This is a genomic window from Rhizobium oryzicola (genome assembly GCF_030504645.1).
GTDB classification, from domain to species: domain Bacteria; phylum Pseudomonadota; class Alphaproteobacteria; order Rhizobiales; family Rhizobiaceae; genus Neorhizobium; species Neorhizobium oryzicola.
In genome coordinates, this window is record NZ_JAUKWQ010000002.1 from 339,537 (window position 1) to 395,583 (window position 56,047).

Genomic DNA, 56,047 nt, shown 5'->3' on the forward strand with positions numbered 1-56,047 from the left:
TCTCAGCAGATTTCGAACATTATCGGCGTCATCGATGAAATCGCGTTCCAGACCAACCTTTTGGCGCTCAATGCGGGCGTCGAAGCAGCCCGCGCCGGTGAAGCCGGCAAAGGCTTTGCAGTGGTGGCACAGGAAGTTCGCGAGCTTGCCCAGCGTTCCGCCAATGCCGCCAAGGAGATCAAGGGCCTTATCCAGAATTCCTCCAGCGAAGTCGAGAACGGTGTGAAGCTGGTCCGGGATACGGGTTCGGCACTGAAGGAAATTGGCACGCAGGTCGTGCAGGTCAACCAGCTGATGGAGGCGATCACCACCTCGTCGCGCGAACAGTCTGCTGGCTTGGCAGAGGTCAATACGGCAGTGAACCATATGGACCAGACCACGCAGCAGAACGCCGCCATGGTAGAACAGTCCACTGCCGCCTCAACCGCTTTGGCCAGCGAGGCACGCCGCCTGCGTGAACTCGTGGGACGCTTCAAGTTGCCGCACGATGCCGGTCGTGGTCAGGGTATGGTGCGTCGCGCCGCCTGAGAATTTTGCCGGCCCAAAAGAAAAGGCCCGCCTGTCGAAAAACAGGCGGGCCTTCTTATTGCAATCGTCTCGCGGATCAGGCGCGGTCGCGACGGCGCGGCTGGTTGCCGCCATTGCGGCCTTCGCCGCCGAACTTCACCGGGCCGCCATTGCCCGAGGGCTTGCGTGGCTGCTGGCCGTTGCGGGCCTGGCGCTGCTGGGCCGGCTCATGCGGTGCGTGCGGAGCGTGACGGTTTTCGCCGCCGTTGCCGCGCTTGCGGTTGTCACCTGCACCCGGCTTGGGGCCAAACTGCTTCTTGCGGGCCTGGCCGAAATCGGACGTGTCGACCAAATCATTGTCGGCTTCGAAGCGCGGAGCTTCCTCGCCGCGACGCTGGCCGCGGAAGTCTTCATTGCGCTTGTTGCGGGCGGGGCCGTTGCGCTCTCCACCGCGCGGACCGGCGCGTTCGGCCAGGGCTTCGCCTTCCGGTGTGCGGGGACGGCGCGGTGCGCGGTTTTCTGCGCGGTTGCGGTTGCCACCTTCACGGTTGCCTTCGCTGCGACCGCCGCCATTGCGGGCGGGTTTGCCGCTGCTGCGAACGGGGCTGTTGAGGCCAGCCGGACGCTCGCCCGATGCCACCGTAATATCGATGTTCATCAGTTTCTCGATGTCGCGCAGAAGGCGTGTTTCGTCCGGTGCACAGAAGGCAATGGCCACGCCGTCGCGACCAGCGCGGGCGGTACGGCCAATACGGTGCACGTAAGCATCCGGCACTTCCGGCAGGTCGTAATTGAAGACATGCGTGACGCCAGGGATATCGATGCCGCGGGCGGCAACGTCGGTTGCGACGAGCACACGGATATCGCCATCACGGAAGGCCTTCAGCGCACGCTCGCGCTGGCCCTGGCTCTTGTTGCCGTGAATGGAGGCAACTTCGAAGCCGAGATGCTCCAGATGCTTGGACAGCTTCTCAGCGCCATGCTTGGTGCGCAGGAAAACGATGGCGCGGCCATCGGGGTTTTCCAGCAGCGAGGTTTTCAGGAGCTCGGTCTTGTCGTTCTTGCCGGCAACGAAGTGGACGTACTGCTCGATCTTGTCGGCAGCCTTGCCGGGTGGCGTGACCTCGATCTTGACCGGGTCCTTCAGGTAGTCGCCGGCGAGATCGGCGATCGCCTTCGGCATGGTGGCCGAGAACAGCAGGGTCTGGCGACGCGCCGGAACCATCTTCGCGATCTTGCGCAGGTCATGCACGAAGCCGAGGTCCAGCATCTGATCGGCTTCGTCCAGCACCAGATAGCGTACGGTGGTGAGGCCGATTGCCTTGCGGGCGACCAGGTCCAGCAGGCGGCCAGGGGTGGCGACCAGGATGTCGGTGCCTTTTTCCAGCTGCAGCTGCTGCTTGTTGATGGATGCGCCGCCAACGACCGAGTTGATCTTGAGCGGCATCCCGCGCACGTAAGACTTCAGGTTGGTGGCGATCTGGTTCACCAGTTCGCGAGTCGGCGCGAGGATCAGCGTGCGGGTGGTGCGGTTGTCGGGACGCTTCGGGTCCTTCAGCAGCATTTCAATCAGCGGCAAGCCGAAGGCGGCTGTCTTGCCGGTGCCGGTCTGGGCGAGGCCGATCATGTCGCGGCTTTCGAGCAGAAGCGGGATGGCTTGCGCCTGGATCGGCGTCGGCGTCTCGTAACCCAGAGCGGAGAGGGTGGATACGAGTTGCTTGGACAGGCCAAGCGAATGGAAATTCGTCAAGTCGAATACCTTTCGGGGCGCCAAGACGACTGCCCCGCAGGCACCATTGCCGACGGGTCCGAACTTGGCGTCAAGAACCCCGCGTGAAGTGGGAACTTGGGAGTGGAAATCGCTTTCCAGCGCTGGCCCATCCAGGGCCTTCATTTAAAGCGCCTTGTTCCTTCTTCGCGAACATTCTCGTCGCAGGGCCAGCTCACGCGGCGGCCGGAAGGTGAAAGCTGTGCTGCATGTGCTGCTTTGCACCGCAAAAGTCAAGAGCCCGCCGCGAAATAGGGCGGGCTCGGCAATTATATGGCGATGGATTGGTCCTCACGCCGATCAGCGCGGGCACACTTCCACGCGGTAGCGATCGCCCCAGCCATCGCGGCGCCATTCATAATGGCAAGGGGCTTCATACACTTCTCGATAGTAGACGCGATGATAGACCGGCGGCGGCGGAGGCGGTGCCACGTAGCGGTATTCCGGCTCTACATAGACAGCTCTCGGCTGCGAGGCGATGGCACCGCCGATGAGGCCGCCGACCGTTCCGGCAGCAACACCCGCCCAGAAGTGATCATGTGCTTCGGCCGCTGGTGCGGTTGCCGTCAGGGCAACGCCGAGGCTGACCGCGATGAGACCTGCAGAAACAGTTTTTTGCAGTACGGACATAGGCTTGTTCCTTTCACCCAGTTGGTTCGGGCTACGAAGACAAGAGTGAAATCGAAAGGCGGCAGATTGAAGGAAGAAAAGAAAGAGAAGCCTGAACGGATGTTCAGGCTGGCGCGCCCGCCAGTTGCGGTGGCCCTGAGCCGTGGCAATCAGTGATGCGAAACATGTCAAAAGCTCGGCAATTTCATGCAAGACTTGTGACTGGGTGTGCGGCCTCTTTTCTTCATCCATATAAGCGCCGGATATAGCTTCACGGCCCGGGTTTCAGCAGCCAAACATACTGCCGGAGAACCCTTTGTTAACCATGACAATGCTCTAATTCACCATCAGCGGTAGATTGTGGAACCACCGGTTCTTGCCCGGAGGCAGGGAATCCTTGAGCAGCAATAGCGAACTACTCCAGCGGGCTTGTGACCGGATTCTGGAACTCGACCGACCAGCCTTCATCAAGGACGGCGCCCTGCGCTACGTCGTGGTGAACGAGCCTTTCGCGCGTCTGCACGGTTGCTCTCGCGATGCCTTCACCGGGCGCACGGCACAAGACTTTCCCGCTGGCCCGGAAGACGATGAAGCGGATCTGCGTCAGCGACGATCCTTGATCTTTGGCAGCGATGAAATCGTACAGGGCCTGAAGGTCAAGGATTTCGGGCGGGTTGATCTGCATGTGGAGCGCTTCCTGACTGATGACGATCAGGTCTTCCTCTTTGGTTTCCTCATGGTGGAAAACGATGCCTATCTCGGCTCCCAACCCGCCCTAGTGCCTGCGTCCGTTCCAGCGGCTGCCTTGCAGGCGGAAGCGGGAGCTACGGATGCGTTTTTCACGCCCGCAATGATGGGGACGGCGCTCGACCTTCTGGATGCCGGTGTCGGGATCTATGACGACCACGATATCCTGCGCCATTTCAACCGGCACTTTCAGGAGTATTTTGCGACCAGCGGCGTCAAGCTCCATCCCGGAATGTCTTTGAGAGCAGTCATGGAACAGCTCTATGACGGAGAAGCGCGTCCGGATCTCGACGAGGATGGAGGCGGCAACGCCCGTGCTGACTGGGTCAACGAGCGTCTGCGCGTCTATGCGCAGGAGCAATCGCACAGCATGGTTTCGTTGCCGGATGGTCGCTGGCTTCGCAGCGTCAACAAGAGGCTGGACAACGGCTGGCTGGTGATGCTGCGCCTCGACGTGACCGAATTCAAGATCCAGGAGCTACGTCTCGGCAAGCAGATCGAGGAAGCGGAAATCTTCCGCGCCGCGCTCGAAAATCTGCCTGTTGCGGTGTTCCTGCGTGATAGCCAGCGTCGGCTGCTCTATGCGAATGCACAGTACGAGCACATCCTCGGCGGAGATCGCCAAGCCTTCATTGGCAAATCGGATGAGGACATGTTTCCGGCGGCTGCTGAACGCTTCCGCCGGGAGAACGAGAACCTGCTGGCGAATGGCGGCGTTCTGGAAAAAACCTCCGAGATTGATATGCCGGACGGCAACTCGATCTCGGCATTGACCAAGCTCGTGCGGGTGTGTTCTCCCGCTGGGGAACGCTATGTCGTCGGCTCGATTTCCGATGTGACCCAGGTGCGCGCAGCGCAGAAAGAAGCGGAGCGCCTCAACCGCGAGCTCGAGGCCGTTCTCGATTCGATGCCTGTCGGCGTCGCCATTCTCGATGACGAACTGCGCTTCCAGTATGTGAACCGAAAACTTTATGAACTTTGGTTCACCGATTTCGGACTTGAAGAGAAGCTTGTCGGGCGCCGCTACGATGATTTCCTCCGGCAGAATTTCGAGCACGGAGTCTATGGTGGTGGCTACGACAACTTCGATACATTCTGCCGTGAGCGTCTGTCCCTGTTGCGTGATGCCGGCGAGATGATCCCGATCGAATTCAAGACGGGCGCTGGTCATACCCTTGTTATCTCACGCAGTCATCTGTCCGATGGCAAGATCCTGCTGAACTATATGGATATTACCGCCATCCGAAAGCGGGAGGAGGAAATTCAGGCGGCCCTCAAGGCGGTAGAGCACCATGGTGCGCTGCTGGCCGATGCGACTGGCGCAATGACGCAGGGCCTATTGATCCTACGCGATAGACATATCGTTTTTGCCAATGCTGCGGTGCCTTCGATCATCGATCTGCCGGTGGAATTTTGCGCGCTTGGTCGGTATTGGGGCGATGCATTCGATCATATCGCAGCTCGGGGTGATTTTGGGTCCGCGGAGCAGGCTGCGGCCTTGCGGGCGGAATGGGATAATTTCCAAGCGATTGGGCAGTCCTACACCCACACGATTCACATCAGCGGCAGAAAATGGGTTGCGATTGAAGTAACGCTTAGCGAGCGCGGGAATCTACTTGCTGTTTTCACCGACGTGACAGAAGCACGCCAACGCGAGGCCCAGCTGAAAAATCTGCTGCACAGGGCTGAAGCTGCGGACCGTGCCAAATCGGAGTTTCTCGCGAATATGAGCCATGAGATCCGCACGCCCATGAACGGCGTGCTGGGCATGGCTGAATTGCTGGCGAAGACGCAGCTCGATGCCCGTCAGCGAACCTTCACCGATATCATCGGCAAATCCGGCAATGCCCTACTGACGATCATTAACGACATCCTGGATTTCTCGAAGATCGATGCCGGGCAGATGACGCTCAGAAAGGCACCGTTCGATCCGGTCGAGGCAATAGAGGATGTCGCTACGCTGCTGTCTTCCTCCGCAAGGGAGAAGGATATTGAGCTTCTGGTTCGCTGCGCCCGCGTCAAGCATACGGTTGTGGGCGATGCAGGTCGCTTCCGCCAGATCGTGACGAACCTTGTCGGCAACGCCATCAAATTTACCGAGCGGGGTCATATCATCATCGATATAGACACGCGATCGATGAGCGATGACCAAATGGAGCTGGAACTTCGCATCGAGGATACCGGCATCGGCATCCCCGTCGATAAGCTTCATACGATTTTCGAGAAGTTCTCGCAGGTCGATACCTCCTCCACGCGCCGGCATGAGGGCACGGGGCTCGGGCTTGCCATCACGGCGGGTCTGGTCGCCCTATTCGGCGGAAAGATTGCCGTGGAAAGTCAGGTGGGCATCGGCTCCGTCTTTTCGATTACCATGCCGTTTCCGGTGGCCGCAAAGAGGGATATATCGACCACGACATCCGTCAGTGTTCGAGGTGCGCGTGTGCTGGTGATCGACGACAATCCGGTCAACCGGCGGATCCTCTCCGAACAGTTGACGATGTGGGAATTCGACGCCGTTGCCGCCGATAGCGGGCAAGAAGGTCTTGCCGTGCTGTGTGCTGCCGCTGAAATGGGCATCAAGGTCGATGCGGTTGTTCTCGACTATCATATGCCCGGCATGAACGGAATGGACGTGGCGCGCCAGATCCGCACCGATGAGAGACTGCGTGACTGCGGCATCATCTTTCTCACCTCCATGGATACGGTGGGGAACGAGCCGGATTACGAGCTTCTCAACATCCAGGCCCACCTTATGAAGCCTGCTCGGTCGAATGTTTTGCGATCCGCCATTCACGAAGTGGTCCGGTCCGTTCGCTTCCGCAATCATCCGAAGCTGCAGGATGTGGCCGCGAACATTGAGCGGTTCGCTGACACGCCGTCGGTCCCCGCACTTTCCGTCCCCACTCGGCATGCGGGGCTTGAGGTGCTGGTGGCTGAAGACAACGATGTGAACCAGATCGTCTTCACCCAGATCCTGCAAAGCAGTGGACGTAGCTTCAAGATCGTCAACAACGGCGCTGAAGCCATCCAGGCCTGGGAGCGCGAGCGCCCCGCCATCATCTTGATGGACGTGTCCATGCCGGTCCTGAACGGCCATCAGGCAACCCGCCGCATTCGTGAAATCGAAGAGAGGGTGGGTGGCCATGTGCCGATCATCGGTGTCACCGCCCATGCGCTCGATGTCGACCGCGACCTTTGCTTGGCCGCCGGGATGGATGATTACCTCTCCAAACCGATTAGCCCTGAACTGTTAGAGGCAAAGATCGATCAGTGGTACGGCAAAATGGACGCCGCGGCACAATCAGGCAGCTGACGCCGGTCGAATGCCGCACAGCATTTCGCGTTTTCCGGCAAAGCCCGGGCGACGCTCCACATTGAAGCCTGCCGCGTGAAGGTTTCGCCGCACGAAGCCGGCTGCCGCATAGGTCGCGAAGGTTCCGCCATCGGACGTGTGGTCGTACACCGCCTGCATCAATTCCGGCGACCACATGTCGGGGTTTCGCGAGGGTGCGAACCCGTCCAGGAACCATGCGTCGAACATCTCTGTGTATGACACGAGATTGGCGAGCGCTTGGCCGCAAACCACCGTCAGCCGTACCCTATCCGTTATCGCAAGATCGATAATGCCGGCGGGGGTCTTGGGCCAAAGCGTCACCAGCGCCTGACGTTCGCGATCCAACTCCGGCCAATGCGACAACGCGCGGTCGATCTCTTCCGCCTGCATGGGGTAAAGTTCGAAGGATGTGAAATGCAGCTGGCTGTCTGACGCCGCCAAATGCTGCCATTGCCGCCATGTTTCGCAGAAGTTCAGCGCGGTGCCGAAGCCGAGTTCCCCGATGCGGAACACGCCTTCCCGCTGCCAGCGCTCAGGAAGCCCATTTCCGGCGAGAAACACATGGCCGCATTCCAGGCGTCCGTCCGTCTGGCAATAAAAGTGATCGCCAAACAGGCTGGAATAGGGCATATCGCCCTCGCGCCATTGCAGCGCATTGTCCGCTTCGCGGCTTGTTTCTTCGGAATTCGTCATGGCCATAGCCGATAGTGCGCTCTCTTCCTCCGGTCAATCCAACATCCCGCCCTCTGCCGATCTCTTGGTGATCGGCAGCGGCATCATGGGCCTGTGGGCGGCGATCAAGGCAGCGCGTGCGGGGCTTTCGGTGACATTGCTGGAGGAGGCGCGTGTCGCTTCCGGCGCCAGCGGCGGACTGCTCGGCGCGCTGATGCCGCACATGCCGGATCGATGGTCGGACAAGAAGCAGTTTCAGTTTGATGCGCTGCTTTCGCTGGAGGACGAAGTGCGCCTCCTTGAGGATGAGACAGGGCTTTCCTGTGGCTACCGCCGCTCTGGACGGCTGATCCCGTTGCCCAAGCCGCATCTTAGGCCGATAGCCGAGCGCCATTCGAAGGATGCGCAGACGGCTTGGGCAACGTCTGACCGTGCGTTTGCCTGGAATGTGCTGGAGACTTCTCCACAGCCGGACTGGCTGACGCCCGATATCGGTGCTTCCGGCGTCGTTCATGACACGTTTGCAGCACGTGTTTCTCCGCGCGGATTGACGGGGGCGCTGAGGGCCTTTCTGATCAGGCAGCCAAATGCGCGTCTGATCGAAGGGGAGGGCGTGGCCGCATTGCGCACCGATCATGTGCGTCTTACCAATGGTGAGCGGATTGCCTTCGGTCATGCCATCGTCGCGGCAGGCCATCGATCATTTGATCTGCTGGGGCAGATCGGCCCACCGCTGCCAAAGCCGCTTGGGTCGGCGGTGAAGGGGCAGGCGGCACTTTTGAAGGCGGATTTGGACCCGAGCCTGCCGGTGATCTTTCTGAACGGGCTCTACATTGTTGCGCATGAGGGCGGCCATGTCGCCATCGGCAGCACCAGCGAGGATGTGTTCGAGGATCCCTTCGCGACTGATCATCGGCTGGATGACCTGATCGTGAGAGCGCGTGAACTTTCACCGGTGCTTGCGGATGCAACCGTTGTGGAGCGCTGGGCGGGGTTGCGGCCAAAGGCGATCGATCGTGATCCGATGGTGGGGCCTCACCCGGATGCGCCCCGCGTGATTGCGTTGACGGGCGGTTTCAAGGTCAGTTTTGGTCTGGCGCATTCCCTGGCTGAATGTGCACTTGGCTTAATGACAGATGGACCAAGAACGGTGCCGGATTCCTTTCGTCTGGATCACCATCTCCAGGTTGCATTGCGACAACAATAATACACGATAGCGTCGTGAAGCTGTCATGCAAATCACCTAGAGCCTGCGCCCATAGGGGTAATTGGTCGGGCGACAGAGGAGGTGACGCATGCGATACGCCATCAATTTTACGCCATCGGCGAATGATCCGCTGACGCTGGCTGCTTCCCAGTGGCTGGGACGCAATGCTTTTTCCGGCGAGGCGATGGAGCCGCCGGGCATTCGTGGTCTTGGCCTGCACGATATCGCCTTCAATACGGCGGTACCTCGCCGCTACGGCTTTCATGGGACGCTGAAGCCGCCTTTCCGTCTGGCCGATGGCGTGATAGAGCAGCTGTTGCTGCGCTCCATGATGCACTTTGCCGGTCAGCATCAGCCCGTTCGACTGCCGCGATTCGAAGTGGTGCGACTTGGCAATCGCTTTGCCCTGGCACCTTGCCAACCTTGCGAGGCTCTTCATCATCTGGCCGGAGCCGTGGTCGAGCACTTCGACGCGTTTCGTGCGCCATTGACCGAGGCGGAACTGGAGCGGATCGATCCATATCGCCTATCGGCTTCGCAGTTTGCCAATCTGCACCGCTGGGGTCATCCGCATGTGATGGACGAATTCCGTTTCCACATGACGCTGACCGGCCCTCTGGGGCCTTCCGATATTCCGCGTTTCGAAAAAGTCCTGCGCGACTATTTTGACCCATTCCTGGAACGGCAGCTGGACGTGTCCAATCTTGCCTTGTTCGTGGAGGATGCGGCAGGCGCCCCCTTCCTCGTGCATTCGCTTCATCCACTGGGAAGTGTCGCGTCGCGCCGGATCGCGTGAATGTCGTCTCGACTTTCCGCACTGCGGTGATACCGTCAGGCATCTTTTGCATAAGGTGCTTTGATGGTCGCAGACAGCTATCCCCGCAATCTCATTGGCTATGGCCGCAACATTCCGGATCCGAAGTGGCCGGGTGGCGCACGCATCGCAGTCCAGTTCGTCATCAATTACGAGGAGGGCGGCGAAAGCTGCATTCTCGATGGCGATCCGGCTTCGGAAAACCTGCTCTCTGAAATCGTTGGTGCCGCTCCATGGCCGGGGCAGCGCAACCTCAACATGGAATCGATCTACGAATATGGTTCGCGCGCCGGCTTCTGGCGGCTGCATCGCCTGTTCACGGAACTGAAGGTTCCCTGCACTGTCTATGGCGTGACGCTGGCCATGCTGCGCAATCCGGATGCGGTTGCCGCCATGAACGAAGCGGGCTGGGAGATCGCCAGCCACGGCTATCGCTGGCACGAATACAAGGATTACCCGGAAGAGCTGGAGCGCCAGCATATCCTCGATGCCGTGCGCCTGCACACGGAAGTGGCTGGCGAGCGACCCTACGGCATGTACCAGGGCAAGCCTTCCATCAACACGCTGAGGCTGGTGCAGGAGGAGGGCGGTTTCCTCTATTCCTCCGACAGTTACGCCGACGATCTGCCCTTCTGGGTCAAAGGGGTGGATGGTAAGCCCTTCCTGATCATTCCCTACACACTGGACGCCAATGACATGCGTTTTGCCACGCCGCAGGGTTTCAATGCGGGCGACCAGTTCTATACTTACCTGAAGGATACGTTCGATACGCTCTATCAGGAAGGCAAGGAGGGCGCGCCGAAGATGATGTCCATCGGTCTGCATTGCCGTCTTGTCGGTCGTCCGGGCCGCATCGCCGCGCTGAGGCGCTTCATGGAATATGTGCTCGAGCACAAGAAGGTGTGGATCCCGAAGCGTATCGAGATCGCTCGCCACTGGCACGAGCACCACAGACCGGACAGTATTTGACCCATGAAACGAAACGAATTTGTCGACCGCTTCGGCGGGGTTTTCGAGCATTCGCCCTTCGTCGCAGAACGCGCCTATGACGACGGCATGGTGTTTGATGCGGAACTGAATGTCGAGCGGGTCTATGCGCCGCTGGTTGCCGTGTTTCGTGCCGCAAGCGATGAGGAGCGTCTGACGGTCTTGCGGGCCCATCCGGATCTGGCCGGTAGGCTGGCGATTGCCGGTGAACTGACGGAGGATAGCCGGAAAGAACAGGCCGGTGCCGGTCTCGATCGGTTGACGCCGGCGGAGCATGCCCGCTTCACCGAACTCAATACGGCCTATATGGAAAAATTCGGCTTTCCCTTCATCATCGCGGTCAAAGGGTTGAAGAAGGAGGATATCCTCACCGCCTTCGAAAAGCGCATTCACAACAGCCGCGAAGAAGAGTTCGCCACCGCCTGCGGTCAGGTGGAGCGGATTGTAATGCTGAGGCTGGAAAGCCTGCTGCCGTCTGTGTGAAGTTTTACTATAGTGATCTTGAGTTTCGAGGTTACCCCCCTCTGCCCTGCCGGGCATCCCCCCTTGTGGGGGGGATGCCCGGCAGGGCAGAGGGGGGTACTTTAAAAAAGCTAAGGCTGTTTTGCTGCCGGAATAATGGGGTTCATGATGCGGCCGTCGGACGTGCTGGAGAAAAACAGGGAAGCCATTCGCGCTCTTGCCGTGCGGCATCGAGTGGCCAATCCGCGTGTCTTCGGTTCCGTGGCACGCGGCGAGGATCGCGAAGACAGCGATGTCGATATTCTGGTTGATACTCTCGAGGAGACGACGCTCTTTGATCTCGGGGGCTTGCAGCACGATCTTGAAACGCTGCTACAGATGCGGGTCGATCTTGCGACGAGCAAGGGGTTGCGTCAGAAGATCAGGGACCGTGTTCTGGCAGAGGCTATTGCCATATGACCGCGGATCGTAGCCGCCTGATTGATTACATTCAGCAAATGGAAGAAGCTGCGCAGCAGGCAACCGATTTTATTGTCGGCTTGGATAAGACTACGTTTCTGGCTGACACCAAAAGCCAGATGGCTGTATCCATGGCTTTGGTGATTATGGGCGAGGGCGTGGCGCGGATCTTGAAGCTCAATCCTCATATTGCAGACGATCATCCGGAAATCCCCTGGATGACGATCAAAGGCATGCGTAACCTTGTCGCCCATGATTACTTCGAACTGGAATTCGAGGTCGTATGGAAGACGGTGAATGAGGATCTTCCCCAACTCCTCGCGCAGCTTCGTGCGCTGCGCCATATCCATGCCCAGGGTGAATAATCGAACATGCCGAAACCTCTCTCCATCCGTCCGCTGACGAAGGACGCGTTTGCCCCGTTCGGTCAGGTGATCGAGGCGGATCCCGCCCGCATGAAATTCATCAATGGCGGCAATACCGAACGTTTTCATGCACTGGCCGAGGCGGAGGTGACGGGTGAGGGCGCGCGCGTTATCCTCAATATCTTTCGTGGTCAGCCACGCGCGTTCCCCTATGCACTGACCATGATGGAGCGCCACCCCTTCGGCAGCCAGAGTTTTTCACCGCTGAACGGGCGGCCCTATCTCGTGGTCGTTTCCGAGGATGACGAGGGAAAGCCCGGTGAGCCGCAGGTGTTTCTGGCACGCGGCGACCAGGGTGTGAACTATCGTCGCAATGTCTGGCATCATCCGCTGATGACGATCGGCGCGGTGTCCGATTTTCTGGTTGTCGATCGCGACGGGCCGGGCAACAATCTCGAAGAGTTTTTCTATCCCGAACCCTTCATCATCAGCGAGCCTGCCCTATGACCGGACTGACCACCCATGTTCTCGACACTGCACTCGGCAAGCCGGCTGAAGGGCTCTCCATTGATCTCTACCGGCTGGACGGCGAAGGACGCTCGCATCTCAAGACCGTCATCACCAATTCCGATGGCCGCGTGGATGGCGGGCCGATCCTGATCGGCGAGAGCTTCAAGAAGGGCACTTATGAGCTGGTATTCCATACCGGCGATTATCTGAGCCGTACTGGCGTGCCGCTGGCAGAACCACCCTTTCTGGATGTCATCCCCATCCGCTTCGGCATTGCGGACGAAAATGGCCATTATCATGTGCCCTTGCTGATCTCGCCCTACGGCTATTCGACCTATCGCGGGAGTTGATCACCATGCGTTTTGCTGCCATCGCCGATATTCATGGAAACTGTGCGGCGCTGGAGGCGGTGCTGACGGATATCGGCCAGCAGGGCATTCCCACCAATGCCATCGTCAATCTCGGCGATTGTCTCTCGGGGCCGCTCGAAGCGGGACGCACGGCGGAACTTCTGCTCTCTCTCGACCTGCCAACGGTGCGCGGCAATCATGACCGTTATCTCGTTGAGCATGCAGAAGGGGCGATGCATAGCTGGGAGGCGGATGCCTTCCGGCAATTGACGCCAGAGCATCTGGACTGGCTGAAGACGCTTCCCTTTTCGCTGGTCTGGCACGCAGACGTTTATCTCTGTCATGCCACGCCGAAGGACGATCAGACCTATTGGCTGGAGGTGGTGAAGCCGGACGGATCGGTTTGTCTCAAGCCGCGTGCCGAGATCGAAGCGCTGGCGGAGGGTGTTTCTCAGCCCCTCATCCTCTGCGGCCATTCACACTTGCCGCGCGCGGTTCGCCTGTCGGATGGGCGGTTGATCGTCAATCCGGGCAGTGTCGGCTGCCCCGCCTATGACGATGACACGCCCTATTACCATCGGGTGGAGGCGGGCACGCCGCTCGCCTCCTATGCGATCTGCGAGAAGAAGGACGGCGATTGGGCCGTCACCTTTCGGCTGGTGCCTTACGACCACATGAGCCAGTCACGTCTGGCCGGGGAGAACGGCCGCCCCAGCTGGGAGGCGGGGCTGGCGACCGGGTGGTTGGCCGATCAATAAGGGCAGTGGGCGATCACGCTGCGATCGACGGCCTTGATATTCCGCTTGCCGCAGAGGGCCATGGTGATGTCCATCTCCTTGGCGATGATGTTCAGCGCCAATTCCACGCCCTGCTTGCCCATGGCACCGAGACCGTAGAGGAAGGGGCGGCCGATATAGGTCCCCTTGGCGCCGAGCGCGACCGCCTTCAGCACATCCTGACCTGAACGGATGCCGCCATCCAGATGCACCTCGATCCGGTCTCCCACCGCGTCGACGATCTTCGGCAGCATGCTGATGGAAGAAGGTGCGCCATCCAGCTGGCGGCCACCATGGTTCGACACGATCAGCGCATCCGCCCCCGTATCGGCAGCGGCGCGGGCATCCTCCTCGTCCAGGATGCCCTTGATGATCAGCTTGCCGTTCCAGCGTTCGCGGATCCATTCCACGTCCTTCCAGGACAGGCGCGGGTCGAACTGTTCCGCTGTCCAGGCGCTCAGCGAAGAGAGATCCGAAACATTGGTGGCGTGGCCGACAATGTTGCCAAAGCCGTGGCGCTTGGTGCGCAGCATGTCCGCACACCATTTCGGCCGCGTCGCCATCTGCCAGATATGCTTCGGTGTGAATTTCGGCGGCGCGGAGAGGCCGTTGCGCAAATCCTTGTGGCGCTGGCCAAGGATCTGCAGGTCGGCGGTCACGACAAGCGCCGAGCAGCCCGCGCGCTTTGCCCGGTCGATCAGGTTTTCGATGAAGGCGCGGTCCTTCATCACATAGAGCTGGAACCAGAAGGGCTTTGTGGTGACCGAGGCGACATCCTCGATCGAGCAGATACTCATGGTCGACAGCGTGAAGGGAACGCCAAATTCCTCCGCCGCTTTGGCGGCCAGCATCTCGCCATCCGCGTGCTGCATGCCCGTCAGTCCCGTTGGCGCCAGCGCCACCGGCATGGCGACATCATGGCCGATCATTTCACTCTTGAGCGAGCGGTTCGTCATGTCCACCAGCACCCGCTGGCGCAGCTTGATGGCTGAAAAGTCTGCCTCATTTGCCCTGTAGGTGCCTTCCGTCCACGAGCCGCTATCCGCATAATCGAAGAACATTTTTGGCACGCGGCGGCGGGCAAGGGTTTTCAGGTCGGCAATGGTCAGCGGCTTGGACATGGTATTCCTATTTTCCCAAAACAGTTTTCACCGCGACACCCGCCACATAGGTCTCTACCACGCTGCGGTCATCGCCCAGCGTCTGCAGCAGGAAAAGCTCTTCCGGCAGCGTGTTGACCGTTTCCATACGCAGCTTCATGGCCGGGGTTGCCGCGGCGTCCAGCACCACCAGATCGGCATCGGTGCCTTCCTCCAGCGTGCCGATGCGGTCCACCAGCGACAACGCCTCCGCATTGCCGCGCGTCATCAGGTAGAAGCTGTCGAGCGGGTTCAGCCGCTCGCCGAGCAGCTGCTGGATCTTGTAGGCCTCGTCCATGGTCTTGAACATGGAGTAGCTGGAGCCGCCGCCGATATCCGTGGCGACGCCGACACGCACCGGCTTGTCGCGTCGCGTGATTGCCTTCAGCGGGAAGAGGCCGGAGCCGAGGAAGAGATTTGAGGTCGGGCAATGGACAGCCACCGAACCGGTCTCTGAAAGCACATCCGCTTCGCGGTCGGAGAGGTGGATGGCGTGGCCAAGCAGCGTCCTTTTGCCCAGCAGCCCGTAGCGGGCATAGATATCCGTATAATCCGTCGCCTCAGGGTAAAGCTCGCAGGTAAAGCGGATTTCCTCATGGTTCTCGGACAGATGCGTCTGGATGTGCAGGTCCGGGAATTCCTGGGCGAGCGCCTGCGCGGCACTCATCTGCTCCGGCGTCGAGGTGATGGCGAAGCGCGGGGTGATGGCCACGTGATTTCGGCCCTTGCCGTGCCATTGTTCGATCACGGCGCGCGTCTCGTCATAGCCGAGCTGCGGCGTATCCAGGAGGCCCTGCGGCGCGTGGCGATCCATCATCACCTTGCCGCCCACCATCAGCATGTTGCGTTTCATGGCCTCCGCAAAGAAGGCATCGGCAGACGCTTTATGCACCGAGCAATAGGCGACCGCCGTCGTGGTGCCCTGGCGCAGGAACTCGTCGTAGAAATGCGTGGCGATGCGCTCCGCATGCGCGGTTTCCACGAAGCGGCATTCCTCCGGGAAGGTATAGGTGTTCAGCCATTCCAGCAGGTTGGCAGCGTAGGATGCAATCACCTGCATCTGCGGAAAATGCACATGCGTATCGATCAGGCCCGGCAGGATCAGATGCGGGCGGTGGTCCACCTCTTCCACATCCTCGGGCGCTGCCGCTTTCACATCGGCGTAAGATCCCGCCTTTGCAATGATGCCATCGCGGATCAGCAGGGCGCCGTCAGATTCGTAAAGATAGCTTTCGCTGTCGTTCAGGCTCGCAGGGGCGCGATGAAAGGAGAGCAGGCGTCCCCTGAGAAGTGTGGTGGTCATTTCTTGGCTCCGGCGGAACTGGCCGCACTTTCGTACCAGGCGACGAGAAGCTTGCGCTCCTCCGATGTGATGCCGGATACATTTCCGGGCGGCATGGCGTGGCTACGCCCTGCCTGGATATAGATCTCGCGGGCATGCGATGCGATATCCGCATCTGTCTCGAATTTCACCTGCTTGGGAGCGAAGCGAATGCCTTCCCAGGCGGGCTCTGCCGCATGGCACATGCCGCAACGGCCCTGCACGATATCCTTTGCCTGACCAAAATGCACATCGCTGGCAAAGCGCTGCTGCAGTGGCGACAGCGAGACGGTCTTCTCTCCGGTCAGCACTTTCGGGACGGTGGAGAGCCACATGATGAGGATGAAGATCAGCACCGTCACCAGCCAGGTCCAGGTTGGTTTGCCCTTTCGCGCATGCGTGGTGTTGAACCAGTGACGGATGGTGACGCCCATCAGGAAGACGAGGGCCGCGATAATCCAGTTGAACTGCGTGCCGAAGGCCAACGGATAGTGGTTCGACAGCATGAAGAAGATGACGGGCAGCGTGAGATAGTTGTTGTGCAGCGAGCGCTGCTTGGCGATACGCCCGTATTTCGGATCCGGCGTGCGGCCTGCGATCAGATCGGCTACGACGATCTTCTGGTTGGGGATGATGATCATGAAGACGTTTGCCGACATGATCGTCGCGGTAAACGCGCCGAGATGCAGGAAGGCGGCCCGTCCCGTGAAGATCTGCGTATAGCCCCAGGCCATGGCGATCAGCACAACATAGAGAATGGCCATCAGACCCCATGTGTTTTCGCCGATCGGGGATTTGCAGAGTTGATCATAGATCAGCCAGCCAAGTGCAAGCGATGCCAGCGACAGGCCGATCGCCTGCCAGGGCTGAAGTTCCAGCAGCGAATGATCGATCAGGAACAGATCCGCGCCGCCATAATAGACGATACAGAGCATCAGGAAGCCGGACATCCAGGTGGCGTAGCTTTCCCATTTGAACCAGGTCAGATGCTCCGGCATCTGGGCGGGCGCCACAAGATATTTCTGGATGTGGTAGAAGCCGCCGCCATGCACCTGCCATTCTTCGCCATAGGCGCCAACAGGCAGATGCGGCCGCTTCACCAATCCGAGATCGAGGGCGATGAAATAGAAGGATGAGCCGATCCAGGCCACGGCGGTGATCACATGCAGCCACCGGGCTGCAAAGCTCAGCCATTCCCAGGCTATGGCGTATTCGTACATGCGAGAATTCCTGTCTCGTTCCCCGACTGATCAGAGTGGAAAAAAAACGCGGTTTAGGGAAGAGCACGTCTAACGAAATCCATGGTTTTCGCGGCCGGGGTGACGCGGTTCCGAGAGGGCGTTGTTGCATTGCATCACAAACGGCCTGCAGATGGACCGCCGGGGCGATATGGAACTTCTTGTTCCATGCCGTGTTGCTGGGCAGAAGCTTGCGCCGACTATCATTTGTGCATCGCAACTTCTTGCGGATTCGTCTGTGAGGACGACTCAGCTATTGTGACAATTGCAAGACAGCCGGTGAAGGCGGGTATTGCGGGTTCACCGGTGATGAAAGGCATTCATCAACGGAGAATAAGCTCATGCGAAGCATTCTGACGCTTGTGATGATTGCGTATGCGTCTGCGTTCCCCTCTGGCCTCAACGCGCACGAAGCCCAGAGCGGCTGGCAATATGAAGCCTACTGCTGCAACGGAAACAACCATACCGGCGACTGCCAGATGATCTCGACGAAGAACGTCAAGATCATTGCAGGCGGCTACGAAGTGGAATTGCGACCGGGTGACCATCGTCTGGTTACGCGTTCTCATGATTTCAAAGTGCCTCAGAGCCAGGCGCGGCGCAGCCAGGATGAGGAATATCACCTCTGCCTCTATCCGACCGAGGATACGCTACGCTGCTTCTATGCGCCGGATATGTCCAATTAGCCCCCTATGTCCCAGGGGCGCGTTCCTCCAAACTTGGCGGGGTCTTGGTGAGAAAGGCCCCGAACGCCTGGATCTTGGCGGCATGACGCCGCACCTCCGGAAATGAGCCAACATCTTAGCCGTCTTTGCGCAGCGTATTTTCAGCTTTTCATTTGCAAATTCGCATTGTTCGTGTGCGGTGTGTCATTGGTTAGTTTGCCAGTTTCCGCCTTAACTCCTTGGGGCTTATTCCAAAATATGCCTTAAAGCGGCTGGAGAAGCTAGAGAGTTGGGCATAGCCAACCTCGAATGCGATGTGCGAAATGCTCATGTCCGTATTGATCAGAAGCTTTTGGGCTGCTGTCATGCGCAGCCGCTCTGTTGCGCCGCCAATGGTTTCTCCATGCACCTGCTTGAATGCCTGCTGGAGCTTGGTTCTGTTTGTGCCGAGTTTTCGGGAGAGATCCGCCAGCGAAGGTGGGTGGGCGTAATTCACTTCCAGAAGATCCAGGACTGCTTTTGCTGCTCGAAGATCGGTCGGTCTCAGCAAGGCTTCCACGGCGGAAAGGGTGCGTGCCTGTTCAAGGGCGTGGAACACAAGTTCCTGTGCCTTGATGGTGATAAAGGCCGCATTCATGCAGTTTTCCATGACGCTGGCAGACTGTGGGCCGCTCAACATAAGCTGCACCGCCTCTCGCATGGCGGCGTTGAAATGAAGCGAGCAATGCTGGAAAGGTCCTTCCGTCTCTTCTTTCCTCTGCTCCAGCAGTGATGCGGCGTCAATGCCGAAAAAATCCTTCAGCCATTGGGGGCAGCACGCTACCGTCAGGAATTTTTGCCAATGGCCGGGCAGTATCCTGTCCTGCATGACGTAGTCGCCTGGCGCAGAGAAAATGCCCGCGTCGTGCCGAACGATGCTTTCCAGTCTGTTATGCCCATAGGTGGTTTCGAGCGACAGATCGAAGTTGAAGTGAAAGCGGATCAAGCCCTCATCCGTCACCTCGTGCAGCTTTTCTTCTCGGATTGCACAATCCACCAAGAGGACACGCAGATCTGGCGTTTTCACGAATGCCACCATGCCGTCACCAGCAGCAGGCAGAAATTGTTTGCGCGTGGATTCAAAACGGCCATTGCGTTCCGTTTTCGTCAAATTGTCGTTGAATAGATCACCGGGCAGAATTTCCGAAAATCCGTTCCAGTTGAAGCGCGCGCTCATTTCTCTCCTCCAAAGAGATAAAAGTGCATTTGCATTTCGCCAAAGTTTTTCTGCAAATCCCCAAAGCTCGTAATGCTTGTCTTTCGTAATCGTAACCGGAGCAGACGTAAACCGTCGATTGAGTCGTGCGGGGATAATCCCGTTATTCTACGAAGCATTGTGGGGATATTCGACATCACTCCATTATTGCTTTCTTTTTTAAGGAGGGGTGAGAATGGCTGTTCTTATTGTTGGGGTGGGGCAGACCTATACGACCATTCAGGCTGCCGTGAGCGCTGCCCAGGATGGAGACGAAATCCAGGTCAGAGCCGGAACGTACCGAGAGCAGATCGTTATCGACAAGGCAATCACCCTCGTGGGGGCGAGCCGTGACAGCGTTATCATCGAGGCGCCGGATACGCCGGTTGCGTCGGGGACTTCATCAATAAATGACAAGACCCGCACCGTCATCGTCGATGTTCTTGTCGGCAATGTCAGCAAGAGCGATGTTTTTATCAAAGACCTGACGATTGACGGCCGTGGCAAGGGCACCGCCGATTCATACGGCCTGGTTGGTCTAGGCTCACAGAACTCAAATACGTCCGTCGATAACGTCCATATCAAGGCCATTCGCGAGCCCCTCGATAAGGATGGAAACTATCAAGGAAATAGCAACAGTTTTGGTGTTCTGGCTGAGGGAACCGATCTCAGCAATGGTGCGCGTTATAAGTTTACCATCAAGAATTCTCTTATTGATGAGTTTCAGAAGACCGGCATTATCGCCTGGGGCAAGAGCCTCAATGCCATCATTCAGGATAACCAGATCATAGGTGCTGCTGAACTGGGCAGACCCGTTCAAAACGGTATGCAGATCGGCTCGGCGGGGGATCCCCGAGAGGGGGTAATTGCAACAATTACCGGCAATACGCTGACCAATCTGGGCTATGTCCTCGACCCCTACCTTGCCAGTGGCATTCTGCTATCCAATACCGGCGTTGCTGAAGTTGCCAGCAATATCATTACGGCGGCTGCGGGAGACCTTGATGACACAGGCAAAGGCTCGCTCGTAGCGATCAACCTCCTACACGTGCCCGGCAATGTTAATGTTCATGACAACAAGATCATGGATGCCTACGACGCCATCGTCACGGAAAAACCGCTGCAAAACGCAACCTATACCCTCTCAAACAACGATGTTTCGGGCTCACATATCGCCTTTAGAGATGGTCCTGATCCGCTCGGCACGAATGCAACGACGATCAACGTAAATTCCACAGTCCAATCCACCAACAAAAGTGGCTTATATCTTTACCAGTTGTTTGGTGGCGACGACGTTTTCACCGATACCGGCGTTGGCAATACCAGGGTAGAAGGCGGAGATGGCAACGATACGATCACCACGGGTCGCGGCAACGATGTGCTGATCGGCGGTGCGGGCAGCGACACCCTGAAAGGCGGCGCGGGTAACGACGTTTTCCAGGGCACGGTCGAGGAGTTGAACGGCGATACGATCCAGGATTTCAGCGTTGATGATCGCCTTGTCGTCACGGATGCGGATCTGACCAGCCTGAATGGCAAGACGGCAACCGGCACGCTGACACTTGCGAGTGGTAAGGCGATTACGTTGAACAATCTGCCGGCTGGCGCAACCTGGAATGTGACCTGTAATGCTGCAACGACCACTAGCACCGTAAAGCTCAGCTTGCCCAGCACCGATAGTGGCGGTGGTGGTGGTGGCGGCCCTGCACCGCAGCCGCTTGTGGATGGAGTAGCCGTCACCTCCACGTCGACAATGAACAGTGACGGCAGTCTTTCACAGATAATGACAGTTCCTGTCGTCACCACGGGTCGCGTCGAAAGCGTTGGCAATGCCTCTGTCGCTGACATTCCTCTTTTCAAAACGGCAGGTGGTGTATCTGTGGTCAATGCCGAGGTACCGGTGGGTTTCGGCCTCTCGGTTACCGGAAGCGGGCAGGCCAAATCGCCCAGCGCTTCGCTGACCGACCTCATCCGCGAAATCAAGGCGCACACGCCTTCTGGCTCTTCCGACCAAACGACGCTGGTGGGTGGCGGCACGAAATTTCTCGATGGGCTCGTGCCCAGCAATTCGCTGATCGTCCAGACCATCGTGCCCACTCTGGGCGGGGCTTCCACGCCGCCCGGTTCTCCGCTGATCATCAATGGCACGCCGGCTGCGGAGGGTATTCCGAAGGTGGCGCTTGTTATCGATGGGCACGATCTGCCAACGGGTACGGTGCTTCAATTGCACAATGTCGATTTCGCCGTTGTCGTCGGTAACCTCACGGTTACGGGCGGCACAGGATCCCAGGTGGTGTGGGGCGATAGCGGCAACCAGACCATCAACCTTGGAGCCGATGACGATATCCTCTTCGGCGGTGGTGGTGACGACAAGATTTCCTCCAAGGGCGGTGACGATCGCCTGTTCGGTAATTCCGGTCGCGATGAGCTTTCCGGCGGTGAAGGCAAGGATTTCCTGCATGGCGGGGAGGGGCAGGACGTCGCTCTCTTTGAGCGCACCTCGGACCGTTATGTCGTGACCCAGAACCATGCGGTGGTGACCGTACGTTCGCTGGACGATCCGACCGATGTGGACACGCTCGTGAACATCGAGACGATCCGCTTCAAGGACAAGGATGTGCAGCTTTCCTATGCTACCAAGATCGAGATGATCGCGCGGCTCTATAAGCAACTTTTCGACCGGCAGGGAGATATGGACGGCGTGCAGTTCTGGGCGGAAAAGCTCTCTAAGGGGGCTTCCGCCGGTGACATCGTCACTGATTTCTTCTCTTCTCAGGAAAGCCGGAACATGAAGTTCCAGCAATATAGCAAGGACGGTGCCATCACACTTGAGCTTCTTTATGAGGTGCTCTTCAGCCGCAAATCGGATGATGCAGGCTACGCCTACTGGCAGACAGCTCAGAGCAAGGGCATGAGCCTGACCGAAATTGCAAACCATTTTGCCTATTCACCGGAAATGCAGGCGAAGTATGTCCCGCCAACCGGATGGGAGTTTCTGGTCTAGAAGAACGCGAACACGTCCAGCCTCTCAAAATTGGGGCTGGACTAAAATCTTACTCAAGTGGCGCGCGCTCCTCGAAACTCGGCAGGGTCTTGGTAAGGAAGGCCCGGAAGGCGCGGATCTTGGCGGCATGACGCCGCGCTTCGGGATAAACGAGCCAATAGTGGGAGCCGTCTTCGCAGGTGAGTTCGAAGGGCTGGATGAGGCGCCCCATCGCCACGTCATCCTGATAGAATTCCGGTCGCAGAATGGCCACTCCATGGCCCGCGACGGCGGCCGCTGCCTCTAAAGCCTGCGCACCCATTTTGCTGCGCGGATAAAGATCCAGTTCCGCATCCGGATAACCGGCCGCGGTGAACCAGATCCGCCACCAGCGATCGCCGGGATCGATAATCCTGAGCTTCAGGAGATCCAGCGGTTCGCGCACGCCGCCTATGCTTTCGGCCAGTTTCGGACTGAGCATGGGTGTGAAATGGTTGCGCATCAGGAAATGTGCGCGCAGGCCAGGCCACTGGCCCTGGCCAACGCGGATAGCGACATCGGCCTCAGTCTTGTTGAAGTCGATGATCTCCTGCGTGGTTTCCAGCCGTACCGCAATACGGGGATTGTCCAACTGGAAAATGCCCAGATGCCGCGCCAGCCAATGGCTGGCAAAGGTTGCCGTCGCATTGATGGTGAGCGTGCCTTCCGATGTGCTGCGCATGTCGGAGATGGCTGCGCTCAACAATTCGAACGCTTCCGACACCTTCGGTGCGAGACGGGCGCCGGCGTCTGTCAGGGTGATGCGGCGCGGCCGGCGCAGAAACAGGCTCTCACCCAGCAGGTCTTCCAGCAGCTTGATCTGATAGCTGACAGCGGTCTGCGTCAGCCCCAGTTCTTCGCCCGCCTTGGTGAAGCTCAAGTGCCTGGCAACGGCCTCGAACACGCGCAGCGCATTCACCGGAAATTGCTTCGATATTTTCATGCATCAACCCTCTTGATCCATATAGACGAAGCTTCGATTGGATCGCCGGTGCTTCTGCGAGCATCATAGCCTCATTCATTCGATGCGAAAGGGCTGTCAGATGTTTGAAACCATGGAAGGATCGCGGGCAGCAAGCCTATGGTCGCGGCTGGTATCGCGCTTACTCGGCGTGAAGGATCTGGCTCAGAAGCGGCGCGGACGCAGCAACCGGCTTGATGTGGAAGAGATGCCGGAAAGCCAGAAGCGGGATCTGGGACTGGAGGATCGCGGCATCAACGTCGGTCGCCAGAGACTGCCGACGGCCTTCGATGCTGCCCGCGACTCATTCCTTCGGCGTCCGCTCTAGTCCTCTTCCGTAAACGGTCAGCAACTCCGCCGCCACCAGGGCGGCAATGACGGCGGGGCGCTTGTCCCGCACCTGGGTTCCGCCGATCGGCAGGATCAACCGGTCGGTTGTCACCGCGCCCTCCGTTTCCCGCGCCAGCCAGCTTTTGAAGGTGGCGCGTTTTGTGGCGGAGCCAATCATGCCGATATAGGCGAGGTCATCCCGCGCCAGGGCTTCACGGGCAATGAGGAAATCTAGCGCGTGGTCATGCGTCAGGATGATCACTGCGCTGGAGGATGCGAGATCTTTCACCAGCGCTTCCGGCATGGCCACATGGCGTGCCGTGACGTTTTCGGGCAGGTCGATGAGGGCGTCCGCCCGCGTTTCCACCACCGTCACCCGAAAGGGCAGGGGCGCCAGCGCTGTCGCCAGCGCCTGGCCGACATGTCCTGCACCAAACAGCATGACGGTTGGAAACGCCTCTGACTCGGCGGCAAGGCGTGCCTCAAGCTCAGCCCGGACGGCAGGCGTCACGCTTGTGAAAGACAGGGCGGTACGTCCGCCGCAGCATTGGCCGATTTCCGGGCCGAGCGGAATATCAAGCTGCGGCTGTCCGCCGCCAGTGAGGAGCGCGCGGGCATTGTCGATCGCCACGAATTCCAGTTGCCCGCCGCCGATCGTGCCCCAGCATTCTGACTGCGATACCAGCATGAACGCGCCTTCTTCCCGCGGCGTCGAGCCCTTGGCTTCGATGACGGTGACGAGGATGCAGACAGGATAGGCATCCAGAAAGCGTGCGATCGGCATGGGCGTCGTCATTTGCCTCTGCCGTCTTCACGCCGCGTGATCGCCAGTTCGCTGTGGTTCACTTTCGTCCTCGAAACCATTGTGCAGCGTCCCGTTCAACTCGAACATCAGGCCATCTCTTTCATAAAGGGTCACGCCCGTTCCTGAAAAGTAATTGGCAACGATCTGGTCGGTCAAACGGGATCCGAACCCCCGGCGGCGCGGTCCCTGCACGGGAGGCCCTCCCGATTCCTGCCAGATAAAGCGGAAGCTTTTATCCTCCCTGGTTGACCATGAGATGGCGATCCGGCCGCTTTCGGTCGAAAGCGCGCCATATTTCAGGGCATTGGTTGCGAGCTCATAAACCGCGAGCGACAGGCCAACCGCCTGTTGCGGCGAGACCCGCACATCGGGTCCCGACACGATCAAACGCTGCGGCTCATCAAGATGGGCCTCCATGCTTTCGCGGATGATGCTCGCCAGGTCTGCGTCCGTTTCGGATTGGTGGATGAGGTTCTGAGCCTTTCCAAGGGCAGCGATGCGTTTGCTGATTGTATCGCGCGCCTCTTCCAGCGTTTCCGCATGGCGCATGGTGGCGCTGACGACCGCTGTTGTGACAGCCACGCTGTTTTTGACCCGGTGCACAAGTTCGCGTCGCAACAGTTCCTCGTTGCGACGGCTTTTCACGGCAGCCGTTGTGTCGACCGCGACGTCGATCAGTCCGGCCACTCGTCCTGCGTCGTCGTAAAGCGGACTATAGGAGAACGTCCAGAACGTCTCTTCCGGATAGCCGTTACGGTGCATGATCAGTCGCAGATCTTCGGTGAATGTGCTGCGGCCAGCCAGTGCTTCTGCCACGAAGGGTTTCACATCCTCCCAGACATCGGACCAGATCTCTTGAAAAGGCTGCCCAAGAGCGCCGCGCTCCTTGGCACCCAGAAACGGTCGGTAGGCGTCATTGTAGACGATGTTGAGATCATCGCCCCAGAAGAGGCAGATCGCGTGTCCCTGCTGGACCATCATCTGCACGACGCTGCGCAGTGACACAGGCCATGTGTCGATCGCCCCCATCGAGGTTTTCGACCAGTTAAAGGCGCGAATGGCGCGCCCCATTTCACCACCATCCCTAGGGAAATCAAACACGCGCAAATCCCGGCCGTAAACCATTTCACATTCAATATCGTGCAGCTTGTTCCATTATCGAGGGTCGCTGACACAGCCGCGATATTTTTTTCGAGCCTACATCCCCTTCAGCCGCTCCACGGCCATCAACACCCGCTCGGGCGTCGCTGGCGCATCAAGCCGCGGGCAGACCCTGTAATCGGCAATCGAGGCCACCGCCATGGAGAGCGCCTCCAGCACGGAAATGCCCAGCATGAAGGGGGGCTCGCCCACCGCCTTGGAGCGCCCGATGGTCTGTTCGCGGTTTTCCGACCATTCGGCCAGCTTCACGTTGAAAATCTTGGGCCGGTCGGAGGCGAGCGGGATCTTGTAGGTGGAGGGCGCGTGGGTGCGCAGGCGGCCCTTGCCGTCCCACCACAGCTCCTCGGTCGTCAGCCAGCCCATGCCCTGCACGAAGGCACCTTCCACCTGGCCGATATCGATGACCGGGTTCAGCGACTTGCCGACATCGTGGAGGATATCCGTGCGGTCGACCAGATATTCGCCGGTCAGTGTGTCGATCGAGACTTCCGAGCAGGCCGCGCCATAGGCGAAATAGAAGAAGGGCCGGCCCTTGCCCGCCGCGCGATCCCAATGGATCTTCGGTGTCTTGTAGAAGCCGGCGGCGGAAAGCTGTACGCGGTCGAAATAGGCGGCCTTTACCAGCGCATCAAAGCTGACCGTCTCGGTGCCAATGCGCACTCGGTTCGGCAGAAACTCGATGTCGCCAGCCTGTGCCTGCCATTTGCGGCAGGCGAAATCGATCAGCCGGTCCTTGATCTGGCGGGCGGCATCATAGGCTGCCATCCCGTTCAGATCCGAGCCTGACGAGGCGGCGGTGGCGGATGTGTTCGGCACCTTGCCTGTCGTCGTGGCGGTGATCTTCACCCGCTCGATATCGACATTGAAGGTGTCGGCCACCACTTGCGCCACCTTGGTATAGAGCCCCTGGCCCATTTCGGTGCCGCCATGGTTCAGGTGGATCGAGCCGTCCGAATAGACATGCACCAGCGCACCTGCCTGGTTGAAGGCGGTCATGGTGAAGGAAATGCCGAACTTGACGGGCGTCAGCGCAATGCCCTTGCGGATGACCGGGCTGTTCTGGTTGAATTCGATGATCGCCTGACGCCGCGCGCGGTAAGCGCTGGAGGTTTCCAGCTCCTCCACCAGACGCAGGAGGATATTGTCCTCCACCTCCTGGTGGTAGGGCGTCAGCGTGCGGCCGGAACCGGGCTCACCGTAGAAATTCAGCTTGCGGATATCGAGCGGATCCTTGCCGACCCCATAGGCGATTTCCTCGATGAAGCGCTCGCCGCCCACCATGCCCTGCGGCCCGCCGAACCCGCGAAAGGCGGTGTTGGAGCAGGTGTGGGTCTTCAGCGGCTTGGAGGTGAGATGCACATGCGGATAGAAATAGCTGGAATCCGCATGGAACAGAGCGCGGTCGGTCACCGGGCCGGAAAGGTCGGATGAGAAGCCGCAGCGGGCCGCAAAGGTGGCATCCACCGCGTGGATGCGGCCCTCGTCATCGAAGCCCAGTTCGTAATCGACGCGGAAATCGTGCCGCTTGCCGGTCACCATCATGTCTTCGTCGCGGTCCGGGCGGAATTTGACAGCCCGGTTCAGCTTCTTGGCGGCAACGGCTGCGAGGCATGCGAAATGCGCGCCTTGCGTTTCCTTGCCGCCAAAGCCGCCGCCCATGCGGCGCGTGTTGACGGTGACGGCGTGGCTGGCGCAATGCAGGACATGCGCCACCATATGCTGAACTTCCGTCGGGTGCTGGGTGGAGGACCAGACGGTGACGTCCTCATCCTCACCGGGAATGGCAAGCGCGATCTGGCTTTCCAGATAGAAATGCTCCTGTCCGCCAACATAAAACCGGCCGGTCAGGCGGCGCGGGGCGTTTGCCATTTCCGTTTCCGGCGTGCCGCGCTTCAAAGTCATCGGCGTCACGACGAGAGGCGCGTTGTTTTCGAGCGCGCTATCGATATCGGTCCAATGGGGCAGGTCGCGATATTCGATCTTGGCAAGACGTGCGGCCCGGCGGGCCTGTTCTCGCGTTTCGCCGATGACGACAAAGATCGGCTGGCCGTGGAATTCCACCTTTGTCGTGGCGAGCAGGCGCTCATCGCCGCTGCCGTTGGAGGATACGTCGTTGACGCCGGGAATATCATCCGCCGTCAGCACTGTCACCACGCCCGGCGCTGCCCGGACTGCGGAGAGATCGACCGACAGGATGTCGGCATGCGCCCGGTCCGACAGGCCGAGTGCGGCATGCAGCGTGCCGGCGGGTTCGGGAATGTCATCGATATATTCGGCGGTGCCCGTGACGTGCTTGTGCGCGGAGTCATGGCGGAGCGATGCATGCATCGGGCCGTTGATGGTGTCCTTGGTGTCGAAGGTGGTGGTATCCATCAGCGGATTCCTTCGATTGGTGTTTGCTGAGCGGCGGCATGCAAGCTGCCCCTCACCCTAACCCTCTCCCCGCTTGCGGGGAGAGGGGACTTGCCCGATGCGAGGCTGCGATGGGCGGAGGTGGTGCGGCAACTTCCTTCTCCCCGCGAGCGGGGAGAAGGTGCCGGCAGGCGGATGAGGGGCTGCTGATACGTAGTTCTGGCCATCCCTCACGCCTCCTCAGGCTCGAAGCGCGACAATTCCTGGGGCTGGCCCGCCGTTTCCAGGAAAAAGCGGGTTAGCAGATTCTTTGCCGTAATCGTGCGGTATTCCGCCGTGGCGCGCCAGTCGGTCAACGGTTGATAATCCTCGTCGAAGGCATCGCGCACCGAGGCGACCGTATTCCAGCTCCAGGGGCGGCCGATGAGGGCGTTCTCGACAGCTGTCGCGCGCTTCGGCGTTCCGGCCATTCCGCCGAAGGCGATGCGGCAGGTTTCCACACAACCTTCGCCATCCAAGGTCAGATAAAAGGCGCCGCACAGCGCCGAGATGTCCTCGTCGCGGCGTTTCGAGATCTTGTAGACCGCGTAAAAGGCTTCCTCGCTTCCATGCGGAATGGTGATCTTCTCAACGAATTCGCCTTGTTGGCGGTCCTGCTTGCCATAGGTGATGAAGTACTGTTCCAGCGGCAGGGTGCGGCTGCCAGAGGCGGAGCGCAACGTGACGGTGGCACCCAGCGCAATCAGCGCCGGCGGCGTATCACCGATGGGCGAGCCGTTGGCGATATTGCCACCGATGGTGCCCATGTTGCGCACCTGCTGGCCGCCCAAGCGATCAAACAGGCGGCCGAGCGCCGGGTAATGGCTTTCCAGCACCTCGAAGCCTTGCGCATAGGTCACGCCCGCGCCGATCACGATGCCGGTCTCATCCGCGGTGAGGGTCTGCAGGTCGGTCAGGTGGTTGATGAAGACGACCGGATTGATCGGCCGCATCTGCTTGGTGACCCAGAGGCCGACATCGGTTGCCCCCGCCACGATGGTTGCTCCCGGATGCTCGGCCAGCACCCCTGCCAGGTCGGAAAGTGAGCCCGGAATGATCGCCTGCCTGTCGTCCTTGTCGACGCGGATGGTTTCCGAGGATGCCCGGATGGTCCAGAGCTTGGCCATGACCTCGGCGCGGTCGCGCTCGATCGGGTCGAACAGTGCGCTGGGGCGGCTGGCCGCCACCTGTTCGGCGGCCTTGACGATCGGCTCATAGCCGGTGCAGCGACAGAGATTGCCCTGGAGCGCCGTTTCGATCTCGGCGCGGGTCGGGTTCTCGCTTGCCATCCAGAGGCCGTAGAGCGACATAATGAAGCCGGGGGTGCAGAAGCCGCATTGCGAGCCGTGGCAATCGACCATGGCCTGCTGCACGGGGTGCAGTCTGCCGTCCTTGCCCGCCAGGTGCTCCACCGTCACCACATGCGTGCCATGCAGGGAGCCGACGAAGCGGATGCAGGCATTGACGCTTTCATAGCGCAGCGCGCCCCCGATCAGCCGCCCGACAAGAACGGTGCAGGCGCCGCAATCGCCTTCCGCGCAGCCTTCCTTGCTGCCGGTCAGCCGCCGCCTCAGCCTCAGATAATCCAGGAGCGTTTCCGTGGGCGCAAAATCGCTTAGGGAAACCTCTTCACCATTGAGGATAAAGCGTATGGCAGCCGTCATGCGTGTTCCCTTATGGACTTATTGAGCGGTCCAGCCGCCGTCTATGGAGATGTGTGTGCCGGTGATCTGTCGTGCTGCGTCGCTAGCGAGGAACAGCGCTGTCGCGGCCACTTCCTCGATGGAGACGAATTCCTTCGTCGCCTGCAAACGGAGCATGACGTCCGTCTTGACCGCCTCTTCCGAGATACCACGTTCGCGCGCCGTGTCGGGGATCTGTTTCTCCACGAGGGGCGTCAGCACGTAGCCGGGGCAGATGGCGTTCACTGTAATGCCGGTTTCGGCCAATTCCAGTGCGGCGGTTTTGGTCAATCCCAAAACGCCGTGCTTAGCAGCGACATAAGCCGATTTGAACGGCGATGCAACCAGTCCATGCGCGGATGCGACATTGATGATGCGGCCATGGCCAGCCTTCTTCATCAGCGGAATGGTGTTGCGCATGGTGTGGAAGGCTGATGACAGCAGGATGGCGATCAACTGATCCCATTTCTCAACAGGGAAATCCTCGATCTTCGCCACATGCTGGATGCCGGCATTGTTGACGAGAACATCGACCGTACCGAAAGTCTTCTCGGCTGTGTGGATGAGATCGGCGATCTCATCCGGCCTGGTCATGTCGGCGCCATGGTAGAGCGCCTTTGGCGCCCCCAGTGTTTCCAGTTCTGCCCGCGCCGCCTCGATCTCTTCCGGCTTGCCGAAGCCGTTGATGACGACATTGTCGCCTCCCTTCGCAAAGGCACGGGCAATGCCAAGCCCGATGCCGCTGGTGGAGCCGGTAACGACGACAGTTCTGGCCATGCTCTCTCTCCCTGACGTTTTCCGCGGCGTTCTGCTGCGTCGCGGTAATCAGGAAAAGTATGCCTAAAGTGATCAGGCTGGCAACTGAGCTATTTCACGTAGTCTCAATGCCTCAACGGCAGCTGCGGACTTCCTTCAGGGCCGCCGTGACACCTTTGAGCGAATAGGAATAGGTGGTGGCGGTGCCGCGTTGGGACGTGGCCTGCAATGTCATTTCCGACCCGCCGCGCATGGCGTCCACGAGTGCGGGTTCGCGGGAGGGGTCACGCACCCAGGCGGCGTTGTCCTTCGGCACCAGCGTGAAGGTATCGCCACCGATTTCCACCTTGATGGTCGAATCGGATTTCAGGTCATAGCCCATGATCGCTTGCGGCATCATGGAGGAGCCCTCCGGCGCCACGAGGAAATAGTTTTCGCCGTGGTTGACGCTTTCTGGCAGGGCGGATGTCGGAACGCTCAAGACATAGCAGCGCTTGGCCGCACCACCGCCATAGGAATAGACGCCCCAGTCATCGAACTGTTTCACCCGTGCGGGCTGGGCAGCAGCGGCAAAGGCGGTGGACAGGGTAACCAGAACGGCTAGGGCGGATGTCTTGACGGACATTCGTACTCTCCTCGTAAACATGCTTGGGAAACAGCCGGCGCGCGAAAACCACAACCGGCGATACGCGTGCGATTGAACGGGAGGAGGGTTATCGAAAGGTTAACAGGCGGATCAACCCTTTGGACGGAACGCTCACAAAGGGTTGATGAGTGTTGCTCGGATTTTGGTCTCGTCAGGGGCGGGCGGGAATGTTGACGCCCTTGGCGACGGCGGGACGTGCCAGCATGCGCTCAAACCAGGCGGGCAGGGCGCTGAGCTTCTCATACTCCACCAGCGGGCCAGCTTCGTAGAAACCGGTGAGGCTGCGGATCCAGCCGACAATGGCAATATCGGCGATCGTATATTCATCGCCCATGATCCAGTCACGGCCCGTCAGGCGCTGTTCGAGCACGCCGAGCAGGCGCTTGGTCTCGTTGAGGTAGCGGTCACGCGGACGCTTGTCCTCAATCTCCTTGCCGGCAAACTTATGGAAGAAGCCGAGCTGGCCAAACATGGGACCGATCGCCGCCATCTGGAACATCACCCACTGGATCGTCTCGTAGCGGCGGGCGGGATCAGCAGGCAGAAGCTTGCCGGTCTTTTCCGCAAGGTAGATCAGGATCGCGCCGGATTCGAACAGGGTGATCGGCTTGCCATCCGGGCCGTTGGGGTCAAGGATGGAGGGGATCTTGCCGTTCGGGTTCAGCGACAGGAATTCCGGACCCCAGGTTTCGTTCTCGCCGATATTGATGAAATGCGGCTCGTAGGGCAGGCCGATCTCTTCCAGCATGATAGAGACCTTCACGCCGTTCGGCGTCGGCGTGGAATAAAGCTGCAGAATGTCCGGATTGGCCGCCGGCCAGCGGGTTGTGATGGGGAAGTTCGAAAGGTCAGCCATGATGTCCTCGTGGGGCTAAAACGGAGCGGACTATATCTTCCAGCCGTGACAAAGCTAGGAGGATGCTTGCGACAGACTTTGGCCCACCCGGTGCTGAATCATTTCAAAGGCTTGGGCGAAGCCGTTGCGAACTTGATTCGACCAAAGGCAAATTCTGCTTCAATTTCAGGAGTCTGCGGATGTCTTGCCTGCACATTCGCCGCTAAGGCCTTGGCGCAGGATTCTTTTTATCCCGTCTTCCATCGATATTTTCGAACACGCCGTTCGAAACTTTCCTGTTTCAATCGGTGCACCTGCTTTCTATCTACGGCCCAGACGACGAACAGGATGCAGGAACATGGAACTCGGCCTTTATACCTTCGCGGATGTCGATCCGAATATCGCCAGCGGCAGCCGCGGCCAGGATGCGGCAACGCGCCTGAAGCATCTGCTGGAAGAGATCGAACTGGCGGATCAGGTGGGGCTCGATGTCTTTGGTCTCGGGGAACATCACCGGCCGGATTATGCCGTCTCATCCCCCTCGACGGTCCTTGCCGCAGCAGCGGTGAAGACGAAGAACATCCGCCTCACCAGCGCCGTCTCGGTGCTAAGTTCGGATGATCCGATCCGCGTGTTCCAGCAGTTTTCGACCGTCGACCTTCTCTCCGGCGGTCGTGCCGAGATCATGGCGGGGCGCGGCTCTTTCATCGAATCCTATCCCTTGTTCGGCTACGACCTGGAAGATTACGACCGGCTTTTTTCCGAAAAGCTCGACCTGCTGCTGACCCTGCGTGACAATGAGATCGTCAACTGGGCAGGCGAGCTGCGCGCACCAATCCAGAATCGCGGCGTCTATCCGCGCCCGTTGCAGGAAAAACTGCCGGTCTGGATTGCTGTGGGTGGCACGCCGCAATCGGTCGCCCGCGCCGGCGCCATGGGCCTGCCGCTGGCGGTTGCCATTATCGGCGGGGACTATGCGCGTTTTGCGCCCTTCTTCGAACTCTACCGCGAGGCGGCCCGCCGCTCCGGCCATGATCCGAAGACGCTTGCGACCAGCATCAATGTGCATGGTTTCATTGCCGATACGACCGATATCGCTGCCGATCAGTTTTACGGCCCGCAGGCGGCCGTCATGGATCGTCTCGGCCGCGAGCGCGGCTGGCCGCCCACCAACCGTGCGCAGTTCGATCGTGCCCGCTCGGCGCCCGGCAATCTCTTTGTCGGTGATCCCGAAACGGTGGCGGAAAAGATCGTGGCCGCGCACAAGGTGTTCGGCAACAGCCGCTTCCTGCTGCAGATGGCGATCGGCCTGATGCCGCATGATCAGATCATGCGCGGTATCGAACTTTTCGGCACCAAGGTGGCACCGCTTGTCAGAAAGGCGTTGACGCCCGTGCAGGATGGCGCGAAACCGACCGCTTGAATTTTTCCAAGCCGGACCGTTTCGCTATGATCATCACCACCGACGACGAACTTCAGAAGCTGAAGGCCATCGGACGCATCTGCGCCCAGGCCGTCGAGGTGATGGCCAAGGCGCTCGAACCTGGCATCACGACCCTCGAACTCGACCAGATTGGCCGCAAGGTGCTGGAGGACAATGGCGCGCAATCGGCGCCGGAATTCTGCTATCAGTTTCCGGGAGCGACCTGCATCAGCGTCAATGAAGAGGTGGCGCATGGCATTCCGGGTGCGCGCGTCATCCAGGCGGGCGATCTCGTCAATATCGACGTCTCCGCCGTCAAGGACGGTTTCTTCGGCGATACGGGCTCATCCTTTGCAGTGCCGCCGATCAAGCGTGAGGTGGAGAAACTGGTGCGCGACGGACGCCGCGCGCTCTGGACCGGCTTGCAGCAGGTGAAGACGGGCAAGCCGATCGCCGGCATCGGCAATGCGATCGGCACGTTTGCCAAGAAGAACCGCTATACGCTGATCACCAATCTCGCGAGCCACGGCGTGGGACGCTCCCTCCATGAGGAGCCGACCGAAGTGCCCACCTGGCCGGACCCGGATGAAAGCCGGATCATGGAGGAGGGGCTGGTGTTTACGGTCGAGCCCTTCCTGTCGCTGGGCGGCACCTGGGCCGAAGATGGCGGCAATGGCGACCCCTGGACGCTCTACAGCGACCCGAAGGCGCTGACCGTTCAGTTTGAGCACACCATCGTCGTCACCCGCAATGGCCCGCTGATTTTGACGTTGGCGGAGTGACCTCTCCGCTCCTTGACATAAGCGCGCAATTTACACATTTTACACAAAAGAGGTGTGGCAAATGGTGCAAGCTGTCAAAGTAACCGCCACGGATTTCGCGCGCGGCTTCTCAAAATACCGGGAGGAAGCATTCGGTACGGATGTGATTGAAGTCACGTCGCATGGCCGCGTGATCGGCGGCTATCTCTCCGCGAAGGAACTGGAGCATTACCGCGCCTTGAAGCAGCGTGAGCGTGACGTAATCCTCGTTTCCGAGATGGATGATGACTTGGCGGCGGCCATCATGAAGGCCGAATACGGCAAAGCCTCCGAGTGAATTACCCTGATCCCGTTACCGGTTTGGTCATCCGCTATAACTATCTTTGGGATAAGGAAAAGCGGGCTGGCTATGTCGAAGGCAGTAAGGATCGGCCTTGTGCTATCGTGATGCACGCCTTGAGGGATGGGGCGACGATCGTTGTCCCCATTACCCATTCGCCACCTGATCCCGGTGAAGAAGATCTTTCTATCGAAATTCCCTTATCCATCGGTGCATCGCTCGGGCTGGATGATGCCGGAAGTTGGGTGCGGGTGAGTGAGGTCAACCGCTTCTTCTGGCCCGGCATCCATCTTCGCCCATTGCCGCAGGATCCCGGACGGGTTCATTACGGCATGATACCGAGAGAGTTCTTCCTTGAAATTCAAGATAGGCTCTTTGCCGCCATGCAGAAGACTCGGGTGCCGAAGACGGAACGTTAGATGCAAGGAAGGCGTGGCTCTTCAGCAATCGATCATGTGATGTGATCGATACATGCGGGATTGTTGATTGTCGTCGAGTCCGCGCCCTGCCATAGAGTGGTGATGTCCCGCGCGCCATCCTCCTCTCCCTCGCTCACCTTCGCCTTTTCCGGTGCCGTTGCCATGGCCGCTGCGATGGGTTTCGGACGTTTCTTCTATACGCCTGTGCTGCCCGGCATGATGAGCGGCCTTTCGCTTTCGGCTGCCGATGCAGGGTTGATCGCAGCGGGTAACTTTGCAGGCTATCTGCTGGGCGCTGTCCTTTCCGCGTACGGTTGGGCCACGGGGCGCGAGCGCAAGGTGGCGCTCGCTGCTCTTATTGCCACAGCCGTTTTGCTGGCTGCCATGGCGGCAAGCTCCTCGCTTGCCGCCTTTATCCTGATCCGCTTTTCGGCGGGCCTCGCCAGCGCGTTTGCCATGATCTTTACTTCGTCAATCGTCCTGCCGCTGGCGGCAGGCCGTGATGCGGCGCAGGCCATCCATTTTGGCGGAGTGGGGGCGGGTATCGCGTTCTCGTCGTTCGTGGCCTTTGTGGTAAACGCGCGGGCGGGGGACGCGGCGCATGGCTGGCGGATCAACTGGCTGGCCGGAGCGCTGATTGCGGTTCTTGCCTTTGCTTTCATCGCCAAGACCCTGCCGCGTCCTGCCGCAGGCCATGTGCCCGCTGCGGAACCACCGATCCGCTGGGCCCGTCCGCTGGTGCTGCTGACCCTGTCCTACGGACTGTTCGGCTTCGGCTATGTGGTGACGGCAACCTTCCTGATTGCGATGGCCCGCTCGGTTGCTGCTGGCGCCGTCGTGGAATTTCTGGCGTGGTTCGTAACAGGGCTCGCTGCCGCGGCCTCGCTCTATCTGTGGCGGCCTGTTGTCCGGCGTTTTGGGATGGCAAAGGTCTATGCTCTCTGTCTTGCCATCGAGGCGGCCGGCGTTTTGGCATCGGTACTATTGCCGCCGATTGCGGGCATCCTCTCCGGCGGCCTGCTTCTCGGGCTGACCTTCATGGCGATCACCGCCTATGGCCTGCAGGTGGCACGGATACTTTCCCCTGAAAGTCCGCGCCGTGCCTTTGCCTTCATGACCGCCGCCTTCGGCACAGGTCAGATTCTGGGTCCGCTGGTTGCCGGCTGGGCAACGGCTGCAACGGCAAGCTTTACGCTCGGTACAATATTGGCGGCTATAGCGCTGGCAATCTCACTTCTTCTTGTGCTTCCCGTGGTGCGTCACACGGCCCGCTCTTGAGTTCCGGCAGCTTTCCTTACAATTGCGTCACAATGAAAAGGCGCCATTGCTGGCGATTCGGAACTGGCATAGTTTTGCCATGCACCATTGTTAGCCAACGCGCACGATCCCCGCATAAGGAAACAAGCCTCCGTGTTTCACTCATTCTTTCCCCGGCCAAAACTGTTCTTTGCTTCAGCGGCTATATGGTCCCTTGTCTGTATCATATTCTGGTACAGTGTCGGGTCGCAGTTGGGTGCGCTCGTAGGTCTTCCCCCGCTTCCGGAAGGTGAGAAGCCGCCGATCGGTCTGGCGTTCTTTTTCACCCCTGCCAACATCTGGTTCTATATCTGCTTCACGGTCTTCGTCCTGATCTTCGGGATGGCGTGGAAGTTGATTGATCGCGATCACCCGTGGTCGAACTGGTCGATCTGGGGGTCTGCGTTCATCGTCTTCATCGCCTATTTTGCAGTGCAGGTGTCGGTGGCCATCAACAATTGGCGCGGACCGTTCTTCGATCTCTTGCAGGGTGCATTGTCCAAACAGCCGGGCATCACAGCCGGTCAGTTTTATGATTATCAACTGCGCTTCCTCGAGATCGGCCTCGTCGGCGTCGCAATGAACGTCATCACGGCCTACTTCACAAACCATTATGTGTTCCGCTGGCGTACCGCCATGAACGACTATTACACCTCAAAGTGGGACAAGGTACGCCATATCGAAGGCGCCTCGCAGCGCGTTCAGGAAGATACCATGCGTTTTGCCAATATCCTCGAGGGGCTTGGCGTTACGCTCATCAATTCGGTTATGACCCTTGTAGTGTTTCTGCCGCTGTTGTTCCGGATGTCCGAAAATGTCGGCGATTTGCCGGTAATTGGTGCGGTTCCGCATGCCCTCTTCTGGCTTGCTATCGGTTGGTCATTATTCGGCACGGCGCTTCTGGCCCTTGCCGGTATCCGCCTGCCCGGGCTGCAGTTCCGCAATCAGCGTGTTGAAGCGGCCTACCGTAAGGAGCTTGTCTATGGTGAGGACAACGCCGATCGCGCTGACCCGGTCACGTTGAAGGAATTGTTCGCAAACGTTCGGAAGAACTATTTCCGCATGTACGGCCACTATGTGTACTTCAACATTGCGCGCTACACCTATGGTCAGGTCGACGCGATCTTCTTGAACTTCATCCTGATTCCGACTTTTGTCGCGGGCAAGTTAACCATGGGCCTCTGGCAGCAGGTCGCAACCGCGTTCGGTCAGGTGAGCGATAGTTTCCAGTATCTTGTCAGCTATTGGTCGACGATCATCGAACTGCTGTCCATCTACAAGCGCTTGAAGGCTTTCGAAGCGGCCATCGACGATCAGCCGCTGCCGGACATCGATCAGCATTATTTGGAGCGCGAGGTATCCGGTGGGGAAATGGCTGCGGACAAGCCTTACTGATTGGGAAAAGCTTGCTGAATCAAAGCGCCGCTTGGATCTTCCTCCACGCGGCGTTTGGCTGCTGACACAAAGGCCCTTCAGGGAGATTCACGATTGTGGGCGAAGCAATTGGCCCCCTCTCCCCGCCTGCGGGGAGAGGGCTGGGGTGAGGGGCAAAGGCGTTGACATCTTTTGAGAATCCGCCCCTCATCCGGCTGCCGCCACCTTCTCCCCGTTTTAACGGGGAGAAGGAAAACCGCTGCGCGCCCTGCCTCAACTTTTGCAAGCTGGCGTTTTCGTTACAGGCTGGAGGTGGGCCGCAGCGCGTAGTGATCTTTCAGGCTTGCAATCGCCTCGCCATAGGTCACGCAACCGACGTCGGGCAGGGTGCAGACTTCTGACACAAAGGTGTCGAGCGCGCGCCAGTAGGCGCCGCCATTCATCTCCACGAAGTGGAAGCCGAGCTGCAGCGGAATGCGGTTGCCCTCATATTGTTTCTTAAAGGCGGCCCGGAAGGCATCCAGTGATCGAGCTTCGAATTCCGCGCCATTGCTGGGGTTTTCGAGGCCCGCCGAATGGCGGATATAGAGGTTGTAATCCATTCCCACGATGGGCCGTTGGCCCGGCCCTTCAGGGATCAGCGGCAGACCGAAGAACAGAACGCCGTTCTGGTTTTCGGGCAGGGCAGGCCCTTTGGAAATGCCGCTGCCGTCATAGGTAAAGCCTTCGGCGCGCTCGGCCTCCGCCAGCACCTTGCTGGTGGAAAGATAGGGCGCGCGAAAACCCCTGATGCCGTCCCTCACAAAATCTCGCCAGCCTTGCGGCTCTTTTTCCGGCGCGCCGAGATCGGCCCAGGCGCTGGAGACGACCGAGCGGAAGGTGCGCATCTCGGTGCGCCAGTCATTCACATCCCAGTCCTTGCCATCGAAATGGCCGCAGGTATGGCTGGCGATTTCATGGCCCTCCAGCCGCGCCTGCCAGATGTGGTCGAGGCGGGTCAGCGCCTCCTCTTTCGTCTGGGCAAAGCCGATATTGGAACGGCCGGGCTTTTCGTGCGGCGCCTGATAGGATTTGGCGCGCGCACGGTCGATCACCAGCGAGCAGGACAGAAAGTAGGTGAAATGGGCTTTGACCCGTTTTGCCATGTCGCGGCTGCGCTGCCACAGCGCATTGTTGCCCGCGCCGTCGAAGGAGATGACGACCAGCTGTTTCGGGCGGTCTTCAGCCTGAGCGACGGCGGTCGTGGCAAGGAGGGCTACAAGGCTTAATCGGATCAACAAACTCTCGGGCACCTGTGTTGAGAGAATCACGGCAAGCCTTGTCCGTCCGGAATGCGGCAAGCTTGGGGTGGCTGCCCGTTTTCATAGTCCACACAAGGCGTCAAGGTTTTATCACCCTGGCTGCCCGTCGCCCCACCCGGTATGAAGTGCCGGGCGGGGTGACCGAAGACCGTTGCAGAAAGCTTGTTCAGTGAGATTAAGGATATGCGATTGCCCTGCTTACATCCCAGGCAAAATAGGTTAGAAGGCAGGCTTTCGAAGGTTGAAGGGCCGTATCGGGCCGGAGTTTGGCATGGCACATGAGAATGACAGCTTTATCCGCGAGGTGAATGAGGAACTGCGCTCGGAGCAGCTTCACACCGCCTGGCGGCGTTTCGGGCGTATTTTCATAGGCATCGCCGTGCTCATCGTGCTCGGCACCGCCGGCTATCGCGGCTACGAATACTGGCATAACCGCAATGCCTCGATCTACGGCGACAAGTTCTTGGCGGCGCTGAACCTTGCCAAGGATGGCAAGACGGATCAGGCACTTTCCGCACTTGAGGCGCTCGAAAAGGATGGCAGCGGTGCCTATCCGGTTCTGGCGCGCATGCGGGCCGCGACGCTTCTCGCACAGAAGGGTGACGCCGCAGGTGCGATTGCCGCTTTCCGTCAGGTTTCCAAGGATACGTCAGTGCCTGAAATCGTGCGCGACGTCGCCAAGATGCGGGCCGCCTTCCTGCTGATCGACACAGCACCCTATGATCAGGTGTCGGCGGAAGTCGAGGCTCTCTCGACGCCGGGCCATGCGTTGCGCCAGTCCGCACGCGAGGCGCTTGGCCTTGCTGCCTACAAGGCGGGCGACATGGTGAAGGCCAAGCAGTGGTTTCAGCAGATCATCGATGATGCGCAGGCACCGCGCAACGTGGCCAATCGCGCCCAGATCATGCTGGACAACATTGCTGCCTCCGGCAAGGCGCCGTAACCAAAGTCAGCGATGCCTTTTGCACGAAGGCGCAGATGCGGGTATAGGGGTGCCTTATCCGCTCAAGGCATGCCGCTGATCCGACCCTTTGGCCCAGCTTTGTCCCAAGGGCGGAGGTAAGGTGTCGCATGCGACGCCTCGAACGATACAAGAGAATAAGAAGTTCAGAAGGACCAGTTTAATGAGTTTCAGCGTCGCCATCGTCGGGCGTCCCAATGTCGGCAAGTCCACGCTGTTCAACCGGCTGGTGGGCAAGAAGCTCGCGCTGGTGGATGATACGCCCGGCGTGACCCGCGATCGCCGCCCCGGCGACGCGAAGCTGGTCGATCTGCGTTTCCGCATCATCGATACGGCCGGTCTCGAAGTGGCGGCGCCCGATACGCTGGAAGGGCGCATGCGCGCGCAGACGGAACTGGCCATCGACGAGGCGGATCTCTCGCTGTTCGTCGTCGATGCCAAGATGGGCCTGACACATGTGGACCAGATGCTGGCCGAGATGCTGCGCAAGCGTGGCAAGCCGGTGGTGCTGGTGGCCAACAAGTCGGAAGCCCGCGGTTCCGATGGTGGCTTCTACGATGCCTTCACGCTAGGTCTCGGCGAGCCGGTGCCGATTTCCGCCGAACACGGTCAGGGCATGATCGACCTGCGCGATGCGATCGTGGAAGCAATCGGGCCTGAGCGCGCCTTCGCCGACGAAGAAGACGATGATGAGGCGCTCACCGATGTGGACGTTCCCTTCTCCGATGCTGAGGATGAGGACGAGGAGATCGAGCTTGCCTATGACGACAGCAAGCCGCTGCGCGTCGCGATCGTTGGTCGCCCGAATGCCGGCAAGTCGACGCTGATCAACCGCTTTCTCGGCGAAGACCGGCTGCTGACCGGACCCGAGGCCGGCATTACGCGCGATTCCATTTCCGTCGAATGGGAATGGCATGGCCGCATGATCAAGATGTTCGATACGGCCGGCATGCGCCGCAAAGCCCGCGTGCAGGAGAAGCTGGAAAAGCTCTCCGTGGCGGACAGCCTGCGCGCCATCCGCTTTGCGGAAACCGTTGTCATCGTTTTTGACGCAACTATTCCCTTCGAGAAGCAGGATCTGCAGATCGTGGATCTGGTGCTGCGTGAGGGGCGTGCCGCCGTTCTTGCCTTCAACAAGTGGGATCTGGTGGAAGATCCGCAGGCGGTTCTCGCAGACCTGCGCGAAAAGACCGAGCGGCTTCTGCCGCAGGCGCGCGGCATTCGCGCCGTGCCGATCTCCGGCCAGACGGGCTATGGTCTCGAAAAGCTGATGCAGAACATCATCGACACCGACATGGTGTGGAACAAGCGCGTTTCGACTGCCAAGCTGAACCGCTGGCTGGATGCGGTACAGACGCAGCATCCGCCACCGGCGGTGTCGGGCCGCCGCATCCGCCTGAAATACATGACGCAGGTGAAGGCGCGCCCGCCGGCCTTCATGATTTCCTGCACGCGTTCCGATGCCTTGCCGGAATCCTATGTGCGCTATCTGATCAATGGCTTGCGCAATGATTTTCAGATGCCGGGTGTGCCGATCCGCATCCATTTCAAGTCCGCGGACAATCCATACGAGAACAAGCGCAAGAAGCGTTAGCAATCCGGCGGATGGGATCACGCATCAGGGGCATCCAGCATGAGTGGCCTCCTCATCATCACCTGGGGCGTGGTCTTCAGTGCCCTTTGGGCATCGGCCTTCGTGGCCGGTAAGGTTGCGCTGTCCTTCACCGATCCCATGTCGCTTCTCTGCGTGCGCTTCGGCATGGCGGGCGTGATCATGTTGCTGGTTGCCCTGCTGCGCGGTGATGGCCGCACGCTGTTCCGGCGTGACGTACTGCTGGCGGGCGCGGTGATGGGCGCGCTCAGCAATGCGCTCTATCTCGGCCTGTCTTTCGTCGCCCTCAAAAGTCTTTCCGCGGAAGCGGTCATCCTGATCGTCTCGACGGCGCCCTTCATCACCAGCGGCCTGTCTGCCCTGTTGGGAGGGCCACGCTCCGTGGTGCAGGTTCTGGGGGCCGTCACCGGCTTCGTGGGGGTCTATGTCGTTCTGTCGGCAAAGCTTGGCGGCGGGGCCGATCTCACCGGTATTCTGCTGGTTTTCCTGGGTACGCTTTCCTTTTCCGTCGGTACGGTCTTTTATCGCATGCGCGCGGCGCATCATGATCCGCTTGCCGTCAACGCCATCCAGAATCTGTTCGGTTCACTGCTGCTGGTGCCGTTCTCGCCCAATCTCGTTGGCACTGTCGCGGCGCTGGAGCATCTGCCGTTTCTGCTCGCCTTCCTGCATCTGGTGGTCGCGGTCTCGATCGTGGATTTCCTGCTCTGGCTGGCACTGGTGCGACGCATCGGTGCGGCGCATGCCTCCAGTTTCCATCTGCTGAACCCGGTGTTCGGCGTCGCGCTGTCCGCGGCGTTTCTTGGCGCGGCAATCAGCAGCCGCGATGTGCTCGGCGGCAGTATCGTGTTGCTGGGCTTGGTGATCGTCTCTGTGGATGCCGTGCGGCAGCAGAATGCGAGTCGTAAGACGCTGCCGCTGGCGGCTGAAAAAACCCTGTAATTCAAAGGGTCAGCCAAACTTAATTCAGTGCTTTCTCATGTTCTTAAAGCGTTGAATCCGGCAGGCGGCGGGGCAAGAGATTTGCGGCCTTGTGCAATCAGCACATTGTTGAGGAACTGCTTTGAGGCCGCTTCCCATGTGAACTTGCGGGCAAGGCTATGGGCATTTTCCCGCGGCAGGGCAAGGGCCGCGAGGCAGGCTTCGCGCAGGTCTTCATGCAGAACTCCGGCGCCGCTGCCTTCCTCGATAATGTCGATCGGGCCAGTGACGGGATAGGCGGCGACAGGCACGCCGCTGGCCAGCGCTTCCAGAATCGTATTGCCGAAGGTGTCGGTCTTGGAGGGGAAGACGAAGACATCCGCCTGCGCGTAAGCATGCGCCAGTTCCTCGCCGGTCTTCATACCAGTGAACAGCACGTTCGGGTAACGGCGTTGCAATTCGGCGCGCTCCGGCCCGTCACCGACGACGACCTTTGAGCCGGGCAGATCGAGATCGAGGAAGGCGGGCAGGTTCTTTTCCACGGCAATGCGGCTGACGCTGAGGAAGATCGGTCGCGGCAGGCCGAAGGGCCGGTCTTCCAAAAGCATGGGGTGGAACTGGGTCTGGTCGATACCGCGGCTCCAGCGCAACAGGTTCTTCAGGCCGAGCTTGGAAAGCTCACGCTCAAGGCTCGCGGTCGCCACCATGCAGCCATTGCCCGCATTGTGGAACCAGCGCACGAAGGCGCGCAGCCAGTTTATCGGGATCGGAAAGCGCGCGGCGACATATTCGGGAAAGCGCGTGTGATAGCTGGTGGAAAAGGGCAGGTGGTTTTTCAGGCACCAGCGCCGCGCCAGAAGCCCAAGCGGGCCTTCGGTCGCGATATGCACCGAGGTCGGACCAAAGCTTTCGATGGCCTTGGCGACCGCTGAGTAACTGGCGACCGACAGACGAATTTCTGGATAGGTGGGGCAGGGCACGCTGGAGAAGCACTGCGGCGTGATCATGGAAACCTCGACGCCCATGCGCGTCAGTTCCCGGTTGGTATTTTCGATGGAGCGGACCACGCCGTTGACCTGGGGATACCAGGCATCCGTCACGATGGTGATCTTGGTCATATGTCGCACGAGCCTCGGGTTGCCGATGCGCGATCGACTCGCGCAGACGCGGCCTCTTCCGCTGCTTCTATGAGAGAGCATTGTTACATGCAGATGTCAGGGGATAGCGTGGTTGTTTGAACGATTGACCGATGATATCTTGTTACTGCGTAGGAGATATCCATGCCCCTGTTTGTCCGTAACGATGAAATTGTCGCTTTGACTGAGGAGTTGCAAGCGTTGCTTCATGCGCCGACCAAGACGGAGGCTTTGCGGCTTGCGCTTCGTAACGAAATTGCAAGGGCTAAGGCAAAAGTACCCCTGCGTGATCGTCTTCGTCAGGCTCGGAAAACGGCGGATGATATCGGCCCATCCAATCCGGCATTTGACCACAAGTCTTTCAGCGATGAATTGTGGGGAGAGTGATGGCATTTATCGATGCATCCGTCATCGTCGCCATCCTTAAGCCCGAGCCAGATGCGGAAGACCTGATCACATTTCTGGAGCACGTTGAGGGGCCGCTTCATGTTTCGCCTCTCGTGCGAATGGAGGCAAGCCTATCGCTCGCGCGTGCTAAGTCTGAAGAACTGGGGCAGCCGATTAAATCAAATCCGGATATCGCGAAGCGCGCTGCGCTCGCCGTAGATCAGTTTATCGAGGCGCTGTCCGCACAGGAAATGCCCATTACGCCGCAAATTGGTGTGGCAGCGCGGGAGGCCGCGCAATTATTTGGCAAGGCCTCAGGCCACCCGGCTAAGCTGAACATGGGGGACTGTTTTGCCTATGCCTGTGCAAAAGTTGCTGGCATGCCTTTGGTTTTCAAGGGCGAAGATTTCGTTCACACTGATATCGAACAATTGTTATGACGCCGGCAGCAGTGCCGGTTCGATCAGCGCGCCGTGATGGCCGATGACGACGGAGGCGACGGCTGCGCCATGGGCTGCGGCTTCTGCCGTTAAACTGCCCGTCAAAAGCTTGGCCAGGAAGCCGCCGTTGAAGCTGTCGCCAGCGCTTGTCGTATCCACCAGCCGCTCCGGTCTGACCGAGGGAATGAAGACGGTTTCACTGCCTTCCCCAATCGTCGCACCCTGCGCGCCGTTTTTCACGACGACCCGGTCTGCCCCCAGCGATAGATAGCGGGTGATGGTATCCGAGACATTCTGATCGCCGAAATGCGCATGCTCGTCATCGAAGCTGGGCAGGACGATATTGGCGGCGCGGGCGCCGGCGCTGATCGTTTCCAGCATACGCGCCTTGTCGGCCCAAAGACGCGGGCGGATATTGGGATCGAAGGCCACCAGTTTGCCGCTTGCTCGGGCGCGGCGCGCTTCGGAGAGAAGCGTATCGGCAGCGACGGCTGAGAGGATCGCCAGCGTGATGCCGGAGAAATAGATGAGATCGGCGTCTTCCATGGCGGCACGTAAGTGGTCGGCATCATCGGCCAGCAGCTTGGCGGCAGACGTGTCGCGCCAGTAGCTGAAGGTGCGTTCGCCATCTTCGCGCAGCGAGATCAGGTAAAGGCCGGGTGTCTTGCCCGGAATGCGGCGGATGAGATGCGTGCCGATGCCGGCCTTTTCGGCAAAGCCTGCCAGTTCGTCGGACAGCGGATCATCGCCAAGCGCGGTGAAATAGTCGACAGCCCAATCCTCGGGCAGGGCGGCGCGCAGATACCAGGCGGTGTTGAAGGTATCGCCGGCAAAGCCCTTGCGCAGCAGGCCCTGGCCCGCCTGCGACAATTCCACCATGCATTCGCCGATCGACACAACGCGCTTTACCATTCCACCCTCCGTCCGTTCCGTTCGGCATTAGGCTGAACAACATGGCGTGGCAAGGGCGATTTCCGGGTCATTTTCGGGTCAACCAAATTTCATCCGCCGTGGAGGTCGTTGGCGTTTGTCTTTTGGATTTCGACGATTAGGTTGTTGGTGATTTGAAATGACAGGAAGGAGTGAAGGACGCATGGCGACAGTGGCACATAAGGGCGATCCCAACTGGTGGCGCGGCGCAGTCATCTATCAGGTCTATCCGCGGTCTTTCCAGGATACGACCGGAGACGGCATCGGCGACATCAAAGGCATTACGCAGCGGCTGCCTTACATCGCCTCGCTCGGTGTCGACGCCATCTGGCTGTCACCCTTCTTTACCTCGCCCATGGCCGACATGGGTTATGACGTCTCGGATTACTGCAATGTCGACCCGATGTTCGGCACGCTGGCCGATTTCGACGAGATGATGGAAGAGGCGCATCATCTCGGTCTCAAGGTGGTCATCGATCAGGTCATCTCGCACACATCCGACCAGCATCCCTGGTTTATCGAAAGCCGCGCGAGCCGCACCAATGCCCGCGCCGACTGGTACATCTGGGCCGATCCCAAGCCGGATGGCACGGCGCCCAACAACTGGCTGTCGATCTTCGGTGGCCCGGGCTGGGAATGGGATGGTGTGCGCAAGCAGTACTACATGCACAACTTCCTATCCTCGCAGCCGGACCTGAATTTCCATAATCCGGATGTTCAGGAGGCGATGCTAGGCACCGTCAAGTTCTGGCTGGAGCGCGGCGTCGATGGCTTCCGTCTCGATACAGTGAACTACTACTTCCACGACAAGCAGCTGCGGAACAACCCGCCTGTCGTCTACGATCCGCAATCTACGGGTCTGGAAACGGATACGAACCCGTATTCCATGCAGAACCATCTCTATGACAAGAGCCAGCCGGAGAATATCGAGTTCCTGAAGAAGCTGCGGGCGCTGCTGGAAGAGTATGACTGCCGCACCACGGTGGGCGAAGTGGGCGATGGCGACCGCTCGCTGACGACGCTGGCCATCTATACCAGCGGCAATGACAAGCTGCACATGTGCTACACCTTCGACCTGTTGAGTCCGCATTTCACGGCGGCTCATATCCGCAAGGTCGTCTCCAAGTGCCAGGAAATCGTCACCAATGGCTGGGTCTGCTGGGCCTTTTCCAACCATGATGTGGTGCGCCATGTCAGCCGTTTCATGGAAACGGCGGATGAGCGGGAGCCGATCGCAAAGCTTGCCATCAGCGTTCTCTCGGCGCTGCGCGGCTCCATTTGCCTCTATCAGGGCGAGGAACTCGGACTGCCGGAAGCGGACCTCGCATTTGAAGATCTGCGGGACCCCTATGGCATCCGTTTCTGGCCGGCCTTCAAGGGACGCGACGGATGCCGTACGCCGATGGTCTGGCAGTCCGGCAAGCCGCATGGCGGCTTCACGCAAGGAGGCAAGACCTGGCTGCCGGTGCCGGCAGAGCATGTGACGCTGGCGGTCGATGCGCAGGAGGCGGATGGCGATTCCATCCTGCATCACTACCGCAAGACGCTCGCCTTCCGCAAAGCGCATCCGGCGCTCCTGGATGGTGACCTGACCTTCCTGGACACTCAGGCGGATCTCTTGGCTTTCATCCGCGAGAAGAATGGCGAGCGCCTGCTGTTCGTCTTCAACCTCACCCGTGAGGCTCAGGATTTTCCGCTTCCGGCAGCACTGGCGCAAAGCCATCCGCTGCCGATGCCGGGCTACGGTCCTGCTGTTGAAGACGGGAGCGTGCGGCTCAAGCCCTTTGATGCCTTTTGTGCACGGGTTTGAGTTGGGTTTGATGCTGGTCGCCCCTCGCCATTGCATGCGCGAGGGGTAAACTTCACGCTCCGGCTTGGGCGTACGTTGCGGGCACGACTTTCAGGCGCGACACATCCTGAATGGGCGGGGCACCAAACAGGCGGCGATATTCGCGGCTGAACTGTGAGGGGCTGTCATAGCCCACCCGATGGGCGGCGGTTGCGGCATCCAGAGCTTCAGACATGATCAGCCGGCGTGCCTCCTGCAAGCGCAATTGCTTCTGGTATTGCAGCGGGCTCATGGCGGTCACTTCGCGAAAATGGGCATGCAGCGAAGACGTGCTCATGCGCGCTTCGGAGGCGACGCGATCGATGCTGAACGGCTTGTCGTAATTGTCGCGGATCCAGGCAATCGCGCGGTTGACCTGCACCAGCCGGCTTTCCGGCATCAACATGCGTCGCAGCTTATCCGCCTGGTCTCCACGCATGAGCCGATAGAGCAATTCCTTCTCAATTAGCGGTGCCAGGAACGCGATATCGTCAGGCGCATCCAGAAGGCGTACCAGCCGTAGCGCCGCTTCCAAGAGCGCCGGATCGCTCTTGCTAATGCAGAGCGCCTTGCCGCAGGTCTTTTGCACAGTGATAGGCGCCGGCTGCGCGACCTCCAGCATCATCGCGCCAAGTGCTGCCAGATCGAGATCGAGGCGCATGCTGAGATAGGGGTGTTCCGGGCTTGCCTCCACCACTTGGCTGGTGATCGGCAGATCGGCGGATGCCACCAGATGCCGGGCCGGCCCGTATTCATAAAGCTCGTCCGCCAGCAGGACCTGCTTCGATCCTTGAGCGATGATGCAGAGCGCCGGGTGCTGAACCCCTTGAAATGGCTCGGTCCGTTTGGACTGGCGGATCAGCCAGAGGCGTGGAATGGCGGTTGAAAATACGCCGTCGCCCTTGGTGTGTTGTGCAATCAGGCTTGAAAGCTCATCTAACTGCTGCATGGCGGATGCTCCACTATATGCCTGAAATTACCAAGTGTTTGGCTATTGCCGTGGCTATCGTCTACCACGCGGATGTGAGGGGTGTCATGGCGAAATTCAAGCCTCTGGAGTTTTGTGCAAACATCGCGGAGTCCTGATCTACCGGATCTTCGCAGACTGACGCATATTCACTTTCGTCAGCATGACCCTCTTACAAATTCCGAAGAAAGGAGACGGAAATGTTCAATTTCCTGCGTATCACAGCATCGCCCCAGTCCTGGATCGCATCCAAGGTGCAGGCTGTCCTTGCCTGGTATAACAAATCCGTCGAGGCTCGCCGCGAGCAGGATCTTCGCCGCCGCTACATGAACGGTTAACCCTTTTCTTCGGCGGGGTGCAGCCCCCGCCGCATCTTCCAACACTGCCAACCTCATGGAGCGTCTGATGAGCGCAACGCATCCTTATTCCGGTTTGTGGATCACTGGTGATGGTCACATCCGTCACGAACTTCTGCCGAATGGCCGTTATGTCGAAGCGCGCGGCCATCGCGAGCGGGCCTATCAAGGCCGCTATGAAATCCACGGCAATCACATCGACTACAAGGACGATACGGGATTTACCGCGGATGGCGAGTTCCAGAACGACATTCTCTACCATGCCGGGATGATTTTGATCCGAGCCTGACATCAGGCTTGCCGGGCCGTGGACAAACGTTCACGATCCTTTAACGCGACACAATTTCGCCACGGATCGCCATAGTGTCGAGGCCACAGAACAAGGGGACTTGGCGAATCGCATGACGTTCAGACGGCGCAAGGCAGTCCGGCGTGAAGGGGATGTTTTCGGCACCATCCACCCCACGCAGGCTGCGGTTCGTTTTTCCTTCCGCGGCCATTGGCGGATCATGACGGCATTGCTGCTATTGTCAGGCGGTGGCGGCTATCTCATGACGAAGACCGTCGACAGCTCCGTCGGACAGGTGCCGGTTCCCACTCCACCCGTCGTGCTTGCCAGAACCAAGCGGCAGGCGGTTGCGGCACCCAAGCAGGCACGCGTCTGGATGCCTGTGCTGGCCTCCGAACCGAAGATCAACCTGATCGAGCGTATGAATGACGGCTCGGTGGCGCAGTCCTCCTATTTCGACGTTTCGCTTGATCTTGCCGAGCCTGCGCCGGCTCCCACACCAAAACCGGAACTGCTGCTGGCGGCCTATCAGGAACCTGTGGCCACCAAGCCGGATCCGTTCGATTCTATCCTTCAGCCGGGCCATCGTCCGGAAAAACCCATGCGTCCGGGGCAGGGGCCGAAGACGGAGCTCGTTCCGGCCGGCGTTCCGATCAATGTCAGCGTTGCTCCCGTTCGTCCTGCCGGCAAGGTGCGCCGGGTGGTCGCCATGCCTGCGCAGGAAGAACTGCTGCGCAACATCGAAGGCGCGCTTGATGTGCCCTCGCAGGAGTTTGCCGATCTGGCGCTGGAGCTTGGCAGCGACAGCGTCAAGCCGGGCGAGCGGCTCGACCTTATCATCGGGGAACGCATACCGGGCTCGGGCCGGACAGAGATTATTCTGGCGCGTCTGAAAACCGGTCCCAAGCAGGAGCGGCTTCTGGCGCGACGCGACGATGGCCGGTTTCAGCAGGTCGCAAATCGTCATCTCTACGACCGTCTGGTTGCGGAAGCATTGGCTGCGGAAGGCGCGCATCCCGCGGAGGCGCAATCACCTGATGAGCGTCAGGCCAGGGCGCTGGAAGCGGCAGAGGCCGATTATCCGCGTCTGCTGGAGCAGTTGCGTGGTTCCAAGGTGCCGACGCGCGTCTGCCTGCAAACGGTGGAATTGTTGAAGGCCAATGATATCCGCTGGAAGGATGGCGAGGAACTTCCCAAGGTCAACCTCGTCTTCCGCAAGGGCGATGACGGGGCCGAGGAGCTTGTGTCGGTCTCGCTGCGCCAAGGCGAGGAAGAGCGGCGATTCTATCGCTACAAATCCGGTGCCGATGGCCGCGTCGAGTTCTTTGACGACAAGGGCCGTTCCGTTTCCAAGACCCTGATGCACAAGCCGGTCGCCGCTGGCAAGGAAGGCGATGGGTTCGGCTGGCGCGTCCATCCCATTCTCGGTACCCGCAAATTCCACAATGGTGTCGATTACGTCGCGCCCAAGGGTTCGCCCATCGTGGCGGCAGGCGATGGCGTGGTGGATAAGATCAGCTGGGAAGGCGGTTACGGCAAGTTCGTGCGCATTCGCCATGATGGCGGCTACACCACCACCTATGCGCATATTGATGGCACGCCGAAAGGCCTGGCTGTCGGTCAGCGCGTCTCGCAGGGGCAGACGATCGCCTTTGTCGGCTCCACCGGCCTCTCGACCGGGCCGCACCTCTATTATGAACTGAGGATCGGCGACAATTACGCGGACCCGACCAAGGCGCGCATGGCAGCCGGCACCACGCTGAAGGGCCGCGCTCTCGACGAGTTCCATAAGGAGATCGATCGCGTCGAGCAGATTTCGCGCGCCATTCGCAGCTCCGCGACGGCCGCCGCTCGCGCGGCCGCCAACGTCTTCAGCCCTGAAACACCGCAGGTCTCGGAGCAGTAAATCAGGAAATCAATGCAAAACGATCGACATCGACCATGCCCCTGTCCGAGATCTTCAGGTGCGGAATGACGGGCAGGGGCAGGAAGGCAACCTGCAGGAACGGTTCCGTCAGCGTCGTGCCCAGTGCGTAAGCCGCCTGACGCAGGTGATGCAGGGTGTGGCGCACCGACTCGTAGGGTTCAAGGCTCATCAGGCCCGCCACCGGCAGGGCGATCTCCGCCGTCACCTTGCCGTCCTCGACCACCACAAAGCCACCGCGGATTTCCGACAGCCGGTTGACGGCGACAGCCATATCCTCATCCGACACGCCGACGACGCAGATATTGTGGCTGTCATGGCCGACCGTCGAGGCAATCGCGCCGCGCTTCAGGCCAAAGCCCTGGACGAAGCCGTTGGCATGATTGCCATTCTTGCCGTGACGTTCGATCACGGCCACCTTGATGATGTCGTTGGTGAGATCCACCGTCGCCTGATTGCCCGATGAGGGCAGGCGGTAGCGGCGATGTTCAGTGATAATCTTACCGGGCAGTACTCCGATCACGGGCTGCTCATCAGATCTCGCGGGCGAGGCGAAATCGGCTGCCTTGATGACGCGCGCCTTCACGCTGTCCAGCCCCACGGGCGCGACAGGCTTGCGGGTGGCGAAGAGTTCCTTCGTCACGCGACGACCGGCGGCAAACACCATCTCAGCCTTGCAGTTTTCCAGCGTGTCGATAACGACAAGATCGGCTCGCCAGCCGGGCGCGATCAGGCCGCGATCGCGCAAGCCAAAAGCCCGCGCAGCCGAGATGGAGGCGGCGCGATAGATGGCGATCGGTTCCACGCCATGGGCAATCGCCGTACGGATCAGGTAATCGAGATGGCCTTCCTCGGCGATATCCAGCGGGTTGCGGTCATCTGTGCAGAGCGCCAGATAGGGCGACAGGCGCTCGGTGATGATGGGCATCAACGCGTGCAGATCCTTTGAGACGGACCCCTCCCGCACCAGGATATGCATGCCTTTGCGGATCTTTTCGAGCGCCTCCGCGGCGCTGGTTGCCTCATGCTCCGTGCGGATCCCGGCCGAGAGATAACCGTTCAGCCCGTAGCCGGAGAGCAGCGGCGCATGACCATCGATATGCTGCCCCTGGAAAGCTTCAAGCTTTGCCATGCAGACCGGGTCCTTGTGGATGACGCCGGGGAAATTCATGAACTCGGCAAGGCCGATCACCTTCGGGTGGTGACGAAAGGGCAGGAGCCGTTCGATCGGCAGATCCGCGCCTGCGGTTTCCAGATGCGTCGCCGGCACGCAGGAGGAAAGCTGGACCCTGATATCCATGATGGTTTCGAGGGCGGAATCGAGGAAGAACTGAATGCCTTCCGTGCCGATCACATTGGCGATCTCATGGGGGTCGCAGATCACGGTCGTCACGCCATAGGGCAGCACGCAGCGGTCGAATTCATGCGGGGTAACCAGAGAGCTTTCGATATGGAGGTGCGTGTCGATGAAGCCGGGCACGACGATGCGTCCCGTGATGTCGATCTCCTCAGCGCCCTCATAAGCCTCGCAGGTGCCCACAATCGTATCACCGCAGATGGCGATATCCGAGGCGACAAGCTCGCCCGTCACCAGATCGAAGAAGCGGCCACCCTTCAGAACGATATCCGCCTTGGTGCGGCCGGTTCCCTGGTCGATACGGTCTTCGAGGCGTGATGTCATGAAAATCTTCCTGCTTGCTGCGTTGCATCAATTGTATAGAGGATTCCGCAGCTTGGCGATCATCATGATGAAGAAGAGAGCGGCCAGGCGGCCGCTCCCCGTGTCACTTGCTTGTTCAGCTTATTCCGCCGATACGATTTTTCCGTCCTGCCATTTGAAGAGCGAAAAGGCCTGCGAGGTCAGATCACCCGTTTCGCCATAGGTCAGCTTGCCGATCGCAGTCGGAATCGGCTCGCCAGACTTCAAAGCCTTGGCGACGGCTTCCGTATCCTTGGCGCTTTTGGCCTTTTCAATGCCGGCTTTGATGACCTCCACTGCGGCATAGGCATTCAGCGTGAAGGCTTCCGCCGGAATGCCCTTGGCGGCCAGTGCTTCCGCTGCGGCCTTGGAATCGGCGCTCTTGGTGGCGTCAGCTGCATTGGTGAAGATTGTGCCGGCTGCGGACTGCGTGCCGATGCTCCAGAACTCGGTGTTGGACAGGCCGTCACCGCCGATCAGCTGCGGCTTCACGCCGAGATCTGCGAGCTGGCGTGCCAGCAAGCCACCTTCTGGGTGATAACCGCCGAAGTAGATGACATCCACGTTCTGAGACTTCAGGCGGGTCGTGATCGCGCTGAAATCCTTATCGCCCGGGGTGACGGCGTCGTCGAAGACTTCTTTCATGTCGCCAGCGTTGAGCGTTGCCTTGAAGGCATCCGCCAGGCCTTTGCCGTAAGCACCCTTGTCGTTGATGATTGCCACGCGCTTGTCCTTGAAATTCTTCAGAACATATTTCGCGGCGACTTCTGCCTGCTGGTCGTCACGGCCGCAGGTGCGCAGGAGGTTGTTCAGGCCGCGCTTGGTCAGGTTGGGTGTGGTGGCGGTCGGCGTTACCATCAACACGCCGTTTTCAGCCAGCACGTCCGAAGCCGGCATGGCGACGCCCGATGTGACCGGGCCTACAACATAACGAATGCCTTCACCGACAAGCTGGTTGGCAGCAGAGACACCCTGCTTCGGTTCGCCCCCGTCGTCAGCCGTCTTCAGAACCACCTTTTCGCCCAGGATCCCGCCCTTCTTGTTGATTTCGGCGATGGCCGTCTCGGCGCCGTTCTTCACCTGATTGCCGTAGGCGGCCACGGGGCCGGTCAGCGGAGCGATCAGGCCAATGGTAATATCGGCATGGGCTACAGATGCCAGGCCCATTGTGGCAATGGCGGTTGCGCCCAGCAAGGTCTTGAGGTTCATCTTGGTTCTCCTTCGGTGGCCCGAACGGGCCTATGCCATGCCGCTGTCGTCAAGGATTCCGCCTAAGGGTGGGGTGGATGCGACGCGGCCATTCAGCCAGACAGCTCCCACGCGATCTGACGCATGATCATCTATGCCGCGATGGGGTGAGCCGCAACAAAATTTCAGCAAACGCATGAAATTTATGCAGATGGAGAAGCGATCGCCAAATTTGAGTGACGAAAAAAGCGGCTGCCAGAGACAGCCGCTTTGTAGGCCCTTTGTAGGCGATGCTTCAGATATTGTTCTTCAGGATCTCGCGCAGCTTGCCGAAGATCTCGTCCATATGATGCTTTTCCACGATCAGCGGTGGCGACATGGCGATGATATCACCGGTGGTGCGGATCAGGAGGCCATCTTCGTAAGCCTTCAGGAAGGCGTTGAAGGCGCGCTTGGTCGGCTCGCCTGCGATCGGAGAGAGTTCGATCGCCCCGATCAGGCCGATGTTTCTGATGTCGATGACGTTCGGCAGGTCTTTGAGCGAATGCAGACCGTCTTCCCAATAGGAGGCGAGTTCGGTCGCGCGCGTCAGCAGGCCTTCTTCCTTGTAGGTGTCGAGCGTTGCAAGCGCTGCAGCGGATGCGATCGGGTTGCCGGAATAGGTATAGCCGTGGAAGAACTCGATCAGATGTTCCGGGCCATTCATGAAGGCATCGTGGATTTCAGAGGTCACGAAGACCGCGCCCATCGGGATGACGCCGTTCGTCAGACCCTTAGCGGTGACCATGATATCCGGTTTCACGTCAAAATACTGCGAGGCGAATGGAGCGCCCAGGCGGCCGTAACCGGTGATGACTTCATCAAAGATCAGCAGGATGCCATGCTTGGTGCAGATCTCCCGCAGCTTCTGCAGATAACCCTTCGGCGGGATCAGCACGCCGGTCGAGCCTGCGACCGGCTCGACGATCACGGCGGCGATGGTGGAGGCATCGTGCAGCGTGACGATGCGCTCCAGTTCGGTTGCGAGATCACCGCCATGTTCCGGCTCGCCGCGCGTGAAGGCGTTCTGGCTCGGCAGGTGCGTGTGCGGCATGTGGTCCACGCCGGTCAAAAGCGTGCCGAACATCTTGCGGTTGGAGACGATGCCGCCAACGGAAATGCCGCCGAAGTTCACGCCGTGATAACCGCGCTCGCGGCCGATCAGGCGGAAGCGCGCGCCATTGCCCTTGGCGCGGTGATAGGCGATCGCCACCTTGAGGGCCGTATCGACCGATTCGGAGCCGGAGTTCGTGTAAAGAACATGCTCAAGGCCATCGGGTGCGATGTCGACCAACCGATTGGCCAGTTCGAAGGCCTTGGGATGGCCAAGCTGGAACGCCGGCGCATAATCCAGTTCGCCTGCCTGCTCGCGAATCGCTTCGGTGATTTTCGGGCGGCAGTGGCCGGCATTCACGCACCACAGACCTGCCGTCGCATCCAGCACCTGGCGACCGTCATGCGTGGTGTAATGCATATCCTTGGCGGATACGAACAGGCGCGGTTCTTTCTTGAACTGACGGTTTGCCGTAAACGGCATCCAGAACGCTCTCAAATCATTGGGAGCGGTGTGCAGGCGATTAGACATGATGCTCTCCAGGCCCAGCGTGTTTAGAGGGTAGGCCTTTATTCCCTCAGGCAGCAGACAGATGTTCTGTCCGGCGATGCGCCCAAGTTATCAAGGTCACATGGACCGTCAAGCATCAAGAACGCAGCTTTGGGCTGTTGATTATTGTCCCCCAAGGGTATGTGCGTATATTTGCAGATTATCAAAATAAAAACGGACACAAACAATAAGTCGTGCCCGCTCTAAATTGATTAACCTAATGTAAGCGCTATCATTATGCGGCAGATTTTTTAGTCTCGGTTTCGCAATACAAGCCTTCCAGCGTTTCGAGAACGCGCATGACCGATTCTGCCGAGCTGGAATAGTAGATAGTCTGAGCATCTCTGCGTGTATTCACCAGCTTCTGTGCTCGAAGCTTGGAGAGATGCTGTGAAAGAGCGGATTGGCTCAGGCCCACCTTGTTTGCCAACGCGCCCACCGCGACCTCACCCTGCACCAGGCAACACAGGATCATCAATCGCTTGGGGTTAGCCATAGCCGATAACAAACCTGCAGCAGCAGTGGAGTGTTCTGTTAGTGGCATCTTGTCCATACCTCTTAGTTGTCCCCTAAATTCATCTTGCCGATCACTTGGTCGGTTACAATGTAACATGAATTTAGCAACTACGGACGTTCTTTGTATATCCCTAAATTTTGCGTATCGTTCACAACTTTTAGCAGGCTGCGGTCAGTGCTGCTTTCATCGCGGCGGGGGAGCCCATGAGACCGCTGATACTATAGCGTAGGGTCACGTCTGTTGAAGAAATGTCGACGCCAGCGGGATCAATACCCACGATACGCCAGCCGGACTTGACGGTCGCACCGGCGAGCTCCGCCAGTTGGGCCGGCAAATCCGCGACCGATGATAACTCTTCGAAGAGCGAAAGCCAGGCTGCCGGTTCCTCGACCGCAATGGTGAGATCTTCGCGGGTCAGCACATAGGCTTTGCCAAAGCCGCCATTCAGGGAGGCGGATACCGGTGTCAGCCGCAGAAAGCGGAAATCAGCAAAGTCGGCATAAAGGGCTGCCTTGGGATGGCGCGCAAGAAACCGGCTGCGGATACGCGCATAATCCGGACCGTCCCGATCAAGGCTAGAAGC

Annotated in this window: 53 protein-coding genes (2 of these 53 only partly in view); 29 read left to right on the forward strand and 24 right to left on the reverse strand. The window is 59.5% G+C overall.

The features are described from left to right. Positions 1–528 carry the 3' portion of a methyl-accepting chemotaxis protein gene (locus tag Q2T52_RS08945; protein WP_302076362.1) on the forward strand. The gene continues 1,299 nt to the left of window position 1, outside the view, so 528 of the gene's 1,827 nt are visible here — the last part of the coding sequence; the start codon falls outside the window, past its left edge; the stop codon is at positions 526–528. A gap of 76 nt (positions 529–604) precedes the next feature. Here the strand turns inward: Q2T52_RS08945 and Q2T52_RS08950 are convergent, their stop codons facing one another. Both Q2T52_RS08950 and Q2T52_RS08955 read right to left on the reverse strand, forming a co-directional pair. Further along, entirely contained in the window at positions 605–2,401 is a 1,797-nt protein-coding gene (locus tag Q2T52_RS08950; RefSeq protein WP_495677194.1) for a DEAD/DEAH box helicase, read from the reverse strand. 174 nt (positions 2,402–2,575) lie between these two features. Further along, positions 2,576–2,905: a hypothetical protein gene (locus Q2T52_RS08955; protein ID WP_302076363.1), complete on the reverse strand. Its 330-nt coding sequence runs from the start codon at positions 2,903–2,905 to the stop codon at positions 2,576–2,578. Positions 2,906–3,281: 376 nt separating this feature from the next. Between Q2T52_RS08955 and Q2T52_RS08960 the strand changes: the two genes are divergently transcribed. Continuing rightward, positions 3,282–6,944, forward strand: a complete 3,663-nt coding sequence (locus tag Q2T52_RS08960) for a response regulator (protein ID WP_302076364.1) — start codon at positions 3,282–3,284, stop codon at positions 6,942–6,944. On the opposite strand, the gene mnmC2 is transcribed toward Q2T52_RS08960, so the two are convergent. Then, on the reverse strand, positions 6,933–7,658 hold the full coding sequence (mnmC2, locus tag Q2T52_RS08965) for a tRNA (5-methylaminomethyl-2-thiouridine)(34)-methyltransferase MnmC2 (RefSeq protein WP_302076365.1): 726 nt from the start codon (positions 7,656–7,658) through the stop codon (positions 6,933–6,935). The two genes, Q2T52_RS08960 and mnmC2, sit on opposite strands and share 12 nt — an antisense overlap. Here mnmC2 and Q2T52_RS08970 point away from each other — a divergent pair. The 9 genes from Q2T52_RS08970 (at position 7,657) to Q2T52_RS09010 (ending at position 13,549) form a co-directional block, all read left to right on the forward strand. Then, the gene (locus tag Q2T52_RS08970) at positions 7,657–8,844 is read left to right on the forward strand and encodes an NAD(P)/FAD-dependent oxidoreductase (RefSeq protein ID WP_302076366.1); all 1,188 of its coding nucleotides are present in this window, start codon (positions 7,657–7,659) and stop codon (positions 8,842–8,844) included. The two genes, mnmC2 and Q2T52_RS08970, sit on opposite strands and share 2 nt — an antisense overlap. A gap of 88 nt (positions 8,845–8,932) precedes the next feature. Next, positions 8,933–9,640, forward strand: a complete 708-nt coding sequence (locus Q2T52_RS08975; RefSeq protein WP_302076367.1) for a DUF1045 domain-containing protein — start codon at positions 8,933–8,935, stop codon at positions 9,638–9,640. 63 nt (positions 9,641–9,703) lie between these two features. Next, complete coding sequence (puuE, locus tag Q2T52_RS08980; RefSeq protein ID WP_302076368.1) at positions 9,704–10,627, forward strand: allantoinase PuuE; 924 nt, start codon at positions 9,704–9,706, stop codon at positions 10,625–10,627. Between the two features lie 3 nt (positions 10,628–10,630). After that, positions 10,631–11,128: a 2-oxo-4-hydroxy-4-carboxy-5-ureidoimidazoline decarboxylase gene (gene uraD, locus Q2T52_RS08985; protein WP_302076369.1), complete on the forward strand. Its 498-nt coding sequence runs from the start codon at positions 10,631–10,633 to the stop codon at positions 11,126–11,128. Between the two features lie 147 nt (positions 11,129–11,275). Further along, the gene (locus Q2T52_RS08990; RefSeq protein WP_302076371.1) at positions 11,276–11,566 is read left to right on the forward strand and encodes a nucleotidyltransferase family protein; all 291 of its coding nucleotides are present in this window, start codon (positions 11,276–11,278) and stop codon (positions 11,564–11,566) included. Next, a complete protein-coding gene (locus Q2T52_RS08995; protein WP_302076372.1) occupies positions 11,563–11,931 on the forward strand; it encodes a HepT-like ribonuclease domain-containing protein in 369 nt (122 codons plus the stop codon). The genes Q2T52_RS08990 and Q2T52_RS08995 overlap by 4 nt, the downstream gene beginning before the upstream one ends. Before the next feature lie 6 nt (positions 11,932–11,937). Beyond that, entirely contained in the window at positions 11,938–12,438 is a 501-nt protein-coding gene (locus tag Q2T52_RS09000; RefSeq protein WP_302076373.1) for an ureidoglycolate lyase, read from the forward strand. Continuing rightward, the gene (gene uraH / locus Q2T52_RS09005) at positions 12,435–12,791 is read left to right on the forward strand and encodes a hydroxyisourate hydrolase (RefSeq protein WP_302076374.1); all 357 of its coding nucleotides are present in this window, start codon (positions 12,435–12,437) and stop codon (positions 12,789–12,791) included. Before Q2T52_RS09000 ends, uraH begins: the two co-directional genes overlap by 4 nt. Before the next feature lie 5 nt (positions 12,792–12,796). Further along, on the forward strand, positions 12,797–13,549 hold the full coding sequence (locus Q2T52_RS09010) for a metallophosphoesterase family protein (RefSeq protein WP_302076375.1): 753 nt from the start codon (positions 12,797–12,799) through the stop codon (positions 13,547–13,549). Here Q2T52_RS09010 and Q2T52_RS09015 read toward each other — a convergent pair. From Q2T52_RS09015 to puuD, 3 genes are read right to left on the reverse strand one after another with little or no spacing between them, the layout of a single operon-like run. Then, complete coding sequence (locus tag Q2T52_RS09015) at positions 13,543–14,688, reverse strand: alpha-hydroxy acid oxidase (protein WP_302076376.1); 1,146 nt, start codon at positions 14,686–14,688, stop codon at positions 13,543–13,545. The genes Q2T52_RS09010 and Q2T52_RS09015 overlap by 7 nt on opposite strands. 7 nt (positions 14,689–14,695) lie before the next feature. After that, entirely contained in the window at positions 14,696–16,009 is a 1,314-nt protein-coding gene (gene guaD, locus Q2T52_RS09020; RefSeq protein ID WP_302076377.1) for a guanine deaminase, read from the reverse strand. Further along, positions 16,006–17,247, reverse strand: a complete 1,242-nt coding sequence (puuD, locus tag Q2T52_RS09025; RefSeq protein WP_302076378.1) for a urate hydroxylase PuuD — start codon at positions 17,245–17,247, stop codon at positions 16,006–16,008. Before puuD ends, guaD begins: the two co-directional genes overlap by 4 nt. Positions 17,248–17,606: 359 nt before the next feature. Here puuD and Q2T52_RS09030 point away from each other — a divergent pair, with 359 nt between their 5' ends. Next, on the forward strand, positions 17,607–17,951 hold the full coding sequence (locus tag Q2T52_RS09030) for a hypothetical protein (protein ID WP_302076379.1): 345 nt from the start codon (positions 17,607–17,609) through the stop codon (positions 17,949–17,951). Positions 17,952–18,141: 190 nt separating this feature from the next. Here the strand turns inward: Q2T52_RS09030 and Q2T52_RS09035 are convergent, their stop codons facing one another. Beyond that, entirely contained in the window at positions 18,142–19,146 is a 1,005-nt protein-coding gene (locus Q2T52_RS09035) for an AraC family transcriptional regulator (RefSeq protein WP_302076380.1), read from the reverse strand. Between the two features lie 214 nt (positions 19,147–19,360). Between Q2T52_RS09035 and Q2T52_RS09040 the strand changes: the two genes are divergently transcribed. Beyond that, complete coding sequence (locus Q2T52_RS09040; protein WP_302076381.1) at positions 19,361–22,168, forward strand: DUF4214 domain-containing protein; 2,808 nt, start codon at positions 19,361–19,363, stop codon at positions 22,166–22,168. Positions 22,169–22,217: 49 nt separating this feature from the next. On the opposite strand, the gene Q2T52_RS09045 is transcribed toward Q2T52_RS09040, so the two are convergent. Continuing rightward, positions 22,218–23,129 carry a LysR substrate-binding domain-containing protein gene (locus Q2T52_RS09045; protein ID WP_302076382.1) on the reverse strand — a complete coding sequence of 304 codons (912 nt, stop codon included), beginning with the start codon at positions 23,127–23,129 and terminating at the stop codon, positions 22,218–22,220. 100 nt (positions 23,130–23,229) lie between these two features. Between Q2T52_RS09045 and Q2T52_RS09050 the strand changes: the two genes are divergently transcribed. Continuing rightward, a complete protein-coding gene (locus Q2T52_RS09050; protein ID WP_302076383.1) occupies positions 23,230–23,475 on the forward strand; it encodes a hypothetical protein in 246 nt (81 codons plus the stop codon). Here the strand turns inward: Q2T52_RS09050 and xdhC are convergent. The 7 genes from xdhC to Q2T52_RS09085 form a co-directional block, all read right to left on the reverse strand. After that, positions 23,452–24,273: a xanthine dehydrogenase accessory protein XdhC gene (gene xdhC / locus Q2T52_RS09055; RefSeq protein WP_302076384.1), complete on the reverse strand. Its 822-nt coding sequence runs from the start codon at positions 24,271–24,273 to the stop codon at positions 23,452–23,454. The two genes, Q2T52_RS09050 and xdhC, sit on opposite strands and share 24 nt — an antisense overlap. Before the next feature lie 15 nt (positions 24,274–24,288). After that, entirely contained in the window at positions 24,289–25,383 is a 1,095-nt protein-coding gene (locus Q2T52_RS09060; RefSeq protein WP_302076385.1) for a sensor histidine kinase, read from the reverse strand. Positions 25,384–25,479: 96 nt separating this feature from the next. After that, positions 25,480–27,816, reverse strand: coding sequence for a xanthine dehydrogenase molybdopterin binding subunit (gene xdhB / locus Q2T52_RS09065; protein WP_302076386.1), 2,337 nt, complete (start codon positions 27,814–27,816; stop codon positions 25,480–25,482). 209 nt (positions 27,817–28,025) lie between these two features. After that, positions 28,026–29,498, reverse strand: a complete 1,473-nt coding sequence (xdhA, locus tag Q2T52_RS09070) for a xanthine dehydrogenase small subunit (protein ID WP_302076388.1) — start codon at positions 29,496–29,498, stop codon at positions 28,026–28,028. 18 nt (positions 29,499–29,516) lie between these two features. Continuing rightward, positions 29,517–30,293, reverse strand: a complete 777-nt coding sequence (locus Q2T52_RS09075) for a 3-hydroxybutyrate dehydrogenase (protein WP_302076389.1) — start codon at positions 30,291–30,293, stop codon at positions 29,517–29,519. 112 nt (positions 30,294–30,405) lie between these two features. Next, complete coding sequence (locus Q2T52_RS09080; protein ID WP_302076390.1) at positions 30,406–30,897, reverse strand: invasion associated locus B family protein; 492 nt, start codon at positions 30,895–30,897, stop codon at positions 30,406–30,408. Between the two features lie 172 nt (positions 30,898–31,069). Further along, a complete protein-coding gene (locus Q2T52_RS09085; protein ID WP_302076391.1) occupies positions 31,070–31,774 on the reverse strand; it encodes a glutathione binding-like protein in 705 nt (234 codons plus the stop codon). Between the two features lie 337 nt (positions 31,775–32,111). Here Q2T52_RS09085 and Q2T52_RS09090 point away from each other — a divergent pair, with 337 nt between their 5' ends. The 6 genes from Q2T52_RS09090 (at position 32,112) to sbmA (ending at position 37,387) form a co-directional block, all read left to right on the forward strand. Continuing rightward, the gene (locus Q2T52_RS09090; protein ID WP_302076392.1) at positions 32,112–33,176 is read left to right on the forward strand and encodes an LLM class flavin-dependent oxidoreductase; all 1,065 of its coding nucleotides are present in this window, start codon (positions 32,112–32,114) and stop codon (positions 33,174–33,176) included. Positions 33,177–33,202: 26 nt separating this feature from the next. Beyond that, positions 33,203–33,958, forward strand: coding sequence for a type I methionyl aminopeptidase (map, locus tag Q2T52_RS09095; RefSeq protein WP_302076393.1), 756 nt, complete (start codon positions 33,203–33,205; stop codon positions 33,956–33,958). A gap of 61 nt (positions 33,959–34,019) precedes the next feature. Further along, the gene (locus tag Q2T52_RS09100; RefSeq protein ID WP_302076394.1) at positions 34,020–34,274 is read left to right on the forward strand and encodes a type II toxin-antitoxin system Phd/YefM family antitoxin; all 255 of its coding nucleotides are present in this window, start codon (positions 34,020–34,022) and stop codon (positions 34,272–34,274) included. Beyond that, a complete protein-coding gene (locus Q2T52_RS09105) occupies positions 34,271–34,696 on the forward strand; it encodes a hypothetical protein (RefSeq protein ID WP_302076395.1) in 426 nt (141 codons plus the stop codon). The genes Q2T52_RS09100 and Q2T52_RS09105 overlap by 4 nt, the downstream gene beginning before the upstream one ends. 102 nt (positions 34,697–34,798) lie before the next feature. After that, positions 34,799–35,974, forward strand: a complete 1,176-nt coding sequence (locus Q2T52_RS09110) for a YbfB/YjiJ family MFS transporter (RefSeq protein ID WP_302076396.1) — start codon at positions 34,799–34,801, stop codon at positions 35,972–35,974. A gap of 132 nt (positions 35,975–36,106) precedes the next feature. Then, positions 36,107–37,387 (forward strand): peptide antibiotic transporter SbmA, encoded by a 1,281-nt coding sequence (gene sbmA, locus Q2T52_RS09115; RefSeq protein WP_302076397.1) that lies wholly within the window; start codon positions 36,107–36,109, stop codon positions 37,385–37,387. Between the two features lie 278 nt (positions 37,388–37,665). Here the strand turns inward: sbmA and Q2T52_RS09120 are convergent, their stop codons facing one another. Then, positions 37,666–38,643 carry a polysaccharide deacetylase family protein gene (locus Q2T52_RS09120; RefSeq protein ID WP_436799513.1) on the reverse strand — a complete coding sequence of 326 codons (978 nt, stop codon included), beginning with the start codon at positions 38,641–38,643 and terminating at the stop codon, positions 37,666–37,668. Between the two features lie 295 nt (positions 38,644–38,938). Here Q2T52_RS09120 and Q2T52_RS09125 point away from each other — a divergent pair, with 295 nt between their 5' ends. From Q2T52_RS09125 to Q2T52_RS09135, 3 genes are all read left to right on the forward strand, one after another. Then, positions 38,939–39,610 (forward strand): tetratricopeptide repeat protein, encoded by a 672-nt coding sequence (locus Q2T52_RS09125; RefSeq protein WP_302076398.1) that lies wholly within the window; start codon positions 38,939–38,941, stop codon positions 39,608–39,610. Positions 39,611–39,791: 181 nt separating this feature from the next. Continuing rightward, positions 39,792–41,222, forward strand: a complete 1,431-nt coding sequence (gene der / locus Q2T52_RS09130; protein ID WP_302076399.1) for a ribosome biogenesis GTPase Der — start codon at positions 39,792–39,794, stop codon at positions 41,220–41,222. A 39-nt stretch (positions 41,223–41,261) separates the two neighbouring features. Continuing rightward, positions 41,262–42,182 (forward strand): DMT family transporter, encoded by a 921-nt coding sequence (locus Q2T52_RS09135; protein ID WP_302076400.1) that lies wholly within the window; start codon positions 41,262–41,264, stop codon positions 42,180–42,182. Positions 42,183–42,217: 35 nt separating this feature from the next. Here the strand turns inward: Q2T52_RS09135 and Q2T52_RS09140 are convergent, their stop codons facing one another. After that, a complete protein-coding gene (locus Q2T52_RS09140) occupies positions 42,218–43,279 on the reverse strand; it encodes a glycosyltransferase family 4 protein (RefSeq protein ID WP_302076401.1) in 1,062 nt (353 codons plus the stop codon). Between the two features lie 162 nt (positions 43,280–43,441). Between Q2T52_RS09140 and Q2T52_RS09145 the strand changes: the two genes are divergently transcribed. After that, positions 43,442–43,684: a type II toxin-antitoxin system VapB family antitoxin gene (locus Q2T52_RS09145; RefSeq protein ID WP_302076402.1), complete on the forward strand. Its 243-nt coding sequence runs from the start codon at positions 43,442–43,444 to the stop codon at positions 43,682–43,684. Further along, positions 43,684–44,124 (forward strand): type II toxin-antitoxin system VapC family toxin, encoded by a 441-nt coding sequence (locus Q2T52_RS09150; protein WP_302076403.1) that lies wholly within the window; start codon positions 43,684–43,686, stop codon positions 44,122–44,124. The genes Q2T52_RS09145 and Q2T52_RS09150 overlap by 1 nt, the downstream gene beginning before the upstream one ends. Here the strand turns inward: Q2T52_RS09150 and Q2T52_RS09155 are convergent. Further along, complete coding sequence (locus tag Q2T52_RS09155) at positions 44,119–45,036, reverse strand: sugar kinase (RefSeq protein WP_302076404.1); 918 nt, start codon at positions 45,034–45,036, stop codon at positions 44,119–44,121. The genes Q2T52_RS09150 and Q2T52_RS09155 overlap by 6 nt on opposite strands. A gap of 181 nt (positions 45,037–45,217) precedes the next feature. On the opposite strand from Q2T52_RS09155, the gene bglA reads away from it, so the two are divergent. Next, positions 45,218–46,864 (forward strand): beta-galactosidase BglA, encoded by a 1,647-nt coding sequence (gene bglA, locus Q2T52_RS09160; protein WP_302076405.1) that lies wholly within the window; start codon positions 45,218–45,220, stop codon positions 46,862–46,864. A gap of 52 nt (positions 46,865–46,916) precedes the next feature. Here the strand turns inward: bglA and Q2T52_RS09165 are convergent, their stop codons facing one another. After that, a complete protein-coding gene (locus Q2T52_RS09165; protein WP_302076406.1) occupies positions 46,917–47,831 on the reverse strand; it encodes an AraC family transcriptional regulator in 915 nt (304 codons plus the stop codon). 218 nt (positions 47,832–48,049) lie between these two features. Between Q2T52_RS09165 and Q2T52_RS09170 the strand changes: the two genes are divergently transcribed. The 3 genes from Q2T52_RS09170 (at position 48,050) to Q2T52_RS09180 (ending at position 50,400) form a co-directional block, all read left to right on the forward strand. Next, a complete protein-coding gene (locus Q2T52_RS09170) occupies positions 48,050–48,187 on the forward strand; it encodes a hypothetical protein (protein WP_302076407.1) in 138 nt (45 codons plus the stop codon). A 55-nt stretch (positions 48,188–48,242) separates the two neighbouring features. Continuing rightward, positions 48,243–48,494, forward strand: a complete 252-nt coding sequence (locus tag Q2T52_RS09175; RefSeq protein ID WP_302076408.1) for an Atu4866 domain-containing protein — start codon at positions 48,243–48,245, stop codon at positions 48,492–48,494. Between the two features lie 112 nt (positions 48,495–48,606). Beyond that, on the forward strand, positions 48,607–50,400 hold the full coding sequence (locus Q2T52_RS09180) for a M23 family metallopeptidase (protein ID WP_302076409.1): 1,794 nt from the start codon (positions 48,607–48,609) through the stop codon (positions 50,398–50,400). A 1-nt stretch (position 50,401) separates the two neighbouring features. Here Q2T52_RS09180 and ade read toward each other — a convergent pair whose 3' ends face one another. From ade to Q2T52_RS09205, 5 genes are all read right to left on the reverse strand, one after another. Continuing rightward, positions 50,402–52,099: an adenine deaminase gene (gene ade / locus Q2T52_RS09185; RefSeq protein ID WP_302076410.1), complete on the reverse strand. Its 1,698-nt coding sequence runs from the start codon at positions 52,097–52,099 to the stop codon at positions 50,402–50,404. Positions 52,100–52,219: 120 nt separating this feature from the next. Next, a complete protein-coding gene (locus tag Q2T52_RS09190; RefSeq protein WP_302076411.1) occupies positions 52,220–53,326 on the reverse strand; it encodes a branched-chain amino acid ABC transporter substrate-binding protein in 1,107 nt (368 codons plus the stop codon). Positions 53,327–53,600: 274 nt separating this feature from the next. Next, positions 53,601–54,929 (reverse strand): omega-aminotransferase AptA, encoded by a 1,329-nt coding sequence (aptA, locus tag Q2T52_RS09195; RefSeq protein ID WP_302076412.1) that lies wholly within the window; start codon positions 54,927–54,929, stop codon positions 53,601–53,603. 253 nt (positions 54,930–55,182) lie between these two features. Continuing rightward, positions 55,183–55,500, reverse strand: coding sequence for an ArsR/SmtB family transcription factor (locus tag Q2T52_RS09200; RefSeq protein WP_302076413.1), 318 nt, complete (start codon positions 55,498–55,500; stop codon positions 55,183–55,185). Between the two features lie 121 nt (positions 55,501–55,621). Then, on the reverse strand, positions 55,622–56,047 hold the 3' portion of the coding sequence (locus Q2T52_RS09205) for a HugZ family pyridoxamine 5'-phosphate oxidase (RefSeq protein ID WP_302076414.1). Its footprint extends 297 nt past the window's final position; only the last 426 of its 723 coding nucleotides appear in the window; its start codon lies beyond the right edge, outside the window — the gene reads right to left on this strand; it ends in the stop codon at positions 55,622–55,624.

Coding starts and splice junctions, on each gene's coding strand:
- Q2T52_RS08950 (WP_495677194.1), bottom strand. CDS start 2,401: ATGAAGGCCCTGGATGGGCCAGCGCTGGAAAGCGATTTCCACTCCCAA.
- Q2T52_RS08955 (WP_302076363.1), bottom strand. CDS start 2,905: ATGTCCGTACTGCAAAAAACTGTTTCTGCAGGTCTCATCGCGGTCAGC.
- Q2T52_RS08970 (WP_302076366.1), top strand. CDS start 7,657: ATGGCCATAGCCGATAGTGCGCTCTCTTCCTCCGGTCAATCCAACATC.
- mnmC2 (WP_302076365.1), bottom strand. CDS start 7,658: ATGACGAATTCCGAAGAAACAAGCCGCGAAGCGGACAATGCGCTGCAA.
- Q2T52_RS08975 (WP_302076367.1), top strand. CDS start 8,933: ATGCGATACGCCATCAATTTTACGCCATCGGCGAATGATCCGCTGACG.
- puuE (WP_302076368.1), top strand. CDS start 9,704: ATGGTCGCAGACAGCTATCCCCGCAATCTCATTGGCTATGGCCGCAAC.
- uraD (WP_302076369.1), top strand. CDS start 10,631: ATGAAACGAAACGAATTTGTCGACCGCTTCGGCGGGGTTTTCGAGCAT.
- Q2T52_RS08990 (WP_302076371.1), top strand. CDS start 11,276: ATGCGGCCGTCGGACGTGCTGGAGAAAAACAGGGAAGCCATTCGCGCT.
- Q2T52_RS08995 (WP_302076372.1), top strand. CDS start 11,563: ATGACCGCGGATCGTAGCCGCCTGATTGATTACATTCAGCAAATGGAA.
- Q2T52_RS09000 (WP_302076373.1), top strand. CDS start 11,938: ATGCCGAAACCTCTCTCCATCCGTCCGCTGACGAAGGACGCGTTTGCC.
- uraH (WP_302076374.1), top strand. CDS start 12,435: ATGACCGGACTGACCACCCATGTTCTCGACACTGCACTCGGCAAGCCG.
- Q2T52_RS09010 (WP_302076375.1), top strand. CDS start 12,797: ATGCGTTTTGCTGCCATCGCCGATATTCATGGAAACTGTGCGGCGCTG.
- Q2T52_RS09015 (WP_302076376.1), bottom strand. CDS start 14,688: ATGTCCAAGCCGCTGACCATTGCCGACCTGAAAACCCTTGCCCGCCGC.
- guaD (WP_302076377.1), bottom strand. CDS start 16,009: ATGACCACCACACTTCTCAGGGGACGCCTGCTCTCCTTTCATCGCGCC.
- puuD (WP_302076378.1), bottom strand. CDS start 17,247: ATGTACGAATACGCCATAGCCTGGGAATGGCTGAGCTTTGCAGCCCGG.
- Q2T52_RS09030 (WP_302076379.1), top strand. CDS start 17,607: ATGCGAAGCATTCTGACGCTTGTGATGATTGCGTATGCGTCTGCGTTC.
- Q2T52_RS09035 (WP_302076380.1), bottom strand. CDS start 19,146: ATGAGCGCGCGCTTCAACTGGAACGGATTTTCGGAAATTCTGCCCGGT.
- Q2T52_RS09040 (WP_302076381.1), top strand. CDS start 19,361: ATGGCTGTTCTTATTGTTGGGGTGGGGCAGACCTATACGACCATTCAG.
- Q2T52_RS09045 (WP_302076382.1), bottom strand. CDS start 23,129: ATGAAAATATCGAAGCAATTTCCGGTGAATGCGCTGCGCGTGTTCGAG.
- Q2T52_RS09050 (WP_302076383.1), top strand. CDS start 23,230: ATGTTTGAAACCATGGAAGGATCGCGGGCAGCAAGCCTATGGTCGCGG.
- xdhC (WP_302076384.1), bottom strand. CDS start 24,273: ATGACGACGCCCATGCCGATCGCACGCTTTCTGGATGCCTATCCTGTC.
- xdhB (WP_302076386.1), bottom strand. CDS start 27,816: ATGGATACCACCACCTTCGACACCAAGGACACCATCAACGGCCCGATG.
- xdhA (WP_302076388.1), bottom strand. CDS start 29,498: ATGACGGCTGCCATACGCTTTATCCTCAATGGTGAAGAGGTTTCCCTA.
- Q2T52_RS09075 (WP_302076389.1), bottom strand. CDS start 30,293: ATGGCCAGAACTGTCGTCGTTACCGGCTCCACCAGCGGCATCGGGCTT.
- Q2T52_RS09080 (WP_302076390.1), bottom strand. CDS start 30,897: ATGTCCGTCAAGACATCCGCCCTAGCCGTTCTGGTTACCCTGTCCACC.
- Q2T52_RS09085 (WP_302076391.1), bottom strand. CDS start 31,774: ATGGCTGACCTTTCGAACTTCCCCATCACAACCCGCTGGCCGGCGGCC.
- Q2T52_RS09090 (WP_302076392.1), top strand. CDS start 32,112: ATGGAACTCGGCCTTTATACCTTCGCGGATGTCGATCCGAATATCGCC.
- map (WP_302076393.1), top strand. CDS start 33,203: ATGATCATCACCACCGACGACGAACTTCAGAAGCTGAAGGCCATCGGA.
- Q2T52_RS09100 (WP_302076394.1), top strand. CDS start 34,020: ATGGTGCAAGCTGTCAAAGTAACCGCCACGGATTTCGCGCGCGGCTTC.
- Q2T52_RS09110 (WP_302076396.1), top strand. CDS start 34,799: ATGTCCCGCGCGCCATCCTCCTCTCCCTCGCTCACCTTCGCCTTTTCC.
- Q2T52_RS09125 (WP_302076398.1), top strand. CDS start 38,939: ATGGCACATGAGAATGACAGCTTTATCCGCGAGGTGAATGAGGAACTG.
- der (WP_302076399.1), top strand. CDS start 39,792: ATGAGTTTCAGCGTCGCCATCGTCGGGCGTCCCAATGTCGGCAAGTCC.
- Q2T52_RS09135 (WP_302076400.1), top strand. CDS start 41,262: ATGAGTGGCCTCCTCATCATCACCTGGGGCGTGGTCTTCAGTGCCCTT.
- Q2T52_RS09140 (WP_302076401.1), bottom strand. CDS start 43,279: ATGACCAAGATCACCATCGTGACGGATGCCTGGTATCCCCAGGTCAAC.
- Q2T52_RS09145 (WP_302076402.1), top strand. CDS start 43,442: ATGCCCCTGTTTGTCCGTAACGATGAAATTGTCGCTTTGACTGAGGAG.
- Q2T52_RS09150 (WP_302076403.1), top strand. CDS start 43,684: ATGGCATTTATCGATGCATCCGTCATCGTCGCCATCCTTAAGCCCGAG.
- Q2T52_RS09155 (WP_302076404.1), bottom strand. CDS start 45,036: ATGGTAAAGCGCGTTGTGTCGATCGGCGAATGCATGGTGGAATTGTCG.
- bglA (WP_302076405.1), top strand. CDS start 45,218: ATGGCGACAGTGGCACATAAGGGCGATCCCAACTGGTGGCGCGGCGCA.
- Q2T52_RS09165 (WP_302076406.1), bottom strand. CDS start 47,831: ATGCAGCAGTTAGATGAGCTTTCAAGCCTGATTGCACAACACACCAAG.
- Q2T52_RS09170 (WP_302076407.1), top strand. CDS start 48,050: ATGTTCAATTTCCTGCGTATCACAGCATCGCCCCAGTCCTGGATCGCA.
- Q2T52_RS09175 (WP_302076408.1), top strand. CDS start 48,243: ATGGAGCGTCTGATGAGCGCAACGCATCCTTATTCCGGTTTGTGGATC.
- Q2T52_RS09180 (WP_302076409.1), top strand. CDS start 48,607: ATGACGTTCAGACGGCGCAAGGCAGTCCGGCGTGAAGGGGATGTTTTC.
- ade (WP_302076410.1), bottom strand. CDS start 52,099: ATGACATCACGCCTCGAAGACCGTATCGACCAGGGAACCGGCCGCACC.
- Q2T52_RS09190 (WP_302076411.1), bottom strand. CDS start 53,326: ATGAACCTCAAGACCTTGCTGGGCGCAACCGCCATTGCCACAATGGGC.
- aptA (WP_302076412.1), bottom strand. CDS start 54,929: ATGTCTAATCGCCTGCACACCGCTCCCAATGATTTGAGAGCGTTCTGG.
- Q2T52_RS09200 (WP_302076413.1), bottom strand. CDS start 55,500: ATGGACAAGATGCCACTAACAGAACACTCCACTGCTGCTGCAGGTTTG.